Consider the following 57,671-nt stretch of genomic DNA (forward strand, 5'->3'; position numbering starts at 1 on the left):
AGGTGAGAACACCAAAACCCCCCACCCGGGGGGTTTCGCCCCACCCCCTCCCTCCCCCCCCCCGGGGGCCCCCCCCGCACCCCCCCCCGGCCCGGCCCCCTTGCGTACTGCTCGGTGCTGCCTTCGCTCAGCCGGGCAGCTGCGCCTCGATCGCCGCCACGACCTCCGCCGACTCCGGCTCGCTGCGCGGGCGGATCCGGGCCACCGGCTCACCGGCCGGCGAGATCACGAACTTCTCGAAGTTCCACTGGACGTCCCCGGCCTCGCCCTCCGCGTCCGCCAGCTTCGTCAGCTCGGTGTACAGCGGGTGCCGGTCCGCCCCATTGACCTCGATCTTCTCCAGGAGCGGGAAGGTGACGCCGTACGTCGTGGAGCAGAAGGTCTCGATCTCCTCGGCGCTCCCCGGCTCCTGCCCGGCGAACTGGTTGCACGGCACACCCAGCACGGTCAGTCCCCGGTCCCCGTACGTCTGCTGCAGCCGCTCCAGGCCCTCGTACTGCGGGGTGAGCCCGCACTTGGACGCCACGTTCACCAACAGGACGGCCCGGCCGTTCCAGGCGCCCAGGGTGGTCGGCTCACCGGCGAGGGTGTGCAGCGGAATGTCGTGCAGCGTCATGAAGCTCTCCCTGATCATCGCGTGCGTGGTGCCCATGGTGCCACCCGCCGCTCATGGGGCGGCGAGCTCCTTGTAGTAGAAGGTGGTCGGCTTGAGGCTGCCCGTCGGGTCGGCCGCGTATCCCGGCACGGAGCCCACCTCAGTCCAGCCCGCCTTGCAGTAGACCTGCTCGGCCAGGCTGCCGCTCTCGGTGTCCAGGATCAGCAGTGTGATGCCCTCGACCTCCGCGTACGCCTCCACGGCGTCCAGCAGAGCCCGCCCGAGCCCCTGCCCCCGGGCGGCGGGGCGAACCATCAGCTTGGCGACCTCGGCGCGGTGGCGGGCGTTCGGCAGCGGAGCCCGGATCAGGGCGATCGTCCCGGCGACCCGGCAGCCCTCCCGGGCGATCCAGATGGAGACCTCCCCGGACTCCACGGCGCCCGCGCGCGCCCGCCACCAGACGGCGGCCTTCTCCCGGTCCAGCGGCGCCAGGAAGCCCACCGAGGAGCCCTCCTCGACGGTCTCCACCAGCAGCTCGGCCATCTCATCGGCGTACGTGACCAGCTCGGGGCCGGACACGTGGACGATCTCGGTCATGCGCAAGGGTCCTTTCGCAGCGGAACAGTCGCAAGGGCTACGGAGTGGGGGCCGGGCGCCGACGTGATCGGGCTCCTCCGCCGTACCTCTCCTATCCGAATGGTGTCCCCGGTATGCGGGAGGCGTCGATACGCGAAAGGCGTCTACGCCGCCTCCGGCCGTGCCGGGTCCACCGGTGGCCGTGTGAGCCGGAGGGTGACCACGTACGACATGACCACCGACACGATCACCAGGGGCATCACGGTGAGCCCTTCCCCGCCCAGCAGGAGTGTCGCCAGGAGCACCGAGGTCATCGGCAACCGCAGCATCGCCACACACATGGCCCCGATGCCCATCGCGAACCCCTCGGTGAGATGCAGACCCGGCAGATGGGACAGCGCGATGCCGGCCACCGCGCCGACGAACATCGCGGGGAACACGGGGCCGCCCCGGAAACAGCTCAGCGAGGCGCAGTAGGCGAACGACTTGCAGACGATGAGCAGCACCAGTGCGCTCACCGGGTACGACGCGCTCCCGGTCAGGAGATGGCCCAGCTCGTGCTCGCCCGAGTACAGCACTTCGGAACCGTCCCTGCCCGACGTCTCGGCATACACGAGCGCGAGAGCGCCGACGGTCAGGCCCATCGCCGCCGTGGCCATCACCGTCCGCCGCTCCACGCGTTCCTGCAGAACCAGCGACAGCCGGCGGATGCCCGCGCCCCCGAAGGCGGCCGCGACACCGAGGACCAGCGCCCACCCGAACGCGGCGATGCCGGGGGCCGGCGCCGGAGGGACCTCGCCCAGCGTCAGCGAGTACGTGCCCAGACCGGTCCAGGAGCCCAGACCGGTGAAGATCAGGGCCCCCACCCCCCGCGGAGAGCAGCCCGGGAACCAGGACCACGCCCAGCATCGGCCCGGCCAGCCCCGCCACCTCCATCAGCAGGAACGCGCCCAGCAGCGGCGACCCCAGCAGGGCGCTCACCGCCGCGAAGCTCCCCGACGCCCCGACCAGAGCCCGGGCGTCGGGTGCCAGGTCCCGTTTGACGCGGCCCGCCGCCCAGACGGCCAGCCCACCGCCCAGCGCGATCAGGGGTGCCTCTCTCAGCGGTCCGAGTGCCCGCCGGCCCTCTTCCGCCGCCGCGCTGGAGAAGGCCATGTCCACCGGTTCGATGACCAGCGAACCCCGCTGGTCGACCCGCAGGGTCCGCAGCCGGTGCAGGACATCGTTGGCCGCCCCGGTCAGCACGTCGCAGACGATGGAGTCGCCGTCGGGATTGTGTGCGGCGTCCCGCCGCACGATCAGGTTGAGCACGCACGGATCGTCCGCGAGCAGGCCGACGACCTCGTCGGTGAGGTCGGGCGGGCTCACCGCGCGGATGTGGATCATGTCCATACCGCTACCTCCGCGGCTCCGGCTCCGGCTCCGGCTCCGTAGGACGGAACTCCGCCCGGCCGGCGGCACGGGGTCCCTCCAGTAACGCGGCCCCGGCCCCGTTCGGCAAACCGGGCACCGGCCGAGCGTGGAGCCGCCGCCCCCTCGGGCGCCCAGGGGGCCGTACTGGGAGGATCGGGGCGTGGACACTCCCGATCCCTTCCCTGAACGGCTGCCCGGGTCCGACGCGGCCGTCGCACAAGGCGCGGCGGCCGAAGAGGCCCCGCCCCGCCGCCTGATCCGCTGCCGCCTCTGCGGCCGCCCCCTCACCGGCGCGGACTCCCGCCGCACCGGACTCGGCCCCTCCTGCGACGCCAAACTGCACCCCGCGCCGCCGGACATCCGCACCCGCCGCCACGAGGTCGAGCAGGAGGCGCTGCCGGGCACCTGAACGGCCGTCGGCCGTCCGGCCCTCCCTCGGCCACCTCGTCCACGCCCGCGTCGGGAAACTGCGATCTCACCTGCCGGTCGGAGGCGCTCGCCGCCTCCGTGCCGCTGAGCCGCGTGGCCACGACGACGACATCCCGGCTCAGCGACGGGTCCCCCAGGTCCTCCAAGGTGTCCAGCGCACGGCGCGCCGCCGTCGACGAGTCGGCGCCGGTGGCGCAGCAGACGATCAACGGGCCCGTCATCTCCAGCACGACCTGCGCCGACTGCCCCAGACGCGAACGAGGCCCGGTCGGTCAGAACGGCGGGGACGCCTCCGGGGCGGTCAGCTCGAAGCGGACCGCCGTACCGTCGGCCAGGAGCAGCTCCGCGTCATCCGACACTTCCACAGTGTGCCGGGGAAGCATCCGCCGTCAGCGGATACGCCCGGCTCCCGGGGACCGGCATGCCGTTGTGGATCGGAGCGGAATCATCCGCTCAGTCGCCGGAAGAGACCCTCCTGCACCACCGACACCAGCAGCTGCCCCGAACGGTCGTAGATCCGGCCCCGGGCCAGACCGCGCCCGCCCGTCGCGATCGGCGACTCCTGGTCGTACAGGAACCACTCGTCCGCCCGGAACGGCCGGTGGAACCACATGGCGTGGTCCAGCGAGGCCATGTCGAAACCACGAGGGCCCCACAGCGGTTCCACCGGGATGCGCACCGCGTCCAGCAGCGTCATGTCGCTCGCGTACGTCAGCGCGCAGGTGTGCACCAGCGGGTCGCCGCCCAGCGGGCCCACCGCCCGCATCCACACCGCGCTGCGCGGATCGGCGTCCTTGATCTCGTCCTTCGTCCAGCGCAACCGGTCGACGTAACGGATGTCGAAGGGCTGGCGCCGGGCCATCCGCTCCAGCGCCTCCGGCAGCGCGCCCAGGTGCTCGCGCACCTCCTCGGCGACCGTCGGCAGCTCCTCCGGGTCCGGCACGATCCGGGCCGGCGGCAGCTGGTGCTCGAAGCCCGCCTCCTCGGGGCGGTGGAAGGACGCCGTCAGGTTGAAGATCGTCCGGCCCTCCTGGACGGCCGTGACCCGCCGGGTGGTGAAGGACCGGCCGTCCCGGACCCGCTCCACCTGGTAGACGATCGGCACGCCGGGGCGGCCCGGCCGCAGGAAGTAGGCGTGCAGCGAGTGCACCGGACGCTCCCCGTCGGTCGTCCGGCCCGCCGCCACCAGCGCCTGGCCCGCGACCTGCCCGCCGAAGACCCGTTGCAGGGACTCCTCCGGGCTGCGGCCGCGGAAGATGTTGACCTCGATCCGCTCCAGGTCGAGAAGGTCGACCAGGCTCTCGGCCGGGTTCGTCATGCCGTACCTCTCCACTTCCGTTTCAGGGATCCGCTCACAGCTGGCCGACCTCGGTGACCCGGACGACCGCCCGGCCCTCCTCGTCGGACGCGGCCAGGTCCACCTCGGCCTTGATGCCCCAGTCGTGGTCGTCCGCCGGGTCGGCGAACGCCTGCCAGACCCGCCACAGCCCGTGCGCCGGGTCCTCCTCGATCTTGAGCAGCTTCGGACCGCGCGCGTCAGGCCCGGTGCCGATCTCCTCGTGTGCGTCCCAGTAGGCGTCCAGCGCCTCACCCCACGCGTCCTCGTCCCACCCGGAGTCGCCGTCCAGCTCGCCCAGGTCACGGACCCGGTCCAGCGCCGCCAGCTCCACCCGCCGGAACATCGCGTTGCGCACCAGCACCCGGAAGGCGCGCGGGTTCGCCGTGACCGGCTTGACCTCGTCCGCCCGCTCCTGCGCCTGCTCGGCCGTCTCCACCTCCGGGTTGGCCAGCTGCTCCCACTCGTCCAGCAGACTGGAGTCCACCTGGCGCACCATCTCGCCGAGCCAGGCGATCAGGTCCTGGAGATCCTCCGACTTCACGTCGTCCGGGATCGTGTGCTCCAGCGCCTTGTACGCGCTCGCCAGATACCGCAGCACGATGCCCTCGGTCCGGGCCAGCTCGTAGTGCGAGGTGAACTCCGTGAAGGTCATGGCGCGCTCAAACATGTCCCGGATCACCGACTTCGGCGACACCGGGTGGTCGTTCACCCACGGGTGGCTCGTGCGGTACACGTCGTAGGCGTGCCACAGCAGCTCGCTCAGCGGCTTGGGGTACGTGACGTCCTGGAGCCGCTCCATCCGCTCCTCGTACTCGACCCCGTCGGCCTTCATCTGGCCCACGGCCTCGCCGCGCGCCTTGTTCTGCTGGGCGGCCAGGATCTGCCGGGGATCGTCCAGCGTCGACTCGACGACCGAGACCATGTCCAGTGCGTACGAAGGGGATTCGGCGTCCAGCAGGTCGAACGCGGCCAGCGCGAACGTGGACAGCGGCTGGTTGAGCGCGAAGTCCTGCTGGAGGTCGACCGTCAGGCGCACGATCCGGCCCTCGGCGTCCGGCGTCTCCAACTGCTCCACCACCCCGCCGTCCAGCAGCGAGCGGTAGATGGCGATGGCCCGGCGGATGTGCCGCAGCTGCGCCCGGCGCGGCTCGTGGTTGTCCTCCAGCAGGTGTCGCATCGCCTCGAAGGCGTTGCCAGGACGGGCGATGACCGCGAGCAGCATCGTGTGCGTGACCCGGAAGCGGGAGCTCAGCGGCTCGGGCTCGGACTGGATCAGCTTGTCGAACGTGGTCTCCGACCAGGCGACGAACCCCTCGGGCGCCTTCTTGCGGACCACCTTGCGCTTCTTCTTCGGGTCGTCGCCCGCCTTCTTGACGGCCTTCTCGTTCTCGATGACGTGCTCGGGGGCCTGCGCCACGACGAACCCGGCCGTGTCGAACCCGGCCCGCCCCGCGCGCCCCGCGATCTGGTGGAACTCCCGCGCCCGCAGGGTCCGCACCCGAGTCCCGTCGTACTTGGTGAGCGCCGTGAACAGCACCGTACGGATGGGTACGTTGACGCCGACGCCGAGCGTGTCCGTACCGCAGATCACCTTCAGCAGACCCGCCTGGGCCAGCTTCTCCACCAGGCGGCGGTACTTGGGCAGCATGCCCGCGTGGTGCACCCCGATGCCGTGGCGCACGTACCGGGAGAGGTTCTGGCCGAACTTGGTGGTGAAGCGGAAGCTGCCGATCAGATCGGCGATCTTCTCCTTCTCCTCCTTCGTGCACATGTTGATGCTCATCAGCGACTGCGCCCGCTCGACGGCCGCCGCCTGCGTGAAGTGCACGATGTAGACGGGCGACTGCCGGGTGTCCAGCAGCTCGGTCAGCGTCTCGGTGATCGGCGTGAAGCGGTACTCGTAGCTCAGCGGCACCGGGCGGGTCGCCGAGCGGACCACGGAGGTGGGGCGGCCGGTGCGGCGGGTCAGGTCCTTCTCGAACATCGCGACGTCGCCGAGCGTCGCCGACATCAGCACGAACTGCGCCTGCGGCAGCTCCAGCAGCGGGATCTGCCACGCCCAGCCGCGGTCCGGCTCGGCGTAGAAGTGGAACTCGTCCATCACGACCTGGCCGATGTCGGCGTACTTGCCGTCGCGCAGCGCGATGGAGGCCAGCACCTCGGCCGTACAGCAGATCACCGGGGCGTCCGCGTTGACCGAGGCGTCCCCGGTGAGCATGCCGACGTTCTCGGTGCCGAAGAGCTTGCACAGGTCGAAGAACTTCTCCGAGACCAGGGCCTTGATCGGCGCGGTGTAGAAGGTGACCTTGTCCTGCGCCAGCGCGGTGAAGTGCGCGGCCGCCGCCACCAGGCTCTTGCCCGAGCCGGTCGGGGTGGAGAGGATCACGTTCGCCCCGGAGACCACCTCGATCAGCGCCTCCTCCTGAGCCGGGTAAAGGGTGATGCCCTGGGTCTCGGTCCATGACGAGAAGGCCTCGAAGAGGGCATCCGGGTCGGGGGTCTTAGGCAGCTGGTCGATGAGGGTCACGCCCCCCATCTTGCCTGTCTTCCGCCCGGATGAGGGAACCGGCGGACGGCACGAAGATCACGGGCGATACGCTGCGCACTCAACCAGCCCGCGCCGCACCGGTGATGGGCGCACCATGCTCTGGGGGCGGAACAAGCCATGATGGGACCGGCACACTCTCTGTCAGGGGCAGCGGCCTGGCTGGGGGTGGGCGCCGCGGCAGCCGCCGCGGGCCACACGATGCCCTGGCCCGTCCTGGTCGTCGGCGCGCTGATCTGCGCGGGAGCCGCGCTCGCCCCCGACCTCGACCACAAGTCCGCGACCATCTCGCGCGCCTTCGGCCCCATCTCCAAGGGGCTCTGCGAGATCGTCGACAAGCTCTCGTACGCCGTCTACAAGGCCACCAAGAGCGCCGCCGACCCCCGCCGCACCGGCGGCCACCGCACCCTCACCCACACCTGGCTCTGGGCCGTCCTCGTCGGCGCCGGCTGCTCCGCCGCCGCGATCTTCGGCGGCCGCTGGGCGGTCCTCGCCGTCCTCTTCGTCCACCTGGTGCTCGCGGTCGAGGGTCTGCTCTGGCGGGCCGCCCGGGTCTCCAGCGACATCCTCGTCTGGTTGCTCGGCGCCACCAGCGCCTGGATCCTCGCCGGCGTCCTGGACCAGCCCGGCAACGGCGCCGGCTGGCTCTTCGAGGCCCCCGGCCAGGAGTACATGTGGCTCGGCCTGCCCATCGTCCTCGGCGCCCTGGTCCACGACATCGGGGACGCGCTGACCATCTCGGGCTGCCCGGTCCTGTGGCCGCTGCCGATCGGCGGCAAGCGCTGGTACCCGCTCGGCCCTCCGAAGTTCATGCGGTTCCGGGCCGGCAGCTGGGTGGAGATCAAGGTGCTGATGCCCGCGTTCATGGTGCTCGGGGGAGTGGGCGGCGCAGCGGCCCTCAACTACATATGACGCACCCGGGCGTGCCCGGCCGTTCTGCGGGCGGGCGGCCCGCCCCGGCCCGTAGGACCATGGCCCCATGCTGCTCGCCGAGCTCGCCCAGGTCTCCCTGGAGGTCGCCGCCACCTCCGCCCGGTCCCGGAAGGTGGCGCTCCTCGCCGCACTCTTCCGGGACGCCGGCCCCGAGGACGTCCCCGTGGTCATCCCGTACCTCGCCGGACGACTGCCCCAGGGGCGCATCGGCGTGGGCTGGCGGAGCCTGAAGGACCCCGTGGAGCCCGCCGTTGAGCCCACGCTCACCGTCACCGGGGTCGACGCCGAGCTCACCGCGCTGGCCGCGATCTCCGGCACCGGCTCCCAGGCCCTGCGCCGCGACCGGCTGCGCGCCCTGTTCGCCGCCGCCACCGCCGGTGAGCAGCACTTCCTGCGGGCCCTGCTCACCGGGGAGGTCCGCCAGGGCGCCCTGGACGCCGTCGCCGCCGACGCGCTGGCCCGGGCCGCCGAGGCACCGCCCGCCGCTGTCCGCCGGGCCGTGATGCTCACCGGGTCCCTCCAGGAGGTGGCCCGGACCCTCCTCGCGGAGGGCCCCGGCGCGCTCGCCGCCTTCCGCCTCACCGTCGGCCGGCCGGTCCAGCCGATGCTGGCCCACACCGCCGCCTCGGTCACCGAGGCCGTCGACAAGCTGGGCCCCTGCGCCGTCGAGGAGAAGCTGGACGGCATCCGGGTCCAGGTGCACCGGGACGGCGACCGGGTCCGCGCCTACACCCGGACCCTCGACGACATCACCGACCGGCTGCCCGAGCTGGTCACCGCCGTGTCCGCGCTGGAGACCCGGCGCTTCATCCTGGACGGCGAGGTGATCGCGCTGGGGGAGGACGGCAGGCCGCGCCCCTTCCAGGAGACCGCCGCCCGGGTGGGCTCGCGGCGTGACGTGGCCGCCGCGGCTGCCGGCGTACCCATCGTGCCCGTCTTCTTCGACGCCCTCTCGGCCGACGGCGAGGACCTGCTCGACCTCCCCTTCGCCGAGCGCCACGCCGCCCTGGCCCGGCTGGTCCCCGAGGCCCTGCGGGTCCGGCGCACCCTCGTGCCCGATCCGGCGGACACCGGTGCCCGACGAGCCGCCGAGACGTTCCTCGCCGAGACACTGGAGCGCGGGCACGAGGGGGTGGTCGTCAAGGACCTGGCCGCCGCCTACAGCGCGGGCCGCCGGGGAGCCTCCTGGCTCAAGGTCAAGCCGGTGCACACCCTGGACCTGGTCGTGCTGGCCGCCGAATGGGGGAGCGGACGGCGTACGGGAAAGCTCTCCAACCTCCACCTGGGCGCGCGCCGCCCCGACGGTACGTTCGCGATGCTCGGCAAGACCTTCAAGGGGCTCACCGACGCCCTGCTGGAGTGGCAGACCGAGAAGCTGCGTGAACTGGCGACCGGCGAGGACGGCCACGTCGTGACCGTACGCCCGGAACTCGTCGTGGAGATCGCCTACGACGGGCTCCAGCGCTCCACCCGCTACCCGGCGGGCGTCACCCTCCGGTTCGCCCGCGTCCTGCGCTACCGCGAGGACAAGACCGCGCAGGAGGCGGACACGGTGGAGACGGTCCTCTCACGGCAGCACTGAGCGCGCCCCGTCGAAGCGGGGCGCGCTCACCGGGCGGTCAGTGCCTGATCGTCGCCGCAGCGGTGTGCTCCCTGATCTGCTCGGGCGTCAGATAGGCGTCCGTGTACTCGAAGTCCCGCAGCGTCGCCGCCTTGCGCGCCTGGAACCCCGTCCGTACGAAGTCGTCACCGGCGACCGCGTTGAGCAGCCAGTTCGTCATGACCCGGGTCTTCGCGACGTTCGTCCGCAGCGCCGACCAGTGGTAGCCGCGGGCCACGGCCTGCGCGGGCAGCCCGTGCAGCTCGACGCCCAGCGGCTTGGACACAGCGTCCTTGCCGCCGAGGTCCACGACGAGCCCCAGGTCCTTGTGGACGTAGTCCTTGAGCGGCTGACGGCGCAGCGAGGCGATCAGATTGTCCGCCAGCACCTTGCCCTGGCGCATCGCGTGCTGCGCGGTCGGCGGGCAGACCGCCCCGTCGCCCTTCGCCAGGTCGGGCACCGCCGCCGCGTCGCCGAGCGAGAAGACCCCGTCCGCGCCCGGCAGCTTCAGCTGGGGCGTCACGGCCAGCCGGCCGCGTACGGTCTCCGCGCCGAGCGTGGCGATCAGCGGACTGGCGGCCACCCCCGCGGTCCAGATCAGCGTCCGGCAGGGCAGCACCCGGCCATCGGTGAAGGTCACCTCCTCGGCGGCGGCCTTGGCGATGGAGACCCCGAGCGACACCTCGATGTTCCGCCTGCGGAGCACCTCCAGGGCGGCCCGCCCCAGCTTGTCGCCCAGCTCCGGCATGAGCTTGGGCGCGATGTCGATCAGGTGCCACTTGATCAGCTTCGGGTCCAGCCGCGGATAGTGCCGGATCGCGTTGGTGGTGAGGCGCTGGAGGCAGGCGGCCGTCTCCGTGCCCGCGTAACCGCCGCCGACCACCACGAACTGGAGCCGCGAGGCCCGCTCGGCCTCGTCCTGACTGGCGTCGGCCAGATCCAGCTGGGCGATGACGTGGTCGCGTACGTACGCCGCCTCGGCCAGCGTCTTCATCCCACGTGCGTGGTCCACCAGTCCGGGAATGTCGAACGTCCGGGTCACGCTGCCCGCGGCCAGCACGATGTAGTCGTACGGCTCGTTGACGACCTCGTCCGTGATCTTCCGGATGACACAGACCTTGGCCTGCGTGTCCACGCCGATCGCTCCGCCGGGGATGATCCGGGTGCGGTGGCGGCGGCTGCGGCGCAGGGAGACCGCGACCGACTGGGGGGTGAGCACACCGGAGGCCACCTGGGGCAGCAGCGGCAGGTAGAGCTGGTAGGAGAACGGCGTGACGAGCGCGATGTCGGCCTCGCCCGGAGCGAGTCTGCGCTCCAGCCGTTGTACGCATTCGACACCTGCGAAGCCGGCGCCGACGACAAGAATCCTGGGTCGTGCCACGGTCTGCGTCCCTTCTCGGGCTTGCGTGGTTCTGCGCTCGCCTGCCCCGTATACCGGCCGATGCACTCCTCATCCTCACCGGATGCAACCGAGTCCGCCTCTTGGCAGGGGTGAACGGGCCCCCACACGGCGCCACCGCGGCCCGGCGGGCGCGGGCGGCTCAGCCGCGGGCCCGGGTGCCTGCCCGGAGCAGCGAGGCCCCCGCCGGGGTGAGGGTGTGCAGCACGGACGGGCCGTGGCGGACGGTCGTGACGAGCCCCGCGTCACGCCGGGCGGTGGCGTGCCTGCTGGCGGAGGACGCCGATACCCCGGCCGCCCGGGCGGTCTCGCCGGTCGTGGCGCCGGTGGAGGCGGCGCGCAGCGCGACCGCGCGGGCCCGCCCGAACAGGTTGACCAGGCACGGGGCGGGGGCGGGGGCGTCGGCGGGGAGCGGCCGGCCGGGCGGGCCCGGCTCGTGGAGCAGCGAGTACCAGAGCACGGGCGGCAGCCGTGGATCGGCGAAGGCGACCGCTTCGCCCCAGTTGAAGTACGAGGGGACGAGCGTCAGCCCGCGGCCGTTCAGGTGCAGGTCCCGGTCCTCCACCTGCCGGGGGTAGGCGACCTGGGGGACGGGCGGCCGCCAGCGCAGCATGGGCCCGAGACCGGCGAGCATGCCGTCGGTCCCGCCGTCCAGGAGCCCCCGGCAGCGCAGAGCCCCCTCCGCCTCGACCCGGAGGCGGTGTCGGCCGGGAAGCGCCTGAGGGTCTGTGACCGCGTCCAAGCGCCCTCCGGCCGCCCGGAGTCCGACCGCCCGCATGGGAGGATGCTGCGGTGACCACACCGTCCTCCCCGCCCGTGGCCGACGACCCGCCCCGCGACCAAGGGCCGGGGCAACGCGCCGCGGCGGTCCTCGTGTTCGGATCCTCGGCCGCGGTCCTGGTCGTCGAGATCGTCGCCCTGCGGCTGCTGGCCCCCTACCTCGGCCTCACCCTCGAAACCAGCACCCTGGTGATCGGTATCGCCCTCACCGCTATCGCGCTGGGCTCCTGGCTGGGCGGGCGCGTCGCCGACCAGGTCGATCCGCACCGGCTCATCGGTCCCGCGCTCGGCGTGTCGGGCGTGGTCGTCGCGCTCACCCCGCTCCTGCTCCGCACCACCGCGGAGTGGGCGCCCCCGGCGCTCCTGCTGGTCGCGGCGGCAACCCTTCTCGTACCCGGCGCCCTGCTCTCGGCGGTGACCCCGCTCGTGACGAAGCTGCGGCTCACCAGCCTCGCCGAGACCGGGACGGTCGTGGGACGGCTCTCCGGAGTGGGCACCTCCGGTGCCATCGTCGGCACGGTCCTCACCGGGTTCGTCCTCATCTCCCGGCTGCCCGTCAGCTCCATCCTGATCGGCCTCGGCGCCCTGCTGGTGCTCGGCTCCGTGCTGGTCGGCTGGCGGGCGCGCCGCTGGCGCCGGGCCTCGGCCGTGGCGCTGGCCACCGTCGTCGCGGCCTCCCTCGCCACCGCGTTCGCCCCGGGCGGCTGTGACGCGGAGACCCGCTACCACTGTGCCCGGATCGTCGCGGACCCCGACCGGGCCACCGGCCGCACCCTGGTCCTGGACGGCCTGCGCCACTCCTACGTCGACGTCGAGGACCCGACGTACCTCCGGTTCGGTTACGTGCGCGCCATCGCTTCCGTGGTCGACACCGCGTTCCCCGCGGGCGAGCCCCTCGCCGCCCACCACATCGGAGGCGGCGGCCTCACCTTCCCCCGCTACCTCGCGGCCGCACGCCCCGGAACCCGCAGCCTCGTCTCCGAGATCGACGGCGGGGTCGTCCGCATCGACCGTGAAGAGCTGAACCTGGGCGCCTCCACCGGCATCGACGTCCGCGTGGAGGACGCCCGAATCGGCCTGAAGCGGCTGGAGACCGACAGCCGGGACATCGTCGTCGGCGACGCCTTCGGGGGCGTCAGCGTGCCCTGGCACCTCACGACCTCCGAGGCGCTGCGTGAGGTGCACCGGGCGCTCAAGAAGGACGGGCTGTACGTCGCCAACCTCATCGACCACGGCCGCCTGGCCTTCGCCCGCGCCGAGGTCGCCACGCTCGCCGAGGTCTTCGCACACGTCGCGGTCATCGGCGCCCCCATGGACATCGGCCTGGACCCGGCGGCCGTTCCCGAAGGCGGCAACATGGTGGTGCTCGCCTCCGACCGGCCGGTCGACGCGCCCGCGATCCAGCAGGCACTGGACGCCCGGGAGACCGGCTGGCGGATCGCCACCGGAGACACGGTCACCGCCTGGACCGGCGACGCCCCGGTCCTCACCGACGACCGTGCACCCGTGGACCAGCTCCTCCAGCCCCACCCCACGCGAACCGTACGGTGAGCCCCCGGGCTCCCGACGGTCTCACCCGTGCCAGGAGCGCCACAGCGCCGCGTAGGCCCCGTCCGCCGCCACCAGCTCGTCGTGGCTGCCGAGCTCGCTGATCCGGCCGTCCTCCACCACCGCGATGACGTCCGCGTCGTGCGCGGTGTGCAGGCGGTGCGCGATGGCCACCACCGTACGGCCCTCCAGGACCCGGGCCAGTGAACGCTCCAGATGGCGGGCCGCCCGCGGGTCCAGCAGCGAGGTCGCCTCGTCCAGCACCAGCGTGTGGGGGTCGGCCAGCACGAGACGGGCCAGCGCGATCTGCTGCGCCTGCGCCGGGGTCAGCGCGAATCCGCCCGAACCGACCTCCGTCTCCAGCCCCTTCTCCAGAGCCTTCGCCCACCCGTCGGCGTCGACCGCGGCCAGCGATGCCCACAGCTCGGCGTCCTCGGCCCCGTCCCGGGCCAGCAGCAGGTTGTCCCTCAGCGAACCGACGAAGACATGGTGCTCCTGGTTGACCAGGGCCACATGCTCCCGGACCCGCTCCGCCGTCATCCGTGACAGCTCGGCCCCGCCGAGGGTCACCTCGCCGGTGCGCGGGGCGTAGATACCGGCCAGCAGCCGGCCCAGCGTCGACTTGCCCGCGCCCGAGGGCCCGACCAGGGCGAGGCGGGTGCCCGGAGCCACGTCCAGCGACACCTGGTGCAGGACGTCGACGCCCTCCCGGTACCCGAACCGCACCTCGTCCGCCCGTACGTCCCGGCCGTCCGGCCCGACCGCCGCGTCACCGGCGTCCGGCTCGATCTCGCGTACGCCCACCAGCCGCGCCAGGGAGACCTGGGCGACCTGGAGTTCGTCGTACCAGCGCAGGATGAGGCCGATCGGGTCGACCATCATCTGGGCCAGCAGGGCTCCCGTGGTCAGCTGCCCGACCGTCAGCCACCCCTCCAGCACGAACCAGCCGCCGAGCAGCAGGACCGCGCCGAGGATGGTCACGTACGTCGCGTTGATGACCGGGAAGAGGACCGAGCGCAGGAACAGCGTGTACCGCTCCCATGCCGTCCACTCGGTGATCCGCCGGTCCGACAGCGCGACCCGGCGGGCGCCGAGGCGGTGCGCCTCCACGGTCCGCCCGGCGTCCACGGTCTCGGCGAGCATCGCGGCGACGGCCGCGTAACCGGCGGCCTCCGAGCGGTACGCCGAGGGCGCGCGCCGGAAGTACCAGCGGCAGCCGATGATCAGCACCGGCAGCGCGATGAGCACGGCCAGCGCCAGCGGGGGAGCGGTCACGGTGAGCGCGCCGAGCAGCAGCCCCGCCCAGACGATGCCGATCGCCAGCTGCGGTACGGCCTCACGCATCGCGTTGGCCAGCCGGTCGATGTCCGTCGTGATCCGGGAGAGCAGATCGCCGGTCCCGGCGCGCTCCAGGACCCCGGGCGGCAGACCCACGGACCGTACGAGGAAGTCCTCGCGAAGGTCGGCGAGCATCTCCTCGCCCAGCATGGCACCGCGCAGCCGCATGGACCGGGTGAACACCGTCTGGATCACCAGCGCGACGGCGAAGACGGCCGCCGTGCGCTCCAGATGGAGGTCGGTGACACCGTTCGAGAGGTTCTCGACCAGTCCGCCGAGCAGATAGGGTCCGGCGATCGACGCGATGACCGCCACCGCGTTGGCGGCGATCAGGAGGCCGAAGGCCTTGCGGTGGCGCCGCAGCAGGTGCCGTACGTAACTCCGTACGGTCGTGGGGGTGCCCACAGGCAGGGTGGTGGCCGACTCCGGGGCGGCCGGGTCGTACGCCGGTGGTGCGACGCCGATCATGCCCTCTCCTCGATTTCCTGGGTGCTGTTGTTCATGGCGGGGACCGCGTCGATGCCCTGGAAACTGCTCGCCGCCACCTCGTCGTCGGTCTCGCGGGTGACGACGGCCCGGTAGCGCGGTTCGGAGCGAAGCAGGTCGCGGTGGGTGCCCACGGCGACCACGCTGCCCTCGTGGACGAGGACCACCCGGTCGGCGACGTCCAGCAGCAGCGGGGACGAGGCGAACGCGACCGTCGTACGGCCCCGGCGCAGCCCCGCGACCCCGGCGGCGACGCGTGCCTCGGTGTGCGAGTCGACGGCGGAGGTCGGCTCGTCCAGCACCAGCGCCTCCGGGTCGGTGATCAGCGACCGGGCCAGCGCGAGGCGCTGGCGCTGGCCGCCGGAGAGCGACCTGCCCCGCTCGGTGATCCGGGTCCGCATCGGGTCCCCGTCGTCGTCGGGCGACGCCTGGGCCAGGGCGGCGAGCACGTCGCCGCACTGCGCGGCCTCCAGCGCCTCCTCGGCGGTGACCAGGCCCGAGGACGGCACGTCCAGCAACTCCTGGAGCGTGCCGGAGAGCAGCACCGGGTCCTTGTCCTGGACCAGGACGGCGGTCCGGGCGGTGTCCAGCGGGAGCTCGTCCAGCGCGACGGCGCCGAGCAGGACGGAGGGGGCCTTCTTCTCCTCCTCGGTGTCCTGGTCGCCGGTCTGGGCATGGCCGCCGAGCCGCTCGGCCAGCCGCCCGGCCTCGTCAGGGTCACCGCAGACGACCGCGGTGAACTGACCCTGGTGGGCCATCAGCCCGGTGGCGGGGTCATACAGGTCGCCCGCCGGAACGCCCGCCTCCGTGGCCGTCCGGTCGCTGCGGCGCAGCGACAGCACCCGTACGGCACGCTGTGCGGACGGCCGTGAGAAGGAGTAGGCCATCGCGATCTCTTCGAAGTGGCGCAACGGGAACAGCATCAGGGTGGCCGCGCTGTAGACCGTGACCAACTGGCCCACGTCGATGCGGCCGTCCCGTGCCAGCGTCGCCCCGTACCAGACGAGGGAGATCAGCAGGATGCCCGGCAGCAGCACCTGCACCGCCGAGATCAGCGCCCACATCCTGGCGCTGCGCACGGCCGCCTTGCGGACCTCCTGGGAGGCGCGGCGGTAGCGGCCGAGGAACAGCTCCTCGCCGCCGATGCCGCGCAGCACCCGCAGTCCGGCCACGGTGTCCGAGGCCAGCTCGGTCGCCTTGCCCGCCTTCTCGCGCTGCTCGTCGGCGCGCCGGGTGGCGCGGGGGAGCAGCGGCAGCACGGCGAGGGCCAGCACCGGCATGGCGACGGCCACCAGGACGCCCAGGGCCGGAAGGTAGATGACCAGCCCCACGCAGACCACGACGAGCGCGATGGCGGCGGCCAGGAAGCGCGAGAGCGCCTCGACGAACCAGCCGATCTTCTCCACGTCGCCCGTCGAGACGGCGACGACCTCACCGGCGGCGACCCGCCGGGTCAGGGCGGCCCCCAGCTCGGCGGTCTTGCGCGCCAGGAGCTGCTGCACCCGGGCGGCGGCGGTGATCCAGTTGGTGACGGCGGTCCGGTGGAGCATGGTGTCGCCCACCGCGATGAGAACGCCCAGAGCCCCGATCAGACCGCCGGCCAGCGCCAGGCGTGCGCCGGAGCGCTCGATGACGGCCTGGACGGCGACGCCGACGGTGACGGGGAGCCCGGCGATGCTCAGCTGGTGGAGCAGTCCCCAGCCGAGCGACTTGAGCTGTCCGCCGAGCTGATTGCGCCCGAGCCAGTACAGGAAGCGTGGGCCGGACCGCACATCGGGGTCGCCGGGATCCGAATACGGAAGATCGCGAATCTGCATGACGTCCCAGGGCTCGGTAGGCGCGAGGCCCGTGCGGACCTCGGAGTTACGGGGTGACCAAACCGTGCAAGGTTCGCTTCCCGCCCCCCTCCGGGGCAACCGGTTTTCTGCGGCGGGCGGCCGCCTGCGGGGTCCCGTGCCGAGCCGCACGGGACCCCGCCGCCCTCACGCGGCCGGCTTCTCCGAGTCCATCCCGGACCTGGCCTTCTTCCACGCGCCACGGGTGAAGTCAGGTATGGGCAGCGGGGTTCCCTTGGCCTTGATGGAGAGGTGGCTGAGCGGCACGGGGGCTGTCCAGACGGCCGCGTCGTACACGTCGAAGTCCGGGACCAGTCCGAGCTGCATGCACTGCATCAGCCGGAACACCATGATGTAGTCCATCCCGCCATGACCGCCCGGCGGATTGGCGTGTTCCTTCCACAGCCAGTGGTCCCACTCGGCGTACTTCTTGAAGTCGTCCCACTGGTGGTTCGTGTTCGTGGGCTCCAGGTAGACCCGCTCCGGGTAGTCCTCGAAGACGCCCCGGGTCCCGCCGAGGCTGTTGATACGGGAGTACGGGTGCGGGCTCGACACATCGTGCTCCAGCCGGATCACCCGGCCCTTGGCCGTCTGGATCAGACTGATCGTCCGGTCGGCGCCGATGTACGACTCCTTCCAGCTGGGGTCGCCCGGTGGCATGTGCTCCTTGCGGTACGCGGCGAGGCCGAGGGCCGGCGTGCCGATGCTGGTGATGGAGACGGCACGGTCGCCCCGGTTGACGTCCATGTAGTTGGCGACCGGCCCGAACCCGTGGTTGGGGTAGAGGTCGCCGCGCAGCCGGGTGTGCCAGAGCCGCCGCCAGGGACCCTCGTAGTAGTCGGGGTCGAACATCAGCTCCCGCAGATCGTGGTTGTACGCCCCCGCGCCGTGCAGCAGGTCCCCGAACAGACCCGCGTGCGCCATCCGGAGCACCCGCATCTCGTTCTTGCCGTAACAGCAGTTCTCCAGCTGCATGCAGTGCCGCCGGGTGCGCTCGGAGAGGTCGACGAGCTGCCAGAGCTCCTCCAGCCGCATCGCGATCGGACACTCCACGCCGACGTGCTTCCCGTTCAGCATCGCCGCCTTCGCCATCGGGAAGTGCAGCTCCCAGGGGGTGGCCACATAGACGAAGTCGATGTCCCCGCGTCGGCAGAGGCTGACGTAGTCGTCCTCGCCCTTGGCGTAGACGGCGGGGGCGGGCTGTCCGGCCGCCGTCACCTTGGCGGCGGCCTTCTCCGTCTTGTCCCGCACCGGGTCGCAGACCGCCACGACCCGGACGCCGGGGACGGCGAGGAAGAGGTCGATCATGCTGTCGCCCCGGTTGCCGAGGCCCACGATGCCGACCCGCACGGTCGATCGCCGGTCGAAGGGGACGTCGGCCATCGTGCGGCCCTGGCGGGCGGGGGCGGCCGCCGCGGCCGCCGCGGCTTCCGCGGCTCCCGGTGCGGCGCTCCCGGCGGCCGACGCGGTGCCTCCCGTGAGGGAGCTCAAGCCGAGGCCGGCGCCGGCCACACCCGCCGTGGTCCACAGCACCGAACGGCGGCTGGGATCCTGCCGGTCGACGTCATCGCCGGTGTTCTGCGGGGAGAGGTCCTGCGGTGTCTGCCGGGGCCGGGCGTCGTCGTTCATCGAGCCTCCAGGTGGGGTGTGGGGGTTCTGGACGTGCGCGAGCGGGGCCGGTCCCGTACAGGCGTGAGCGGCCCCCGGGACCGGGCCTCGACAAGGACCCTGGACGGTGAGGCTGATGGTGCGCAAGGGAGCCATTTGGACTCTCGTCCTCAAACCATGGACTTTTCTTCCAGGCAGGCGAATGCCCCAACTGGTTCAACCAGTTGGGGCACCCGAGCTGCGCTGGGCCGGGCCCCTCGGACGCTCAGCGGCCCGGCGGCCGGGTGGCGCCCTCCAGCTCGGTCAGGGCCGAGCGGTGGGGGTGTCCGGTGGCCCGCTCCATGCCGATCCCGCACATGCGGTTGGCCGACAGATGGGAGCCGTGCGTGGAGTTGACCTCGGCTGCCTTCTTCGCCGTGGCGGTATCGGTCAACTCCTTGTCAGCATGCCCCGGTCGCCCGCGAACGCGCGGCGTCCGGCGTCGTCCAGCACCTCGACACCGGTCCGGTGCCGGCGTACGTCGACGGGGATGTCCTCGCCCTGCGCCTGGCCGCCGAGGCTGGTGCCCGCGGCCCGGAGGACGACCTCGCGGCCCTTGCCGTGGGCGCACGACAGGATCGCGGAGACGTCGTCGAGGTCCCCGGGGACCAGCACGACCCGGGGAAGGAAGGGGTACGGGCCGGCGTCGGAGGCGTACCGCACGAGGTCGGAGATCTCCCGGAGCACCTCGTCCGCGCCGAGCAGGGCGGTCAGCTCGGAGCGCAGGGGCTCCGGGCGCCGGCCGCGCTCCGGTCGGTGACCCGGTCGATGGCGGGTCCCCGTGCCGCACCGGGGCGGAGGGCATCCGGGCCGGGCTCCAGCAGTGGCATGTCGGCGTCCCCCCGGCGGTCGGTGCGGTCGGTGCGGTCGGCGTACGATCCTGGCGGCTCGTACCCGGCTAGGGCGCCCGGTCTCAGCAAGGGCGCTCTCAGCAGGGGTGCTCTCAGCAGTGGCGCTCCGGCATCCCGTCGACCAGAGCGGAGAGCAGCCCGCCGAGCACCTCGCGCTGATCGGCGGTCAGTGGAGCCAGGATCTCCTCTGCGGCCGCCCGGCGCGCGTTGCGCAGGGAGCGCAGGGTGGCGCGGCCCTCGTCGGTGATCTCGATGCGCACCACCCGGCGGCTGTCCGGATCCGGGGCGCGACGGACCCGGCCGCTCGCCTCCAGGGCGTCCACCAGCGTCGTCACGGCGCGCGGGACGACGTCCAGGCGCTGGGCCAGATCGGCCATCCGGGGGGCCGCGTCGTAACTCGCGACGGTCCGCAGCAGCCGGAACTGGGCCGGGGTGATGCCGATCGGCTCCAGCTGGCGGCTCTGGATGCGGTGCAGCCGGCGCGTCAGCCGCAGAAGCTGCTCGGCGAGCATGCCGTCGGAGTCACGGTCATGGCCACGGGACCGATCGGCGGCGGCTGCCGCATCCGTGGCATCGGCGTCGGAGGAATCTGAGGCGTCCATACGGGAACAATATCAGGACCCTGTTCATTGTGAGTATAGGTAACAATGAGCTAAGCTCTGAACGCCGGATGCGTCCGGCCGTTCCTCACGCCCCACGAAGGAGCCCATGAAACCCGACGAACTCACGTGGACGCCCCCACCCGATGCCCGCGCCGCCTCCGACCGGCCGCCCGGCGAGGTGCGCCGCATCCTCCGCCTCTTCCACCCCTACCGCGGCCGCCTCGCCGTGGTCGGCCTGCTGGTCGGCGCCTCCTCCCTGGTGTCGGTCGCCTCCCCGTTCCTGCTGCGCGAGATTCTGGACACCGCGATCCCCCAGGGGCGCACAGGACTGCTGACGCTGCTCGCCCTCGGCATGATCCTCACCGCCGTGATGAACAGCGTCTTCGGCGTCCTGCAGACCCTGATCTCGACGACCGTCGGCCAGCGCGTCATGCACGACCTGCGCACCGCGGTGTACACCCAGCTCCAGCGGATGCCGCTCGCCTTCTTCACCCGGACCCGCACGGGCGAGGTCCAGTCCCGCATCGCCAACGACATCGGCGGCATGCAGGCGACGGTCACTTCCACCGCGACCTCGCTCGTCTCCAATCTCACGGCCGTCATCGCCACCGTCGTCGCCATGCTCGCGCTCGACTGGCGCCTCACCGTCGTCTCGCTGCTCCTTCTGCCGGTGTTCGTCGCGATCAGCCGCCGCGTCGGCCGCGAGCGGAAGCGGATCACCACCCAGCGCCAGAAGCAGATGGCCGCCATGGCCGCCACGGTGACCGAGTCCCTCTCGGTCAGCGGCATCCTCCTGGGCCGCACGATGGGCCGCTCCGACTCCCTCACCCGGGGGTTCAGCGAGGAGTCCGAGCGCCTGGTCGACCTGGAAGTGCGCTCCAACATGGCGGGCCGCTGGCGGATGTCCACCATCGGCATCGTGATGGCCGCCATGCCCGCCGTCATCTACTGGGTGGCCGGCCTCACCTTCCGGCCCGGCGGCACCGCCGTCTCCATCGGTACGCTCGTCGCCTTCGTCACCCTCCAGCAGGGCCTGTTCCGCCCGGCGGTGAGCCTGCTCTCCACGGGCGTGCAGATGCAGACCTCCCTCGCGCTCTTCCAGCGGATCTTCGAGTACCTCGACCTCACGGTTGACATCACCGAACCGGAGAAGCCTGTCCGGCTGGAGAAGATCCGCGGCGAGATCGCCTTCGAGGACGTCGACTTCAGCTACGACACCACCAGCGGCCCCACGCTCAGCTCCATCGACGTGACCGTTCCCGCGGGCACCAGCCTGGCGGTCGTCGGCCCCACCGGCTCCGGCAAGTCCACGCTCAGCTATCTCGTGCCCCGGCTCTACGACGTCACCGGCGGCCGGGTCACGCTCGACGGGACCGACGTCCGCGATCTGGACTTCGACACGCTGGCCCGAGCGGTAGGCGTGGTCTCCCAGGAGACCTACCTCTTCCACGCCTCCGTCGCCGACAACCTGCGCTTCGCCAAGCCGGAGGCCACCGACGAGGAGATCGAGGCCGCGGCCCGCGCCGCGCAGATCCACGAGCACATCGCTTCCCTGCCCGACGGGTACGACACCCTTGTCGGCGAGCGCGGTTACCGCTTCTCGGGCGGGGAGAAGCAGCGCCTGGCCATCGCCCGCACCATCCTCCGCGACCCGCCGGTACTGATCCTCGACGAGGCGACCAGCGCACTCGACACCCGTACGGAACACGCCGTGCAGGAAGCGATCGACGCACTCTCCGCCGGCCGCACCACCCTCACCATCGCGCACCGTCTCTCCACCGTCCGCGACGCGGACCAGATCGTCGTCCTGGACGGCGGCCGCATAGCCGAGCGCGGTACGCACGAGGAGCTGCTCGACCGGGACGGCCGCTACGCCGCCCTGATCCGCCGCGACTCCCACCCGGCCCCGGCCCCGGCCCCGGTCCCGGCCTCCTGACCGCACACCGCGGGCGGCCGGACCCCGACGTCATCGGAGCACCGCCCGTACGGCATGATCCCCGCGCATGAGAGCTCTCCTCGGGGTCGAACTCCCCGGCTACAGGCCCGTCGACACCGACACCTGGCTGAACGACCACGGCGATGTGCTGTCGCTGCACTTCTTCGACCTGCCGCCGGATCTGCCGGCCGCCCTGGACGACGGCCCTGCCCTGCGCCACGGCCTGACCCACTTCACGGCACGAGCGGGCGGCGGCCTCATCGAGGCATCGGTGAAGCGGATCGGCGAGCTGCCCGCCCTGCGCCAGATACTCAAGCTGCCGCTCCCCGGGCAGCCCAGCGGCCAGGCCTTCATCGGCAGCTTCACCGTGCCGCGCGCCGCCTGCAGCACCGTGGTGAAGATCCAGGCTGCCGAGCGTGGCATGACGGGCATGCGGGAGGCCGTGGTCCTGGCCGAGCTGGGACCCGACCAGTACTTCCGGCCCCACCCGTACGCCCCCGAGGCCCAGGGCGGTCTGCCCTTCCATGCGGCGGACCACGCCCAGTGGGACGCCAAGTTCCCCGACCACCCGCTCACCCGGGTCCGCCGGACACTCGACGTGCTCGCGGAGGCGGTGACGGTGGAACCCGCCTTCACCGAACTGCCGCCCTTCGCCGGACCGGCGGGGGCACGGGGCTGAAGCCCTACGCAGGCTGTGTACGTCGCCCCGGCTCCGTACACGCAGCGGCGCCGCCGCACCCGTGGGACGGGGAGCGACGGCGCCGGGCGCAGCGATGGTCAGACGAGCCAACCCACGAAGTGGACGATGCCGGCGAGCAGGTTGGTCAGGAAGTTCATCCGGTGCTTCTCCTTGTGCGTGGTGCATGTGCTGGGACGTGCGCGGTAGCGGTCTGCAGCCCGTCGACTGCGCTCTGCAATCATCACGCCCGCCGATGGAGATCAGCAACGGATCCCCATACGATCACGCGTTCCGGCGAACAACCGATCCCTTGTTCGTGTGTTCTGGTCGCGCGGTACGGCGTTCGTGTCCCCCGAGCCGACGCCGCCGCCGGGCTACCGGCCCGGGGGAGCGGACCGGGTTAACGTGCCCGCATGGTGAACGAGCCCCTGGACGCCCGTCCCCGTCGCAGACTCCGCCCGACCCGCCGCGGAAAGATCGTCCTGGTCGCCGCCGCGCTGCTCGTCGCGTCGGCCGCCGTACTGATCCCGCTCTCTCTGCTCGGCTCGGACGAGGAGAAGAAGAAGGAGCGCCCGCAGAGCACTCTGGTGATCCCGGAGGGGTGGCGAGCATCGCAGGTGTACACCGCTGTCGACCGGGCGCTCGGCCTGAAGTCCGGCTCCACGCGGAAGACCGCGGCGACGGTGGATCTGGAGCTGCCCGAACAGGCCGAGGGCAACCCCGAAGGGTACCTCTTCCCGGCCACGTATCCGATCGACTCCGCGACCGAGCCCGCCGGCCTGTTGCGCTACATGGCGGACACCGCCCGCAAACGGTTCGGGGCGGACCGCATCACCGCCGGGGCGCAGCGCAACAACGTCACGGTCTACGAGACGGCCACGATCGCCAGCATCGTCCAGGCCGAGGCGGACACCGCTTCCGACATGGGCAAGGTCGCCCGGGTCGTCTACAACCGGCTGCTCAAGGACATGCCGTTGCAGATGGACTCCACCATCAACTACGCCCTCAAGCGCTCCACCCTGGACACCACGACCACCGACACCCAGCTGGACAGCCCGTACAACAGCTACGTACGCAAGGGCCTGCCGCCGACGCCCATCGGGAACCCGGGGGAGGAGGCCCTGCGCGCCGCGATCAGCCCCACGCCAGGCCCCTGGCTGTACTTCGTCACGGTCGCGCCCGGGGACACCCGGTTCACCGACAGCTACGACGAACAGCAGAAGAACGTCGAGGAGTTCAACCGCAACCGCCGCGCGGCCACGGGCTGACGGGAGCAGCCGTCACGCGGCCGCCCCGGCCTTCCGCATACGGTCCAGGCCACCGGTCTCCTTCAGCAGCCGCAGCACCGACCGCACGGCGGTGCGCCCCGCCCGGTTGGCGCCGATGGTGCTGGCGGACGGCCCGTACCCGACGAGATGGACGCGTCCGTCCCGTACGGCCCGGGTGTTCTCGGCCCGGATACCGCCGCCCGGCTCGCGCAGCTTCAGCGGTGCCAAGTGGTCAAGCGCGGGCCGGAAGCCGGTCGCCCAGAGGATCACGTCCGCCTCGACACTCCGGCCGTCGCCCCAGGCCACCCCGGTCGGGGTGATCCGGTCGAACATCGGCAGCCGGTCCAGCACCCCCTGCTCACGGGCGCGCCGCACCGCGTCGGTGACCGGCAACCCGGTCACACTCACCACACTCTGCGGCGGCAGCCCGTTGCGGACCCGCTCCTCCACCATCGCCACGGCCGCCCGCCCCCACTCCTCGGTGAACGGTTCGTCGCGGAAGACCGGTTCACGCCGGGTCACCCAGAACGTCTCGGCGGCGTAGTCGGCGACCTCCATCAGGTGCTGCGTACCTGAGGCGCCGCCCCCGACCACGACGACACGCCGCCCCGCGAACTCCTCGGGCCCCGGGTAGTCCGCCGTGTGCAGCTGGCGCCCTCGGAATGTCTCCTGCCCGGGGTGGCGCGGCCAGAACGGCCGGTCCCAGGTGCCGGTCGCGTTGATCAGCGCCCGCGCGGCGTACGCACCCTCGGACGTCTCCACGAGCAGCCGGCCGCCGCTTCCCTCACGTACGGCACTCACCTCGACGGGCCGGTGCACGCGCAGCTCGAAGCGCTCCTCGTACGCCGTGAAGTACGCGCCGATCACCTCGGACGAGGGCCGGTCGGGGTCGGCGCCGGTCAGCTCCATACCCGGCAGTGCGTGCATCCCGTGCACCTTGCCGTACGTCAGCGAGGGCCAGCGGAACTGCCAGGCGCCGCCCGGCCGGGGCGCGTGGTCCAGGACCACGAAATCGCGGTCCGGCTCCAGACCGGCGCGGCGCAGGTGGTGGGCGGCGGACAGCCCCGCCTGCCCGGCGCCGATCACGACCACGTCCAGCTCGCGCGCCCCAATGATGTTCACGTTTCTACTAACTCGCGGGGCGCCCGGGATCTTCCCGGGCGCCCGGTCACCACCTGCGCGACGTCCGAGTGCCCCGGCCCGCACCAACGCGAGGTTCAGCGCTCCGGGCCGCGCGAGGCGAGCGGAGCTGATGGGAACACGGCGATGAACGCAGTCATCCGGTCAGGAGACGGTCAGAGGCGTCTCGGACGGCGGACGTGTGATCTCGCCCTCCGGAAGAGAACATGGGGGCATGTCGGATTCCTTCACCACCACTGTTCTGCACATCACCACGGGTACCGCTGAGCGCGTCACCGACCTCACGCGGGAGTGCGAGGAGTTCCTCGCCCGGGCGGCGGCCGGCCGGGACGGCCTGCTCAACGTCTTCGTACCCCACGCCACGGCGGGCGTCGCGATCCTGGAGACGGGCGCGGGCAGCGACGACGACCTCCTGGCCGCCCTCCACCACCTGCTCCCGGCGGACGACCGCTGGCAGCACCGCCACGGCAGCCCGGGCCACGGCCGTGACCACGTGCTCCCCGCCCTCGTCCCGCCCCACGCCACCTTGCCGGTGATCGGTGGGTCGCTGGAGCTGGGGACCTGGCAGTCGGTGTGCCTGGTGGACACAAACGTCGATAATCCGGATCGTGAGGTGCGGTTGAGCTTCCTGGGCTGATCAGGAACACTCCCGGAGGTCGTGCCGCCGCTTCTCCGTACCCTGCGTGCGCGAACGGAGAGGATCTTGCACGGTACGGGTCTACATGCGGTCGAGCGTCCCTACGAGGGATGCGGCGAATGCCTGCTGGGAGTGCGGCGGCTGTCGCGGGTGAAGCTGGCGACGTTGTTCCCCGAACCGAACGCCAGCGGGAAAACGTGCTGACCGCCGCCGCGTCCGTAGGTGCGCACATCATCGACTGGGCGGAGGACTGGAAGGCCTCGGGCGCCAGCGACCGCGTGACCTGCCCGAACTGGGCCCCTGGCTTCGTGACGAGAACCGCTTCACCATGGAAGCCTGGGCGGCGCGCAGATTGAACTGCGCGCGATCCAGCGCCGGACCGTGACGCCATGATCAAGATCCGGGCGGCCGGTCGACCGAAGGGCAAGCCCTCCTGCGGCTGCCAGTACGGGCGAAGGATAGGGGCAGGGTCGACCACGTCGAGCTGCGCCCGCATGCCTCTGAGGTGATGCGAGAGGGCGCCCGTCGCATCCTGGGTGGTCCCGAGAACGTCTCGATCAGTAGTGAAGCAGCGCCTCCGCCTATCCGATCACCTACCGGTGACGCCTAGCCGCTCGCGCGGTTGGTGGGCGGACGTGAGCGGCGGGAAAGGCGGGTCAGCAGGGCCCGTTCACCCAGACGGTGACCTCGCCCTGGTCGTTCGCCACCCTGTCCCAGGTGTCGCCCCAGCCCTTGTCCAGGCAGGCGAAGTTCCCGCCGTAGTAGTTGTCCGTGAAGACCAGACCATCACGGAGCTGTACGAGGTGCCGGTGCCGTTGTTGAACCAGGACGAGTCCTCGTGGGAGATGTAGCGGTTCCTGGTCTCGGACCAGACGGGGTTGTTGTGCTGGAACATGGCGATGCCGACGCCCTCGGTCGCGTAGTTGGCGCCCTTGTAGACGCACAGGTTCCCCGCCGGGCAGTTACCCGGGTTCCGGGTGCTGTAGGTGGGTTGGGTGCTCCCGGCGTGGGCGCTGGTAGCGGCTATCGGCAGCAGGGCGACAGCCAGGGCCAGCCCCAGCAGGGCGCGCAGGCGCCGGCAAGTCAGGGGCGTGAAGAGCTCCTCTGTGTGGGCGTCCTGATGACTGCCGGCGGGCATCAGCGAGGGCTTCCCGTCTACCGGGAATGCGAGCCGGCCGAGCCCGGGCCGGGGTGTGCGCCGGACGGCCTGGACGTCCCGGGAAGCAGGCCCGCGTCCTGGGCGCGCAGTACCGCGCTGAGCCGGTCCGCGGCTCCGAGCTTCCGGTACAGCGCGTTCAGGTGCTTGTGGACGGTGCGCGGCGAAATGCCCAGCCTGCGTCCGATCACCTCGGCGGTGAGTCCCGTGGCCAGCAGGTGCAGCACGTTTGTCTCGCGCGGGGTCAGTGGCGTCGCCATGGCGTGGTTGGCCTGCCGCCTGCGATTGCTGCCGGAGGACTCGCGCAGCGCCATCAGGAGGGACCGGTGGGCCGTCGCGGCCTTGAGCAGTGGCTGGACGCGTGCGGCGTAGCGCTCATCGTGCCGGGAGAAGTCGCCGCCGGACCGGTGCACCAGGAATCCGCTGACGTGCGGTCCCCTGCCCGGCAGCGGGAGGCCGAACACGTGCCGTGTCCCGAACGCCTGGTGGAGAGCGTCGGCGGTCGGACTGTTCTGCCAGGTCCGCGCCCCCACCACACGTGCGGCGCTCTGCGGCGTCCAGTCGGCGCTGGCCCCGTAGCGGTCGATGAAGGGGTACCCCGAACGGATGTGAGCCTGCACCGAGTCGTCACCGACGCTGGCTTCCGGCAGAGGTCCTGGGGACCGGATCACCACGCTGCCCTGCTCACGTGTCCAGGGCACCTCCTTGACGACGATCAGCTCCCCGTCGAGTGCCGTGAGCAGTTCCTCGGTGAGCAAGGGCCAGATGAACTCAGGGGCCTCGGTGCTCATCACCTCGACCGCCAAGTCCAGCATGCGTGCGTACCGATCCGGCATGACGACTTCCCCCGGCGTCTCCGTAAGTGTGCCCTTTCACCGTAACCCGCCGTTGTCCATACGCACTTCTCCCCATAGCGCGGCACGGAGCGCTCCCGCCACCATCGGCTCCGGATGGACCACGGGGTCCGCCGGACACACGGGGAGATCGCACATGTTCGGAAAGACACCAGCGGGAAGAGCCTCGTCCGCCGACCCACAGCCCTCGGCCCAGCGCCGCCACCGTGTGCTGCTCGCCGCCGCGGTCTGCGTCACCAGCTGTCTGGGGGTCGCGGCGCCCGCCGCGACGGCCGCTGAGCAACGGCCGGGAGCCACCCACTGCGTCACCGTCCTGAACGGCATCGAGCGCAGCGAGGGAGAATCGACGGTCCGCTCACGTACCTGCTTCTCGGGCCCCGACGCGGACGGACGCGCCGAGCGGGCGGCACCGGCCGCTGAGACCCAGCTCATGGTCTGGTCGGAGCACAGTGACTACGGCGGTGTGTATGACCGCATCTACGGTTACGACGGCCCGTGCGACGCGACCGGTTACAGCTTCACGCCGAGCAGGTGGTGGTCGAACAACCTGACGTCCATCCAGGTGATGGGCGGCTGCACCAAGTCGTACCTCAGTGGCCCGCGCGGCAACGGCTCGTTCACCGGGCAGGTCCCGTACGTCGGCGACGCCCTCAACGACGCTGTCACGTACGTGAAGGTCTGGCGCGGCTGACACCGCGACCGTCAACCACTGAAAGGGCATCTGCCATGAGTTCACTGCGATCCGTACTCACTTCTCTCACCGCGGTCTGCGCCCTCGCGGCCGGCCTGACGGTTGCGGGGCCCGTCGCCCCCGCCCAGGCCGCCGCGTCGGACTGCACGGGCGGCGTCCGGGGCTTCCGCGACCATCCGGACAACGCCTCCGGGGACACCGCCAAGCCTCGCAGCCTGGATCTCGGCGGTGGCGTCGTCATCACCCTGGAGAAGGGGGTGTACGTGGATCAGCAGATCGGTTTCGGGAAGATCAGCGGCCCCACCCGTCCGGGTGACAAGGTGTGGATGGACTGGCGGGCCGACGGATGGGACGACGGAGGCAGGCCCGAGTGGCCGATCCGCCCCTGGCTCCAGTGCGGACCTTTCACCGTGCAGAACCACGGCCAAAGTCTGACAACTCCCTTCAAGCGCACCAGCACCGACCCCAACTACCAGTTCCGGGTCTGCGGTTCGCTCGCCACCAATGGCGTCGTCCGCTGCGCCACCAAGAACGGCGTCGACTGGTGGTGACCCGCCGGCACCGCTGAGATCCGGCCCTCTCCTGGGGCCGCCGCGCGGCACGAACCCGCAGACCGTGCCGCGCCAGGCGGCGGACCGTGCCCCGCGGCGGTCCCGCGCAGGTCGCACGTGGCATCCGATGTTCGCGAATCTCTGGACGACTCATGACTCTGTCTCTCACCCGTTCCCTTGCCGCCGCTCGACGACGCCCGCCGTGGCGGCCGGCGCACGTCGCCGTGCTCGGGGCTGCTCTCCTGGCGCTGGTCTGCTCGGCCGCCCTGCCGGCCGCGGCAGCCGCCCCGTCACCCCACCCGACGCCCAGGACCGTGGCCGCTGAGGTGCCGTCCGGGGTGACGGCCGGCGTCGCCGTCTTCGACCGCAGATCCGGCTCCTTCACCGAACAGGTCAACCCGTCCCTGCCTTTCCGGTCGGCCTCCGTCGTCAAGCTCCTCATCGCCCTCGACCTCCTGGGCGACCGCGGCCCCGACGCACTCGGCGCGCAGGACCGCGCCCGCGTTGACGACATGCTGCGCGCGAGTGACGACGACGCGGCCAGCCACTTCTGGACCGTGAACGGCGCCGGCGCGATCGTCGACCGGATGGTGCGCAAGCTCGGCCTCACCGACACCACCCGCCCTCCGGCGACCCATCCCGGCTACTGGGGATACACCGCTCTCTCAGCCCGGGACACCGTCAGGATCTACCGGTACGTGCTGGACACCGCGCCCGCCGCGGTGCGCGACTACGTCATGGACGGCCTGCGCTCTTCGACCCGCTGTGCCGACGACGGCTATGACCAGCATTTCGGTATTCCCAGCGCCTTCGAACGTCCCTGGGCGGTGAAGCAAGGCTGGTCGGGCTTCAGCTCGGGCGGTTGCACCGCACCGGCCGCGGCCACGCCGACGGCCCGCACCGGTACTCCAGTCGCCGCGGGGGTCGACCTCGGCCGGCCGGCCCTGCACAGCACCGGTACCGTCGGCCCCGACGACCGCGGGATCGTGGCCGTCCTCACTCTGCACCCGGAGGGCACCTCGTACGGCAAGGCGTACACCGACCTCGGCCGGCTGACCCGCTCCCTGAACGTGCCCGGGGCCACGCGCCCCGCCGGCACGTGGATCGGCACGTGGGGCGCCGACGTCAACGTCCGCGCGGATTCCACCACGACATCCCGGAAGCTGACGGTGCTGCCCGCCGGCGCCGAGGTTCTGGTGTCCTGCCAGAAGCGGGGTCAGGAGGTCAGCATCCCTCCCTACACCAACGACTGGTGGGCCTTCCTGCCGCAGTACGGGGGCTATGTCACCAACATCTACCTGAGCGTTCCCGCGAACCAGGTCCCGGGTCTGAGACTGTGCTGAGCCGAACAGCCGACCCGGTCCACCTCGCCTGCCGGGGCGGGCCGTGCCTCGCCACCTGGCATCGCGCGCTCCCGGCCCGGTGAAGAACGGTGTGCGGCTCCGACCGGATGCCGGCCCGTCGGAGCCGCAGTTGCCGGGCGACGAGTACACCGCTTCGGCCCGCGGCCCGTGGAGAAGCGTCCGGGCGGAGCCGGACTGCCCAGATGCTGTACCCCTTGTGCTGGTTTTTGTCCCGGCTTTCGATACATCCCTCTTGCGATGCTCGTGGTCGATCGCCGCGGTGCTGCCGTACCCATCAATCGAAGAACCGAGGATGACCGTGCCCCTGTTGTCACACCGCCGCCTGACCGTCAGTGCCGCTTTGATCGCCGCTCTCGCCGGCGGTCTCGCTCCCGCCACCAGCGCGTCCGCTGCCCCCGCCGCGGCCCGGACGCCCGCGCCCGATATGGCCGGCATCGTTGCCGCACTCGAGTCCGCGATGGCCGACGGGGCGCCGGGGGCGATGGCTCGCTACCTGGGCCCGGACGGGGCCAGAGGAAGGGCCGTCGGCGTCCGCGACCGGGAGACCGGCGCGGCCATGGACGTCCAGGCCCGGTTCCGGATCGGCAGCGTCAGCAAGACGTTCTCCAGCGTCGTGTTGCTCCAACTGGTGGAAGAGGGACGGCTGAAGCTGGACGCGCCCGTCAACACGTATCTTGAGGGGCTACTGCCCGACGACCGGATCACGGTCCGTCACCTCCTCACCCATCGCAGCGGCCTGGCCGATTACACCAACGCCATGTTCGACCAGACCGTGCCGGGCTTCGAGGCGGTACGCAACCGGGTGTTCAGCTACCAGGAACTGGTCGACCTCTCCCTCGCCGAGCCCCGGACCACCGAGCCCGGTGCCGCGTACAAGTACTCGAACGCCAACTTCGTCGTCGTCGGCATGCTGATCGAGAAGCTGACGGGACGCCCGGTGGCCGACGCCTACCAGCGGCGCATCATCAGGCCGCTGGGGCTGCGCAAAACCGCGTACGTCCACCCCGACACGCGCATCAAGGGCACACACGTGCGGGGTTATCTGCACCCCGACGAGGCTGGTGCGCCGCTCGTCGACTCCACCGAGCAGACCGTGTCCTGGGCGCAGTCCGCGGGCGCCGTCATCTCCACCCCCACCGACCTCAACACCTTCACCAGCGGCCTGATGCGCGGCCGGCTGCTGTCCGCGGCGACACTGGGGGAAATGACCACGGTCACGCCGACGGATAGCACCGACACCCGGTTCTACGGCCTCGGTCTGCGCCGCTATGACCTGTCCTGCGGCACCCAGGTGTACGGGCACACCGGCACCGTCCAGGGCTTCTACACCTACGCCTTCTCCACCCGCGACGGCCGTCGCAGCCTTTCGGCGATGGCCAACACCTCCAACCACGGCGCCGCGAACACCGCGCTGGGCAACACCCTGGAGGCCGCGTTCTGCGGCAAGAAGCCGACACCCGACTCGACCGCGCGCTCCACGGCGCCCTCCGGCGTCCTTGACCTCGCACCGATGCCCGCCGAGCGTGACCTGCCCGAGCGCCACTGAGGTCCCGCACGTCCGGCCGACCCGCCCCGCGCGTCGGCCGGCCCACAGGGGCACCGCCCTGCTTGCACGCCGGCGATGCCCCGGATCTCGTCGTCGGCACGTTCTTGGTGGGGCAGATCATCCCCGGCAGCCCGGCGCGTGTGGTTCCCGGAGCCGACGCCATGCCCGCCGACGTGGAGCGGATCCCACGACCTCGGACCGGACCAGCCGTTGCTCACCCGGTTCGGCACTTTCGCGGGCGGGCTGCTCCGCGGTGGCATGGGCACCTCCGTTCAGCCGCCGCCCTTCTCGTACAGGGCGTCGGCATCGGCGTGAAGAAGTGGCGACGGGAGCGGGACGTTCTCCCGGCCCGCGTGGGCCTCGGCGGAGAGCTGGTGTGTGCACGGGTGCCTGACGGGCCCAGACGTGTCGACCAGCCTCTGGAGAGAGGGCAGTACGCCGGCCCGGGGCGTCGACCGTGACGGAATGCCGTCCGCAGTGGCCGGCCGACGTGGGTGCGCTCAGGCCTGCCGGCGGACGATCAGACGCTGGAGCACGATGAAGGCGAGCAGGAGCGCGCCGATGACGATCTTCGTCCACCAGGAACTGAGAGTGCCTTCGAAGGAGATCAGCGACTGTACGGTGCCGAGGACGAGCACCCCCACCACTGAACCCACCAGGTAGCCCGTCCCGCCCGCAAGGAGGGTCCCTCCTATGACGACGGCGGCGATGACGTCGAGTTCCATGCCGACGGCGTGCAGACCATAGCCGGAGAGCATGTAGAGGCTGAAGAGCAGGCCGCCCAGCGCGGAGCAGAAGCCGCTCACCACATAGACGCCGACCTTGGCCCGGCTGGTGGCCAAGCCCATCAGGCGAGCCGAGGACTCACTGCCGCCCACCGCGTAGACGGTCCGGCCGAAGCGCGTCAGGTGCAGGACATACAGGGCGGCCAGGACCACGGCCAACGCGATCACGACGCTGTAGGTCAGTGTGATGTCACCCGGCAGTGTGATGGCCCCGCCCGCGAACTCACGGAAGGCGGGTTCGGTGATGGAGACCGATTCGACACTGATGAGGAAGCACAGCCCGCGGGCCAGGAACATGCCGGCAAGCGTGACGATGAAGGGCTGCACCTCGAAGTGATGGATGACCAAGCCCATGAGCAGACCCAGGGTGGCACCTGATGCGAGGACGGTGATGACCGAAAGCAGCGGAGGCCAGCCCGCGTTGAGGGTGGACGCGGCGATCATGGTCGAGAGGGCGGCGACCGCACCGACCGAGAGATCGATGCCGCCGGTCAGGATGACGAAGGTCATGCCTACCGCGAGGACGATGAGGAAGGAGTTGTCGACGAACAGGTTCGCGGCCACCTGCCCGGACGCGAAGTTCTCGTAGCGGATCGACCCGGCTCCGAAGGTGACCACGAACACCGCGAAGGTGGCGACCACAGGAAGGAAACGCCGGGGAAAGCGTGCGGAGGAAAGAGTCAAGGTGCTCATCCGGCGGCCACCTCCTGGGAGCGGGACGTAGGAGCAGCGGTCTTACGGCGTGAGCGGAGCATCTTCGCCGTCCGGGGCGACTGGAGCAGGCAGACGGCGATCACCACGACGGCTTTGAAGACCAGAGTGACGTTGGTCGGGACACCGACGGTGTAGACCGTGGTGGTCAGCGTCTGGATCACGAGGGCGCCCAGCATGGTCCCCGCGAGGGAGTACCGGCCCCCGGCCAGCGAGGTGCCTCCGATGACGACAGCGAGGATGGCGTCCATCTCGATCCACAGACCGGCGCTGTTGGCGTCGGCGGCGTTCACGTTGGAGCTGATCATCAGGCCCGCGACGCCCGCGCACAGACCGGCGAAGACGTAGACCGTCCAGATGATCGTGCGTGAGCGTACGCCCGCGAGCTCGCCTGCCTTGGGATTGATCCCCACGGCTTCGATGAGCATGCCCAGAGCGGTTCGGCGGGTGATGAGGGCGACCGCCGTCAGGACGGCGAGGCTGATCAGGATCGCGATGGGCAGGATGAGGAAGCCTGAGCCGATCTGCCGGTAGAGCGGATCCTTGACGGTGATGATCTGGCCTTCGGTGAGCAGCATGGCGCCGCCACGGCCGGCCGTCATCAGGACCAGGGTGGCGATGATGGGCTGGATGCCGAGGACGGAGACCAGGAAGCCGTTCCACAGCCCGAGCAGGACGCACACGCTCAGAGCCAGCAGGATCGCGGTCGCCGCGTTCCCGCCGCCGGATATGTAGGTGCAGGCGATCGCGCCGGCGATGGCGGCGACGGCACCCACGGACAGATCGATGCCGCGGGTGGCGATGACCAGGGTCATGCCGACGGCGATCAGGAGCGTCGGCGCTCCGTTGCGCAGGATGTCGACGATGCTGCCGAAGAGGTGCCCGTCCTGGATCCGGAGTTCCGCGAAGGACGGCTCGACGGCGATGTTGAGGACGATCAGTGCGGCGAGGGCGACGAGCGGCCACAGCAGCCGCCCGCGCGTCATGAGGCCACCGCCGCGGTGTGGTTGTCGCTCGGAGCCGCGATGACAGACATGATCTTGGCCACCGAAACGTCCTGCCCGGTCAGTTCGGCCACTTTGTGCCGATCGCGCAGGACGACGACCCGGTCGGAGACGCGTACCACTTCTTCCAGTTCGGCGGAGATGAACAGCACCGCCATTCCCTCAGCCGCGAGGTCGGCCACGACCTTCTGGATGTGCGCCTTGGCGCCGACGTCGATGCCCCGGGTGGGTTCGTCGAGGATGAGCAGCCGGGGCCGGGTGACCAGCCAGCGTGCGAGCAGCACCTTCTGCTGGTTTCCCCCGGACAGGGTGCTCATGATGGCGTCGGGGTCGGCGGGGCGGATGTCCAGCTTCGCCATGTACTCCTTCACCAGAGCGTCGGAGGTGCGCCGCGGGATGGGGCGTGCCCACCCCCGGGCGGCCTGCAGGGCGAGCACGAGGTTGTCGCGGATACTGAGGTCGGCGACGACCCCTTCGGCCTTGCGGTCCTCGGAGCAGAAGGCCACGCCCTGGGCGATCATCACCCGGGGGCTGCGAGGGCGGTGTTCCCTGCCGTCGAACGTGAGGGTTCCGGTATGCGCGCGATCCGCGCCGAAGAGTATGCGGGCCAGTTCCGTGCGGCCCGAGCCGAGCAGACCGGCCAGACCGACCACCTCTCCGGCATGGATCTCCAGGTCGACGGGTGCGATTGCTCCCGCGCGGCCCAGAGCGACGGCGCTGAGGAGCGGCGCGGTACCGGGAGCCCGAGCCTCCGAGCTCCGTTGCACCTCCTCCAGCACTCCCAGTTCGCGCCCGAGCATCGCTGCGACAAGTTCGATGTGGTTCATCTCGGAAGGCAGGTACTCGCCGACGAGTGAGCCGTTTCGCAGGACGGTCATGCGGTCGGCGATCTCGTAGACCTGGTCGAGGAAGTGGGAGACGAACAGGATGGCGACTCCGTCGTCGCGCAGCACGCGCACGATGCGGAAGAGCTCGGCGACCTCGTCGCCGTCAAGGCTGGAGGTGGGCTCGTCCAGAACCAGGACGCGCGCGTCCACGACCAGTGCCCTGGCGATCGCCACGAGTTGCTGCACAGCGATCGGGTGGGAGCCCAGAAGGGAGGCGGGGTCGATGGACAGCCCGACGCGGGTGAGCAGTTCCTTGGCCCGCGCGCGCATGGCCCGTCCGTCGATGTGTCCCAGTCGGCGTGGCTCGCGGCCCAGCAGGATGTTCTCCGCCACCGAGAGGTTGGGCAGGAGGTTGACCTCCTGGTAGACGGTGCTGATCCCCGCATCCTGCGCTTGGCCAGGCGCGTCGAAGGCGACCGGTTTGCCATGCAGGTGTATGACGCCTGTCGTCGGAGGGTGCACGCCCGTGAGTGCCTTGATGAGGGTGGACTTCCCTGCCCCGTTCTCGCCCATCAGGGCGTGCACTTCACCGGGCAGCAGGCGGAAGTCGACGTTCGAGAGAGCTTTGACGCCGGGGAACTCGACGCTGATGTCGCGCATCTCGACCACCGGAGTGCCGGTGAGCGCGGAGGAATCGGTCATGACCAGTGCTTTCGTCGTGGGTACGGTTCCTGCCACCGCCAGGAGGGGCGCGGTGGCAGGAACCGGAGCTCTTCGATCAGTACTGCCGGTCGGGCAGCGCCTTCTTCGCCTGCTCGGGCGTGAAGGTGGTCTCCTCGGTGACGACCCGCTTGGGTACCTTCTCGCCGTTCACGACCTTCTTGGCGAGCTCCATGAGCTGGTCGCCGAGGAGCGGATTGCATTCGACGATGTAGTTGATCTCCCCGTCGGCCAACGCCTGCATGCCGTCCTTGACGGCGTCAACAGTGATGATCTTGATGTCCTTGCCGGGCTTCTTGCCGGCGGCCTTGATCGCTTCGATGGCACCCAGGCCCATGTCGTCGTTGTGTGCGTAGACGACGTCGACGTCGGGGGTGGAGCGCAGGATGGCCTCCATGACCTGCTTGCCGCCGGAACGGGTGAAGTCACCGCTCTGGGACGCCTTGATCTTGATGTCGGGGCGTGCGGCGATCTTCTCCTCGAAGCCCTTCTTGCGGTCGATGGCGGGCGCGGCGCCGGTGGTGCCCTGCAGTTCCACCACGTTGACAGGGCCCTTGGTGTTCTCGACGAGCCACTCGCCGGCCTTCTCGCCCTCCTTGACGAAGTCGGAGCCGAGGAACGTCTCGTACAGGGTGTCGTCGTCGGAGTCGACCGCGCGGTCGGTCAGGATCACGGGGATGCGGGCCCGCTTGGCCTCCAGCAGCACCGCGTCCCAGCCGGTCTCCACCACCGGACTGAAAGCGATCACGTCGACCTTCTGCTGGATGTAGGAGCGGATGGCCTTGATCTGGTTCTCCTGCTTCTGCTGAGCGTCGGAGAACTTCAGCTCGACGCCCGCGGTCTTCGCGGACTGCTGGACGGACTTGGTGTTGGCCGTGCGCCAGCCGCTCTCGGCGCCGACCTGGGCGAAGCCCATGGTGATCTTGCCGGCCTCGCCGCTGTCGCCGTCCTTGCTCGAGGTGCCGCCCGAGCCGCACGCCGTCAGTGTGGCGAGCAGCAGAACGCTGACACCTGTGGCGATCTTCTTCAACACTGCTTCCTCCGTGCTCAACCGTGCTCACTCGGGGTGGCGAGCTTCGCGTGACCGGAGTCACTGGTGCATCAGAGTGAGCGCTCACATCTACCCAGTCAACCCCTGGAACGCCGCAATTTTGCTTGTCCGAGGCAGAGAGGAGGGTGCGATATGTTAACGCTCATTGTTTGAGCGCTGCTGAGAACCAAAAGGCTGGGAGCGCGTCGCGTCCGGATTCCGGCGGACGCGGGCAGGGGAGGCTGGTTGTCAGCCCCTCAGCCTGGTTAAGGTTCAAGGTGGCGCGTCCCTGCGTGGTCCCTCACAGGCGTCGGGCAGGCAGAAACGGCGGAGTCAGGAGATGCAGGTGGAGGACCCCTCGGCGGCTACCCGGGTACGCGAGCCGGCGATGACGGATGTGGCCCGGCTCGCCGGGGTCTCCCACCAGACGGTTTCGCGCGTCCTCAACGGGCACCCCAACGTCCGGGAGCAGACGCGGCTGAGGGTGCGTGCGGCGATCACCGAGCTGGGATACCGGCCCAACCGTGCCGCGCGCACCCTGGTGACCGGCCGGTCCCAGCAGATCGGCGTGGTGGCGCAGAACTCGACCCTGTACGGGCCCACCTCGATGCTGGCCGCCTTCGAACTCGCCGCCGCCGCTCAGGGCTTCGCGGTGAGCGTGCGACGGGTGCGTGTCCTTGACCGTTCATCCATCGCCGAGGCGGTGGAGCACCACCGCGACCAGCGGGTCGCCGGCATCGTGGTCATCGCACCGACGGCATCCGCCGACGAGGCGCTGGCGGAGATTCCGGCCGATGTTCCGCTCGTGGCCGTCGACGGGGACCCCGACCGGGGCGGAGCGCTGGTCACGGTCGACCAGGAGGCGGGAGCCTTCGCGGCCACCCGGCACCTGCTGGACGCGGGGCACCAGACCGTGTGGCACATCTCGGGTCCGCCGGACTGGTTCGACGCCGCGGGCCGGGAGCGCGGGTGGCAGCGTGCTCTGCAGGAGGCCGGCGCGGAGATTCCACCGGTCAGCTCCGCGGACTGGAGCGCGTCCTCCGGCTACCGCGCGGGCCAGATGCTGGCCCGCATGCCGGACGTCACCGCGGTGTTCGCGGCCAACGACCATCTTGCCCTCGGCGCCATCCGCGCCATGGCTGAGCGGGGCCGCCGCGTCCCTGGCGACGTGAGCATCGTCGGTTTCGACGACGTGCCCGAGGCCGAGTTCTTCTCGCCCCCGTTGACCACGGTGCGACCGGACTTCGACGGGGTGGCCACCGAGACCCTCAGTCTCCTGCTGGCCCGGATCGAGGGCGAGTCAGGGCCTTCGCTGCGCACACTCAACCCCACGCTCATCCCGCGGGAGAGCGTCTCGGCTCCGCGCGACTGACCCACACCCCCGGTCGTTCTCTCGAATTCCTGTCTGAGCACGCTCACATGCCGAGACATTGCTGTCGGCGGATGTCTTGACGACCAGATTGTTAGCGATAACACTTCGGGTGTCCTTCGACGAACGATCAAAGGTGGCTTCATGGCCGACGAACCTGACTCCCTCGTAGTCGGTGTCGACTACGGCACGCTGTCCGGACGCGCCGTAGTGGTGCGGGTCCGGGACGGGGCCGAGCTGGGCACGGGTGTCCATGCCTACCGTCACGGCGTCATCGACCGGTCCCTTCCCGCGACGGGTCAGAGCTTGCCGCCGGACTGGGCACTGCAGGTTCCCGAGGACTACCTCGACGTTCTGCGGATCGCCGTACCGGCCGCGATCGCGGACGCCGGGGTCGATCCAGCTCGTGTGATCGGGATCGGGACCGACTTCACCGCCTGCACGATGGTGCCGACCACCGCGGACGGGACCCCGCTGTGCGACCTGCCTGAGCTCGCCGGGAATCCGCACGCGTACGTCAAGCTCTGGCGCCACCACGCCGCCCAGCCTCAGGCCGACCGGATCAACGCGCTGGCGCGGGAGCGCGGGGAGAAGTGGCTGCCGCGGTACGGAGGGCTGATCTCCTCGGAGTGGGAGTTCGCCAAGGCGCTGCAGATGCTGGAGGAGGCGCCCGAGGTGTACGCCACCATGGACCGGTGGGTGGAGGCCGCCGACTGGATCGTCTGGCGGCTCACCGGGGCGTACGTGCGCAACGCCTGCAGCGCCGGTTACAAGGGACTGCGCCAGGACGGCGAGTACCCAGCCGCGGACTTCCTCGCCGAACTGAACCCCGCCTTCGCCGGCTTCGTGACGGACAAGCTGGATCAGCCCATCGGTCGGCTCGGCGAGCGGGCCGGCGCTCTGAGCGCCGAGGCCGCGGCCTGGACCGGGCTGCCGCAGGGCATCGCGGTCGCCGTCGGAAACGTCGACGCACATGTCACCGCCCCGGCGGCCGGAGCTGTTGAGCCCGGTCAGCTGGTCGCGATCATGGGCACATCCACCTGCCACGTCCTCAACGGCGACACCTTGCGCGAGGTCCCCGGCATGTGCGGCGTGGTCGACGGGGGCATCGTCGACGGGCTCTGGGGTTACGAGGCCGGACAGAGCGGAGTGGGGGACATCTTCGCCTGGTACGTCGACCACCAGGTCCCCGAGAGCTACCACGCGCAGGCTCGGGAACGCGGCCTGTCCGTCCACGAACTGCTCACCGAACTGGCCGCGAACCAGAAAGTCGGTGAGCACGGGCTGATCGCCCTCGACTGGCACAGCGGCAACCGCTCGGTGCTGGTCGACCACGAGCTGTCCGGAATGGTTCTGGGGCAGACCCTCTCGACCCGGCCCGAGGACGTCTACCGTGCTCTGCTCGAAGCCACGGCGTTCGGCACGCGCACGATCGTGGAGACCTTCACCACCGCGGGCGTACCCGTCGACGAACTCATCGTCGCCGGCGGCCTGGTGCGCAACACGTTTCTGATGCAGCTCTACTCCGACGTCCTCGGCCTGCCGCTGTCGATCATCGGTTCCGCCCAGGGGCCGGCCCTCGGATCGGCGCTCCACGCGGCGGTGGCCGCGGGTGCGCACCGTGATGTGCGAGCCGCCGCCGCTGCCATGGGCTCGGTCGACCGAGCCGTCTACCGGCCCCGCCCCGCGGAAGCCGCCACCTACGACCGGCTCTTCGCCGAGTACGTCGCCCTGCATGACCACTTCGGCCGGGGCGGCAGCGACGTCATGCGCAGACTGCGGGCCATGCGCCGCTCTGCCATCGAATCGAAGGAGAAGTGATGGGCGCCGTCGACAGCGTGAAGAACCTCCGGCGGACCGTCGCGGACCTGCACCGCGAACTGACGCGGTACGGGCTGGTGATCTGGACCGCCGGGAACGTCTCGGCCCGTGTTCCGGGGGAGGACCTCATGGTCATCAAGCCCTCCGGCGTGTCCTACGACGACCTGAGCCCGGACGCCATGGTCGTGACCGACCTGCACGGCAACCTGGTGGAGGGCGACCTGGCGCCGTCCTCGGACACCGCCGCCCACGCCTACGTCTACCGGCACATGCCCGAGGTCGGCGGCGTGGTTCACACGCACTCGCCCTACGCCACCGCTTGGGCCGCGCGTGGCGAACCCATCCCGTGCGTCCTGACCATGATCGCCGACGAGTTCGGCGGCGAGATCCCGGTCGGCCCCTTCGCGCTCATCGGCGACGACTCCATCGGACGCGGCATCGTGGACACCCTCCGCGACAGCCGCTCGCCCGCTGTCCTCATGCGCAGCCACGGCCCTTTCACCGTCGGCCGGGACGCGCGCTCGGCGGTGAAAGCGGCCGTCATGGTCGAGGACGTGGCACGCACCGTCCACTTCGCCCACCAGCTAGGTACCCCGGACGCCATCGACCCGGCCGCCGTGGACCGGCTCTACGAGCGCTACCAGAACGTCTACGGCCAGTGAGCCCACGAGGGGAAGAACGATGAACAGCACAACCCAGCCGCAGATCTGGTTCCTGACAGGGAGCCAGCACCTTTACGGGCCCGAGACCCTGAACCAGGTGGCGGAGCAGTCGGCCAGGATCCAGGAGATGCTGGCCGCTTCCGGTCGGATCGGCGCCGACATCGTGGGAAAGGCGGTCCTGACCGAGGCCTCCGCCATCAGGCAGACCCTGGAGGCGGCCAACACCGACCCGGACTGTGTCGGGGTGATCGCGTGGATGCACACCTTCTCTCCCGCGAAGATGTGGATCTCCGGGCTCGACGCGTTGCGCAAGCCACTGCTGCACCTGCACACCCAGCTCAACCGGGAACTGCCGTGGTCGTCCATCGACATGGACTTCATGAATCTCAACCAGGCTGCCCACGGCGACCGCGAGTTCGGCTACATACAGACCCGCATCGGGGTGGCCCGCAAGACCGTGGTGGGGCATGTGTCCGATCCGGTGGTCGTCGGGCGGGTCGACGACTGGGTACGGGCGGCCGTCGGCTTCCACCGCATGCGTCATCTCCGCCTGGCGCGCTTCGGTGACAACATGCGCGACGTCGCCGTGACCGAAGGCGACAAAGTGGAGGCGGAACTCCGGTTCGGCGTCAGCGTCAACACCTACGGCGTCAACGACCTCGTCGCATTCGTCGACGCCGTCACCGCCGGGGAGATCGACGATCTCGTCGACGAGTACTCCGAACTCTACAGCGTAGCGCCGGAGTTGCTGCGAGATGGCGATCGCCGTTCCTCGCTGCGCTACGCGGCCGCCATCGAGGCCGGCCTGCGTCGGTTCCTCGGCGAGGGCGGTTTCGGCGCCTTCACCACCAACTTCGAGGACCTCGGCGGACTGCGCCAGCTGCCCGGCCTGGCCGTCCAGCGCCTCATGGCCGACGGATACGGCTTCGGCGGCGAGGGCGACTGGAAGACCTCCGCACTGCTCGCCGCCGCCAAGGCCATGGGCCCGCGGGCCTCGTTCATGGAGGACTACACCTACCACTTCGGGCCCGGCACGCCCAGAACCCTCGGCGCGCACATGCTGGAGGTGTGTCCCTCGATCGCTGACGCCCAGCCGTCCTGCGAGATCCACCCCCTGTCGATCGGAGGGCGCGAGGACCCCGTGCGCCTGGTGTTCGACGCCGCCGCCGGCCCCGCCACGGTGATCGGCCTGGCCGACATGGGCGACCGTTTCCGGCTCGTGGCCAACGACATCGATGTCGTGCTGCCGGATGAACCGCTGCCGTGCCTGCCGGTGGCGCGGGCGGTGTGGGAGCCGCGCCCTTCGCTGTCCACATCGGCCGAGTGCTGGCTGATGGCCGGCGGCCCGCACCACACGGTCCTCACCACGGTGGGATCGGACGTACTACGCGACTTCGCGCAGATGGCCGGCACCGAGCTGGTGATGATCGACGACACCACGACGGCCCATGACTTCGCGGACCGCCTCCGCTGGAATCAGGCATACCACCGGCTGGCCCAGCGGATGTGAGCCGAACCACAGAGTGGTCCGCTCCTCGCGTGCCAAGGAGCCCCGCCCAACCGGGCGGGGCTCCTTTCGCGTGGGAGCGGGTGCCAGGCCGCGCCGCGGGACCCCTACTCGGTGGAGTAGGTGGCGTCGGCCCGGTCCAGCGCCGAGTTCACCGGCTGCACGTGCAGAAGGCTGTCGTAGTGCCGGAGGTAACGGCCGGGGTAGTTGGACGACTCGAAGGAGAGCCCGGCCGACGCGTCGGCCAGGCCCGGCCTGCGGTGGTACGAGGCGTCGGCCGAGAAGAGAGAAGATCCGTCGTACCTCTCCAACCAGACCTCGAAGCCCTTGTGGCGCAGGTAGTGGCCGGGGAAGTTGGCCGACTCCAGGGAGACGGTGCCGTTGCCGGCCAGCCCGCTGACGATGCGGAACTGCGAGTCGGCGAGGTCGGTGACGTTCGCCTCCACCCGGGCCCGGAGACCTGAGTGGCGGATGTAGCGGTCGGGGAAGTTGAACGATGAGAGGCGGACTGGGGTGGGGCCCTCGGCGACGGGTACGCCGAAGTTGGGAGTGCCGTCACTGTTCCAGTACAGCTTCTGCATCCGGGTCTGCCGGTTGGGGTCGTTCAACGGGTCGCCGTTGATGTCCCGGTAGGTGCGGGAGTGGTAGACCATGATGTCCGACGCACCGTCCTCGGAGACGGTGAAGGAGTTGTGGCCCGGACCGTACTGGCTCGTCGCCGCGTTGCTGGTGAAGACGGGGGTGGGCTTCTTGGACCAGGAGGCGGGGTTCAGCAGATCGGACGTCCGGTTGGCCGTCAGGAGTCCCAGACAGTAATTGCTGTCGGTCGCACTGGCGGAGAAGGTCATGAAGACCTTGTCGCCCTTGCTGATGAAGGCCGGCCCTTCATTGACCCGGTGGCCTTTGGTCTCCCACGCGTGGGTGGGGGAGGCGATTCGGGCGGGGCGGCCGCTGATGGTCCAGGGGTTGGACATCCGGGCGATGTAGATGCCCGTGCCGTCACCGACAGCGGGATCGGCCTGTGCCCAGCTCAGGTAGCGGATGCCGTTGTGCACGAAGGTGGTGGCGTCCAGGGAGAACGTGTTCAGCGGCAGACTGATCCGGCCTTTCTCGCTCCAGGCGCCAGTGAGCGGATTGGCGGACCCTGACTCGAGTACGTACGGACGGATCGCCCAGGGATCGTCGGCCGGGGCCGCGGCGAAGTAGACGTACCACTTGCCCTCGATGAAGTGGATCTCCGGAGCCCAGATGTGCGCGCCCATGTCACCGCTGGCGTGCTTGGTCCAGATCGTCGTCTCGGGAGCGGTCGACAGCCCTTGCAGCGTGGTGGCGCGGCGCAGGACGATGCGGTCATAGGCCGGAACGGTCGCGGTGTAGTAGTAGAAGCCGTCCGTGTGCTTGTGGATGTGCGGATCGGCGCGCTGCTGGGCGATCGGATTCACGAACGTTGCCGCAGGGGTGGGAGGAGCCGCCGCAGCGGGAGCGGGAATGCCGACCGACAACACAGCCAGGACGGCCGACGCGGTGAGCAGGCCGCGACTTCTGAGCCTCACGGGATTCTCCTTCGTCGATGATGCGAAGACGGCAGCAGATCGGTGTCCAGCGTTCGCGTGCGCGAGAAAGACGTGGGCGTGGCGGCCCCGCCCGGGCGGGCGGCGACTGCCGGGAAGGCTGGACCCAGGAGCGCGCAACCGCATTCCCGGCGGTCAGTTCGGCGGTGTTGTCCCGGGAACGGCACGGTCACGGTGGTCTCTTTCCGACGACACGGCTCGTCCTGCTTCGAGTGAGGCGGGTACGCGGTGGCACCGTCTCAGTCGTCACGAGCGAGTGGTCGAAGCAGGCTCCCCGATCGGTGTGAACGCTAACAGCGCTTGTTCATCGACTCAATCCCTCGGAATCAACTTCTTGCGCAGGCCGGACTCGTGGCGGGGGGTGTCCGGCCCCCAGGTTCCTCCGTCCGAACTCGCCACGGCGCCACGCCAAGCGAAGCGTAGACATGGGCACCGCTGGCGACTGACGGGATCGCGGTGGCGGCCGGTGTCATCCCGCCCGCCCGCCCGTTCCGGAGTGGAAGTGAACTCCCGAACAAAGGTGCGGTGTTACCGATAACAGGAGGCGCAGAGGGGTAGTCGGTGGCACATCTGTGAGCTACGTACGTGCCGCCCGTGGTCGTCGGCCCAGCGCTCGCGTCAACCGCGCAGAAGCTGCCCACGAGGTGTCTCTGCGGTGGGTCGCGTCGGCCCGTCCGGAGGGAACCGTCACCGCCGGACGACGGACACCGAGCGCCTTCTCGCTGATCGGGCAGAGGAGAGACCCGTTCGCGCAGCCCGAAGGCACCGCTGTTTCGCGGCGTCCTGCAACGCCCACGCACGCTCTCCGCGTCTCGCAGAAGGAGCGGACCGTCCCTGAACGCCCTTCGGAGAACAGGCCAGGGCATCCTCACCCGCCCCGTGCCTGCTCCCCGCTCTCGAATGGATTCCTCGTGAGGAGACCTCATCGGAAGGGGTTCCCCCGCCGGCTCGACGCGGTTTCGCTCGCCGCCCTGGCGGCGGTGCCCATGCACGCGGCGAGCCCGCGGGCGCGGCAAGGAACGCGACTCCGGCCACCGGACGACGCGGCTTACGTCATGGGTCACTTCAAGGAATCCCGCAACGGATCGGGCCATGTCGACGCCCTGCACGTGGCGCTGGGCACCGGTGAGCCGGAGCGGGCGACCTCCCACTCTGTGCCTGGGCAACTGCAACTGGGGGACCGCCCCAGGTGCCGAGGTCCGGCAGTGGACCTGCAACGGGAACAACGCTCAGCAGTGGAGCAGCGGCTGATGATCAGGTCCTGAGCCCGCGCGCCCATACGGCGCCGGCAGGACCGCACGCGCTCTGCGACATGAACCCACCCGATGGCCGCCACCGACCCGGCAGTCATCGGGTGAGGTCATCGATGAGCGGCACGGCGGAGCGGATCGGCTCCGCGCGCTGCCCATGTCGTGCCGGGACTTCCCAGGAGACCAGGCGCAAGGGCTCCGCCCCGGTCGACTTGCGCAGGTCGTCCCAGACGACCCTCCATTGTTAGCGCTCTCAATCAATGCCCACAAGAGCATCACGCCCTGGAGCCGGCCATCCGTGCCGGGTCGGTCCTCGCGCGACGCGACGCCGCGTACGTACCGGAACCTGCCGGCTACGACGGTCATTCCGACCGGGTGCGTGTCGGCGGCCACGCGGACGGCTCGCGGCGTTGCTCCGCGGGGCGGCGTCACGGAAGCCTGTCCGGTCGGCCGGCGAGGCGGCGGTCGCGTGGTGTACACGTCCGCCGAGGTCGTGTCGACGCCGGATGTAGCAGCCCTCTGCGCGGGGCCCTGGGGGCTGATCGGCCCGCCCTGCGCTGCTTGTCCGACCGCGGTGGCCCCGGCGGTGCGGCGAGGTCGCCCGGCGGCCTCACGCGGCACGTCACCACCATGCGCACGGCAGAAGCGCGTCGGGTCGCATGCGCCATGCTCGAGGCGCCATCCGGTGGCGGGCCGCCTGCGGTGTCGGTGAGCAACCTCTGCGGATGCCCCCATTTTGCCCCGTTCTTCGCGTCGCCGGGCGTGCATCACCGCGAGAAAAAGCCTGGCCCCTCTTGTACTGCGGCGATGCGAGCGCTAACAATCAAGCTCGGCCGAGGCTGTCGAACCCCGACCGCCTCTGCGACGAGCCCCGGTGGTGCGAGGACAGGTACTACCGCCGAAGCCCTTCGGGACAGAAGCACCCTCAACGACGAGATTGCCAGGTAAGCACATGACGAACTTCCGAGCCGCATCCCTCCTTCTCGCCGCGACCACCAGCTGCGCCCTGCTCCTCACGGCCTGCGGGCAGAACAGCGAGGGAGGAAGTCAGGAGTCGAAGGACAAGAAGGACCTCACCATTGGGATCTCCATGCCCACCAAGTCCTCCGAAAGGTGGATCGCGGACGGCGCCAATATGACCGCGGGCCTGAAGAAGAGCGGATTTCTCACCAACCTGCAGTACGGGGAGGACGACCCCGACCAGCAGGTGGCCCAGATCGAGAACATGATCACCCAAGGTGTCGACGCCTTGGTCGTGGCGGCCATCAACGGAGAGGCGCTGTCCAATGTTCTGCAGCAGGCGGCGGACGCCCGCATCCCGGTGATCTCCTACGACCGGCTCATCCTGGGATCCCCGCATGTCGCCTACTACGCCTCCTTCGACAACGAGAAGGTCGGCAAGCTCCAAGCCACTTACATCGTGGAGAAGCTGGGCCTGAAGGACGGTTCGAAGAAGGGCCCCTTCAACATCGAGCTGTTCGCCGGCTCGAACGACGACAACAACACCAAGTACTTCTTCAACGGCGCCATGGAAGTGCTGAAGCCCTATCTCGACAGCAAGCAGCTTGTCGTGCGCTCCCAGCAGACCCAGCTCTCCCAGGTCACCACGCTGCGCTGGGACGGAGGAACGGCGCAGAAGCGCATGGACGACCTGTTGACCTCTTCCTATTCCACAGCTCGGATCGATGCTGTGCTGTCCCCTTACGACGGCATCTCGATCGGCATCCTGTCCGCCCTGAAATCTGACGACTACGGAAGTTCGGCCAAGCCGTTGCCGATCGTCACCGGCCAGGACGCCGAGGTCGCCTCGGTGAAGTCGATCATCGCGAATCAGCAGACCCAGACCGTCTACAAGGACACCCGCGCACTGGCGAAGGTCGCCGCGAACATGGTGACCGCCGTCCTCGAGGACAAGAAGCCCGAGACCAATGACGACAGCACCTACGACAACGGCAAGAAGGTGGTCCCGGCCTACCTGCTCGACCCGATCAGCGTCGACAAGGCGAACTACCGCAAGGTTCTGGTCGACTCCGGCTACATCAAGGCCGAGGAGCTCCGTTGAGCTCCGGCGCCTTCGCCTCGCCCTCGCACAGGCCTCCGGCCGGCCCCGTGCTGGAGATGCGGGCCATCGTCAAGACCTTCCCCGGCGTCAGAGCTCTGTCGGAAGTGACCCTGTCCGTGAAGCGCGGCGAGGTTCACGCCCTGTGCGGGGAGAACGGCGCCGGCAAGTCGACGCTGATGAAGGTCCTCTCCGGGGTGCATCCGCACGGGACCTACGAGGGTGAGGTCCTCTTCGACGGTGAACCGTGCCGCTTCAAGGACATCAGGGCCAGTGAGCGGCACGGCATCGTCATCATCCACCAGGAGCTCGCACTCGTCCCCTACCTGTCCATCGCCGAGAACATCTTCCTCGGCAACGAGCCGTCGCGTCGGGGGATCATCGACTGGCGTGAAGTGCTGAGGCGTGCCGCCGAGCTGCTGCGGCGCGTCGGTCTCGACGAGCACCCCGAGACCCGGGTGGCCGACATCGGCGTCGGCAAGCAGCAGCTTGTGGAGATCGCGAAGGCGCTGGCGAAGGATGTCCGGCTGCTGATCCTCGACGAACCCACCGCCGCCCTCAACGACGAGGACAGCGCGAAACTGCTGAGGCTGATGCGGGAACTGAAAGACCAGGGCATCACTTCCATCATCATTTCGCACAAGCTCAACGAGATCGCGCAGATCGCCGACTCCGTCACCATCCTGCGCGACGGACGCTCCATCGAGACCTTGGACGTCAGGGACCCGGCCACCACCGAGGACCGCATCATCCGGGGCATGGTTGGGCGGAGCTTGGACAGCCGTTTCCCCGACCGCACCCCGTACACGGGCCCGGCCGACGTCGACCCGGTCCTGGAGATCCGGGACTGGACCGTACGCCACCCCCTGGACCACAGCCGCAAGGTCGTCGACCGGGTCTCGCTCCAGGTCCGCCGCGGTGAGATCGTCGGCGTCGCGGGGCTCATGGGCGCGGGCCGGACAGAACTCGCGATGAGCGTCTTCGGCCGCTCCTACGGCCGCTACGAGCAGGGGAGCGTGCACAAGGACGGCCGAGCGGTGCGCACCAGGACGGTTCCCGAAGCGGTTGCCAACGGCATCGCGTACGTCACCGAGGACCGCAAGCACTACGGCCTCAACCTGGCGGATTCCGTGAGCCGGAACATCTCGCTCGCATCCCTCCGTACGCTCGCCCGGCGGGGCGTCGTCGACGAGCACGAGGAGCGCAGAGTCGCCGAACGGTACAAACGGACCATGGGCATCAAGGCTCCGAACGTCCTCGAACCGGTGGGACGACTCTCCGGCGGCAACCAGCAGAAGGTCGTTCTCAGCAAGTGGATCCTTGCCGGACCCGACGTACTGATCCTCGACGAACCCACCCGCGGCGTCGACGTGGGGGCCAAGTTCGAGATCTACACCGTGATCGACCGACTCGCCGCCGAGGGCAAGGCCATCCTTCTCATCTCCTCCGAGCTGCCCGAACTGCTCGGCATGTGCGACCGGGTCTACACCATGGCCGCCGGCCGGTTGACCGGTGAAGTCACGCGTGAGGACGCCACTCAGGAAGCGCTGATGCGGCACATGACGCAGGACATCCCCGCACCGTCGGCAGCCGGCGCAGGCACCGCCACCCCCACCGAAGGACATCAGGAATGAGCATCCCCGCCACCACGAAGACGACCGCTCCGGCGCCCCCGGGGAACGGCGCTGCCGGGCCCCCCGGGGTACACATGGCTCGTGCGCTTGTGGACGGCGTCCGGCGGAACATGCGCCAGTACGGAATGCTCCTCGCGCTCGGCCTGATCGTGCTTCTGTTCCAGGTCTGGACGGGAGGAGACCTCCTGCTGCCGCGCAACGTCTCCAACCTGGTGCTGCAGAACAGCTACATCCTCATCCTGGCCATCGGCATGATGATGGTCATCATCTCCGGGCATATCGACCTGTCAGTGGGCTCGCTGATGGCCCTGGTCGGTGGCGTGGGGGCCGTGCTCATGGTCGAGCACCGCATCTCCTGGCCCGTCGCGGTGATCCTCGCCCTCCTGCTGGGGGCCGTCGCGGGCGCGCTCCAGGGGTTCTTCATCGCCTACGTAGGCATACCGTCGTTCATCGTGACCCTCGCCGGCATGCTGCTGTTCCGAGGGCTCACGGAGATCTTCCTCCAGGGCCAGACACTCGGCCCGTTCCCGGAGGGACTGCAGAAGGTCGCCAACGGTTTCCTGCCGGAAGCAGGGCCGCAGACCAACTACCACAATCTGACGCTCCTCCTCGGCTTGGGGCTGATCGTCTTCGTCGTGTTCCAGGAGGTGCGGGACCGTCGGCGTCGGCGGGAGTTCGCACTGGAGTCACTCCCCACCAGCCTCTTCGCGCTCAAGGTGACGGCATTGGTCGTCGCCGTGCTGGTCACGACGCTGCTGCTCGCCAGCTACAAGGGTGCTCCTGTCGTACTCCTGATCCTGGCCGTGCTGCTGGTCGGCTTCGGCTACGTGATGCGCAACGCGGTGATCGGCCGCCACGTGTACGCGGTGGGGGGAAACCTGCCCGCCGCGAAGCTGTCCGGGGTCAAGGACAAGAAGGTGACCTTCGCGGTGTTCCTCAATATGGGGATGCTCGCGGCGCTCGCCGGGCTCGTGTTCGCGGCCCGCTTCAATGCGGCCTCGCCCAAGGCGGGCGTGAACTTCGAACTGGAGGCCATCGCCGCCGCGTTCATCGGCGGTGCCTCGATGAGCGGCGGAGTGGGAACCGTGGCCGGCGCCATCATCGGCGGCCTGGTCCTCGGCGTGCTCAACAACGGCATGAACCTGGTCGGGGTCGGCACCGACTGGCAGCAGGTCATCAAGGGCCTCGTGCTGCTCGCGGCGGTCGGATTCGACGTGTGGAACAGGCGCAGGGCGGGCGTCTGACTCCACCCCTGGTGGCTGTGCCCGCCGGTCGATCACCGGCGGGCACAGCCACTTCAGCATGTTCCCGCTCGGTCAGCCGCGGACACCGAAACGCAGGACCGTCATCGACCGGTACTCATCGCCGGCGCGGAGCACCGTGGACGGGTCGCCGGGACGGTTCGGGGAGTCGGGGAAGTGCTGGGTCTCCAGTGCGACACCCGCTCCCGCCCGGTAGGGCGCTCCGCTTTTGCCGACAACGGCTCCGTCGAACTGTCCGGCGGTGTAGACCTGCAGGCCGGGCTCGGTGGTGAACACCTCCATGCACCGGCCCGTGGCCGGCGCGTGGAGGACGGCTGCCCGGCGCAGCGTGCCGTCGCCGTCCGGGGGCAGTACGAAGTTGTGGTCGTACCCCCCGCCCGCTGCCATGGGCCGATGCTCGGCGCGGGCCAGCGCCTGGGAAAGCTTGAGCGGCCGACGGAGGTCGAACGCGGTGCCGGAGACGGGGAGATGCTCCCCGGCCGGAAGGAGATCTCCGTCGACCGGTGTGTAGTGGGAGGCGTCGACGGTCAGCTCGTGACCGAAGACGTCCCCGGCGCCCTCGCCTTCGAGGTTGAAGTAGGCGTGGTTGGTCAGATTGACCGGTGTGGCGGCGTCGGTGACCGCTGCGTAGGAGAGGGTGAGTTCGTCGTTCCGGCCTAGGAGAAAGCTGACGGTCACGTCCAGGTTTCCCGGAAAGCCCTGATCGCCGTCAGGACTGCGGAGGTGCAGCAGCACACCGGTCCGCTCCGGAGTGTGCACGCTTTCGGCCTCCCAGATCCGGGTGTCGAACCCGTCGGTTCCGCCGTGCAGACAGTGGCCGTTCTCCTGTGTGGTCAACTGGTACGGCGTGCCGTCGAGGGTGAACCGGCCGCGGGCGATGCGGTTGGCGTAGCGGCCCACCGTGGCTCCGAAGTACCGGGCGGCGGCGGTCGACTCGCGCGGTTCTCGGGGGGCGAGGACGACATCCGCCGTACGGCCGTGCCGGTCCGGCACCCACAGCCCGTGGATGCGGGCGCCGTGGGTGTGCACCTCCGCCGTGAGCCCCCCGGCGAAGCCGAAGGTCCAGCGTTGCCCGGCTGCGGGGTCGGGGCGGCAGACCGGAGGGCCTCCGGTGAAAGGGGGCGGGGACGGGTTCATGGGGCTCCTTAACCACAGCGGGGACGCCGCCGGAGGGTGCGCGGGGTGCCGGAGTGCCCGCTCCGACGGTGCTTCCGAGTACCCACCATTTCTATGTTAACGATAACAAGCTAGGTGACGGCTCACCAGTGCCGCTCACGGCACCAGGTGTGCGAGGTCGGGCTCGTGCCTCGTCTGCCGCACCGAGCCGCCTTTTGTTGTCCCTGGAGCCGGCGTCGCGGGAGGAGGCCGACAGGGCTGGGGCCCCTCGGCCGGTGGGGCGAGGTGGTGGTGAGCGGACGTCCGCAAGGGCCCGAAGCGCGTGGTGGGGTTTGGGGGCAAGGGGGAGCGTTTGCGCTAACAAGTCTTCCCCAGCAGTTCCGCAGTTGTCCCTAGTGAGGAGTGCAAGAGTCTTGAGATCGCGACTAGTTAGCGCTCACAATTCATAGGGGTAGTCGTGTGACGCCTTCGCCCGGCGGCGTGCGCCGGCGGGTTGCTTCGACCTCCTTCTCAGCGAAGGACGCCTCGTTCGGGAAGTGGTGATGGCCCAGTGCGTGCTCCGAGCCCGAAACGGTGGCCGAAGCCCGCAGCCTCGGGGCCGTACCGAGTCGCTCCGGTCATCCGTTTCCGGCGGTGCCGAACTGCTCCACGTCGGCAGCGAGTGAGCTCGGCGTTGCAGGTCAAGACCAGCGGCGCGGGCGTATGACGACACCCGTCCACCCAGACCGGCGCCTTCCGGCGCCACGACTCGGAGGATCCATGTCCCGCAGAAGTATCCGCCCACGCCTCAGGCTCGGCCTGACGGCCGCCGCGGTCCTGATGACGACAGCCGTCGTGCCGGCCCCCGCGCACGGCGAGGCGCCGGTCACCGACTACGCCATCACCGTGGACCCGACCAAGCAGGGCGCCGCGATCGACGACACCATGTACGGGCTGTTCCTGGAGGACATCAACCGGGCCGCCGACGGGGGCCTGTACGCCGAACTCGTACAGAACAGGTCCTTCGAATACTCCGCCGCCGACAACCGGGCCTACACCTCGTTGACCTCCTGGGACGTCGACGGATCCGCCACGGTCGTGAATGACGACGGCCGTCTCCACGCGAACAACCGCAACTACGCCCGGGTGGCGGCGGGCGCGACCCTGACCAACTCCGGCTACAACAGCGGGCTGTCGTTGAGGAGCGGGGCGAAGTACGACTTCTCGGTATGGGCCCGCGCCGAGGCCGGAACCACGCTCACGCTCACGCTCAAGGACGCGGGCGGCGCACTGGCCACGGTCCGGCAGCAGACCGTGAGGGGCGGCTGGAAGCAGTACCGCGCCACGTTCACCGCCACGCGCACCACCACCACCGGCCGGCTCGCCGTCGGCTCGACCGGCGCCGCCGCCCTGGACGAAGTGTCCCTCTTCCCTCGTGACACGTACAAGAAACAGCCGGGGGGCCTGCGCAAGGATCTTGCGGAGAAGCTCGCCGCGCTGAAGCCCGGCTTCCTCCGCTTTCCCGGCGGCTGCCTGGTCAACACCGGCTCCATGGAGGACTACAGCGAGACGTCCGGCTGGCAGCGAGCCCGTTCCTACCAGTGGAAGGACACCATAGGCCCGGTCGAGCAGCGTGCCACCAACGCCAACTTCTGGGGCTACAACCAGAGTTATGGCCTCGGATACTACGAGTACTTCCGCTTCGCCGAGGACGTGGGAGCGATGCCGCTGCCGGTCGTGCCGGCCCTGGTCACCGGCTGCGGTCAGAACCGGGCCGTCGTCGATGACGCCCTACTGAGGCGGCACATCCAGGACACGCTGGACCTCATCGAGTTCGCCAACGGGCCGGTGACGTCCACCTGGGGACGTAAGCGCGCGGAAATGGGACACCCCGGGCCGTTCGGCCTCACGCACGTCCAGGTCGGCAACGAGGAGAACCTGCCCCGGGAGTTCTTCGAGCGCTTCACGAAGTTCCGTACGGCCATCGAGGCGAAGTACCCGGGGATCACGGTCGTCTCCAACTCCGGACCGGCCGCATCCGGTGCGACCTTCGACACCCTCTGGCAGCTCAACCGGGACGCCGGCGTCGCCATGGTCGACGAGCACTACTACAACAGCCCGCAGTGGTTCCTGGAGAACAACCGGCGCTACGACTCCTACGACCGCTCCGGCCCCAAGGTCTTCCTCGGTGAGTACGCCTCCCAGGGCAACACGTTCGGCAACGGTCTCGCCGAGGCCGCGTTCATGACCGGCCTGGAGCGCAACGCCGACATCGTCAAGCTCGCCTCCTACGCGCCCGTGCTCGCCAACGAGGACTACGTGCAGTGGCGCCCCAACCTGATCTGGTTCAACAACCGCGCGTCCTGGGGGTCGGCCAACTACGAGGTCCAGAAGCTCTTCATGAACAACGTGGGTGACCGGGTCGTTCCCTCCGAGGCCACCTCCACCCCCTCCGTCAGCGGACCCGTCTCGGGGGCCGTCGGCCTGTCGACGTGGGCGACGGCCGCCTCGTACGACGACGTACGGGTGACCGCCGCGGACGGCAGGACCCTCCTGACCGACGACTTCTCAGGCCCGGCATCGGCCTGGACCCACACCGGTGGCGGCAGCTGGGCCGTCCAGGACGGGCAGTACGTCCAGAGGGACGTCGCCGCCGAGAACACCACGGTCACCGCGGGCGACCGCGCCTGGCGCGACTACGACCTGCACGTGACGGCCACCAAGCAGGCAGGCGCTGAAGGATTCCTGGTCGCCTTCGGCGTCAAGGACACCGGCAACTACTACTGGTGGAACCTCGGAGGGTGGGGCAACACGGCCCACGGAGTCGAGCGCTCCGACAACGGCGCGAAGACGACACTGATCAGCAAGCCCGGCACCATCGAGGCCGGACGCGCCTACGACATCGAGGTCAAGGTCCGCGGACGGCAGGTGACCCTCTACCTGGACGGCAAGGAGTGGGGGGCTTTCACCGACGACCAGGTGGCCGAACCGTTCCGTCAGGTCGTCACCCGGGACCGGGCGACCGGTGACCTGCTCGTCAAGGTCGTGAACGCCCAGCCGGCCGCGGCACGCACCAGCGTCGACCTCGGCGGTGCGCGGGTGGCCTCCCGGGCCCGGGTGACGACCCTGGCGGCCGCCCCGTCCGCCGAGAACAGCGAGACAGCCACTCCCGTAGCTCCCGTGAAGTCGACCCTGACCGGGATCTCGGACACCTTCACGTACACGTTCCCCGCCAACTCGATCACGTTCCTGAGGATCGGCATACGGTAGCGGCCGCCTTCCGGTGCTCGCGGGCGGTGTCTGGGGTGTGCGTCGCCCGCAGAGGCTGCCTGGCGAGGGGTATGCAACGGCGGCTCCCGCCCGGTCGCGGTACCGGGCCGGGCGGGAGCCGTGCTGGCTGCCGGTGGTGGTCACCGGTGGTGTTCAGGGTGCACCGGGGGCGTTCACCGGCTTGACGCCGTGAACGGTGGTACCGGTCCGCAGGCGCGGGACGACCGCTCGCTTTCCGGCGGTGATCGCACCGGGCGGCGGCAGGCGGGCTCGACCCGTACGGCGCGGGTCGGTACACCTAGCCCGGCAGGCGGCCCCTCTTTCCTTCCGGCACCGCGTATCCGGGCACTGAAGGCCAGCGGACGGTCAGCAGAACCGATTCCTCCTCGGCGAGCCACGAGTGACCGACATCCCGTCCCCACACGACGTAGTCACCTTGCTCCTGCAGAAGAACGCTGTGGCCGGGGAAGTCGACCCGGAAGCGCCCGCTGATGAGGACCAGGAGGGCTGTCCGTCTCTCGTTCTCGACCCACTGTGCACGCTCGTCGCCGCGGGGGTGGACACCCCACTTGATTTCGACAGCTTGGCTATGGCGCGGATCGTCCACGTCCTTGAAGTGCCCGAGCAGCCACCCCCGGTCCAGAACCGCGTCCTTGCCCGCGTTGCCCACATACACGCTGTCATCCACGCTTCGCCACGCTAGCAGTGGCTCGCTCGCTCGTAGGAGCGGGCCGGCATCCGCCCATTCCGGGCTCACCCCGCGTCGTGGAAACCCGTCGACGTCATCGCCGGGCCGCACTTCGCCGCGACGGCCGGCTCGCCCGTGAGGTCAGGCTGTGCGCCGACGAAGGCCGGGCAGAGGACGACCCGGGGCGGCAGGTGCGGCTGAGCTTCCTGGGTCAGCCGGCTGGAACGGTGAAGGGGAACTCCCGCGTAGCGTGATCACCTGCCGCATGGAAGGTCCATGTGTCCGGCCGGCCCGTGCGAGGGAGGCCGGTGGTGAGCGATGGGGTCGTGATGAGCGAACTGACGAAACCCGTGATCGAGGTTCCTGAGGGGGAGGCGCCCGCCGAACTGACGATCCGGGACCTCGTGGTGGGGGATGGGCCCGAGGCGCGGCCGGGCCGGGTCGTCCAGGTTCACTACGTAGGAGTGGCGTTCGCCTCCGGAAGGGAGTTCGACTCCTCCTGGGAGCAGGACCGTCCGTTCAAGTTCGCCGTGGGCGGTGGCAGGGCCATCAAGGGCTGGGACCGGGGGGTGAGGGGCATGAAGGCCGGCGGTCGGCGTGAGATCATCGTTCCCCCGCGACTCGGCTACGGCAAGCAGTCGCCCTCTCCACTGATCCCGGCCGGCTCGACGCTGATCTTCGTCGTGGACCTGCTCACGGTGGTGGGTGGGCCGCCGGAGCGAGGCCGGACCTGAAGGGCTCGGCCTGAGCTGAGCGAAGCCACCCCCCGACACCTGCTGGACACCGCCCCGCCGCTCAGGCCAGCACAGGTATCCAGCCTCACCGAAGGACCCTTGTCCGCATGAGCACCCCGACACTCTCCCCCGCGGTGGCCCCTACCTCCCGCCACGCCCGCCCATGACCCCGTCCTGTTCGCGCGGGCGATGCGGGACATGCGCCTGACGTGGCGTGCCCGCGGGATCCTGGCCGAACTCGCGGTTGGCTACGCCTCCGGGGAGGCGCCCGCCATCGGTGAGCTGGTCGCCCTCACCCGCGACGAGCGCCTGGCCGCCGAGGGCCGCGAGGCGTTCCGTAGGGCGGTCGGTGAGCTGCGCAGCATCGGCTACCTGACTCCGGACGCCACCACGGCCTCGGGCGTGGGCGCGCGTCTGGTCGTGGATCTGGCCCCGGTCGTGGATCTGGCCCCGGCTGAGGACGCCTGTCTGATCCCGCAGCGTTACGGCTACGGCCCGCTCGTGTAGGGGGCTGACCGCCCGTCTGCCCTGACGTCGCCTTGCCGCAGAGATCCTCGGACGTCCTGGGGCTGCGATCCGATCCGGAAGAACGGGAATCGACTGTTCTCCACGTCCGCCGGCCGTAGGCTGTGCCGGAAGAATCGAGGGGAGACGGGTCGAGACGGCCCGTGACAGGGACGGCTCGTCGGTCGTCTTTCCCGCGGTACCGGCGTAGGCGCGTGACAACGCGCTCGGCCGGTGGGGCCGAGTCGCCGCCGGAGCACAGACCTGACCGGATGCCGGGTTCGAACGCCCGGCAACGTGCCGTGGGGGCCGGCGCGCGTACGCACCGGCCCCTACGGCCCGACTCGTGCTCCGGACCCGTCAGGCCAGGTCGAAGCGGTCCAGGTCCATCACCTTGGTCCAGGCGGCGACGAAGTCCGTCACGAACTTCTGCTGTGCGTCGTCGCTCGCGTAGACCTCGGCGAGGGCGCGGAGTTCGGAGTTGGAGCCGAAGACCAGGTCGGCGCGGGTGCCGGTCCACTTGACCTTGCCGGATGCGTCGCGGGCCTCGAACTCGTCCTGCGCCGACGACGTCGACTTCCAGGTGGTGCCCAGGTCGAGCAGGTTCACGAAGAAGTCGTTGGTCAGCGTGCCCGGGCGGTCGGTGAGGACGCCGTGCTTCGAGCCGCCGGTGTTGGCGCCCAGCACGCGCAGACCGCCCACCAGCACGGTGGTCTCCGGGGCGCTCAGCGTCAGCAGGTTGGCCCGGTCGAGGAGCAGGTACTCGGCCGGCAGGCGGGCGCCCTTGCCGACGTAGTTGCGGAAGCCGTCGTACGCGGGTTCCAGGGCGGCGAAGGACTCGACGTCCGTCTGGTCCTGCGTGGCGTCGACCCGGCCCCCGGTGAACGGCACCTCCACCTCGACGCCGGCGTCCTTGGCCGCCTGCTCGACGGCCGCGTTGCCCGCGAGGATGATCAGGTCGGCCAGCGAGACCTGCTTGCCGCCCTTGGCGTTGAACGACTCCTGGATGCCCTCCAGGGCGCGCAGGACCTGGGCCAGCTCGTCCGGATTGTTCGCCTCCCAGCCGCGCTGCGGCTCCAGACGGATCCGGGCGCCGTTCGCGCCGCCGCGCTTGTCGCTGCCGCGGAAGGACGCGGCCGAGGCCCAGGCGGCCGAGACGAGCTGTGCCACCGTCAGGTCCGTGGCGAGTACCTGCTCCTTGAGCGCGGTGATCTCCGCGGCGTCCAGCAGCTCGCCGGTCCGCGCGGGCAGCGGGTCCTGCCACAGCAGCACCTCGGAGGGCACCTCGGGGCCCAGGTAGCGCTGGATCGGCCCCATGTCGCGGTGCGTCAGCTTGTACCAGGCGCGGGCGAAGGCGTCCGCGAACTCCTCCGGGTTCTCGTGGAAGCGTCGCGAGATCTGCTCGTACGCCGGGTCGAAGCGCAGCGACA

At 70.2% G+C, this 57,671-nt stretch carries 44 protein-coding genes and 2 pseudogenes (1 of these 46 running past the window's edge); 22 read left to right on the plus strand and 24 right to left on the minus strand.

The features are described 5' to 3' along the window. Positions 1 to 127: 127 nt before the first annotated feature. The 3 genes and pseudogenes from ABZ154_RS04975 to ABZ154_RS04985 form a co-directional block, all read right to left on the minus strand. Positions 128 to 616 carry a glutathione peroxidase gene (locus tag ABZ154_RS04975; RefSeq protein ID WP_356829399.1) on the minus strand — a complete coding sequence of 163 codons (489 nt, stop codon included), beginning with the start codon at positions 614 to 616 and terminating at the stop codon, positions 128 to 130. 51 nt (positions 617 to 667) lie between these two features. Beyond that, positions 668 to 1,192 (minus strand): GNAT family N-acetyltransferase, encoded by a 525-nt coding sequence (locus tag ABZ154_RS04980; RefSeq protein ID WP_356829110.1) that lies wholly within the window; start codon positions 1,190 to 1,192, stop codon positions 668 to 670. Between the two features lie 143 nt (positions 1,193 to 1,335). Continuing rightward, positions 1,336 to 2,563, minus strand: a pseudogene (locus ABZ154_RS04985) (chloride channel protein). A 181-nt stretch (positions 2,564 to 2,744) separates the two neighbouring features. Here ABZ154_RS04985 and ABZ154_RS04990 point away from each other — a divergent pair. After that, positions 2,745 to 2,993 carry a DUF6011 domain-containing protein gene (locus tag ABZ154_RS04990; RefSeq protein ID WP_356829112.1) on the plus strand — a complete coding sequence of 83 codons (249 nt, stop codon included), beginning with the start codon at positions 2,745 to 2,747 and terminating at the stop codon, positions 2,991 to 2,993. A 465-nt stretch (positions 2,994 to 3,458) separates the two neighbouring features. On the opposite strand, the gene ABZ154_RS04995 is transcribed toward ABZ154_RS04990, so the two are convergent. Both ABZ154_RS04995 and ABZ154_RS05000 read right to left on the minus strand, forming a co-directional pair. Next, the gene (locus ABZ154_RS04995; RefSeq protein ID WP_356829114.1) at positions 3,459 to 4,331 is read right to left on the minus strand and encodes an acyl-CoA thioesterase II; all 873 of its coding nucleotides are present in this window, start codon (positions 4,329 to 4,331) and stop codon (positions 3,459 to 3,461) included. Positions 4,332 to 4,365: 34 nt separating this feature from the next. After that, positions 4,366 to 6,879 carry a DUF3516 domain-containing protein gene (locus tag ABZ154_RS05000; RefSeq protein WP_356829115.1) on the minus strand — a complete coding sequence of 838 codons (2,514 nt, stop codon included), beginning with the start codon at positions 6,877 to 6,879 and terminating at the stop codon, positions 4,366 to 4,368. Between the two features lie 138 nt (positions 6,880 to 7,017). Here ABZ154_RS05000 and ABZ154_RS05005 point away from each other — a divergent pair, with 138 nt between their 5' ends. Beyond that, positions 7,018 to 7,809 carry a metal-dependent hydrolase gene (locus ABZ154_RS05005; RefSeq protein ID WP_356829116.1) on the plus strand — a complete coding sequence of 264 codons (792 nt, stop codon included), beginning with the start codon at positions 7,018 to 7,020 and terminating at the stop codon, positions 7,807 to 7,809. A 67-nt stretch (positions 7,810 to 7,876) separates the two neighbouring features. Then, positions 7,877 to 9,412: an ATP-dependent DNA ligase gene (locus tag ABZ154_RS05010; protein WP_356829117.1), complete on the plus strand. Its 1,536-nt coding sequence runs from the start codon at positions 7,877 to 7,879 to the stop codon at positions 9,410 to 9,412. A gap of 37 nt (positions 9,413 to 9,449) precedes the next feature. Here ABZ154_RS05010 and ABZ154_RS05015 read toward each other — a convergent pair whose 3' ends face one another. Both ABZ154_RS05015 and ABZ154_RS05020 read right to left on the minus strand, forming a co-directional pair. Beyond that, complete coding sequence (locus ABZ154_RS05015) at positions 9,450 to 10,811, minus strand: FAD-dependent oxidoreductase (protein ID WP_356829119.1); 1,362 nt, start codon at positions 10,809 to 10,811, stop codon at positions 9,450 to 9,452. Between the two features lie 160 nt (positions 10,812 to 10,971). Beyond that, positions 10,972 to 11,571 (minus strand): hypothetical protein, encoded by a 600-nt coding sequence (locus tag ABZ154_RS05020; protein ID WP_356829121.1) that lies wholly within the window; start codon positions 11,569 to 11,571, stop codon positions 10,972 to 10,974. A gap of 50 nt (positions 11,572 to 11,621) precedes the next feature. On the opposite strand from ABZ154_RS05020, the gene ABZ154_RS05025 reads away from it, so the two are divergent. After that, the gene (locus tag ABZ154_RS05025; protein ID WP_356829123.1) at positions 11,622 to 13,160 is read left to right on the plus strand and encodes a fused MFS/spermidine synthase; all 1,539 of its coding nucleotides are present in this window, start codon (positions 11,622 to 11,624) and stop codon (positions 13,158 to 13,160) included. A gap of 21 nt (positions 13,161 to 13,181) precedes the next feature. Here ABZ154_RS05025 and ABZ154_RS05030 read toward each other — a convergent pair whose 3' ends face one another. From ABZ154_RS05030 to ABZ154_RS05055, 6 genes and pseudogenes are all read right to left on the minus strand, one after another. Then, positions 13,182 to 14,963: an ABC transporter ATP-binding protein gene (locus ABZ154_RS05030; protein ID WP_356829125.1), complete on the minus strand. Its 1,782-nt coding sequence runs from the start codon at positions 14,961 to 14,963 to the stop codon at positions 13,182 to 13,184. Further along, positions 14,960 to 16,798 carry an ABC transporter ATP-binding protein gene (locus ABZ154_RS05035; protein WP_356829127.1) on the minus strand — a complete coding sequence of 613 codons (1,839 nt, stop codon included), beginning with the start codon at positions 16,796 to 16,798 and terminating at the stop codon, positions 14,960 to 14,962. Before ABZ154_RS05035 ends, ABZ154_RS05030 begins: the two co-directional genes overlap by 4 nt. Positions 16,799 to 16,963: 165 nt before the next feature. After that, positions 16,964 to 18,445, minus strand: a complete 1,482-nt coding sequence (locus ABZ154_RS05040; RefSeq protein ID WP_356829129.1) for a Gfo/Idh/MocA family oxidoreductase — start codon at positions 18,443 to 18,445, stop codon at positions 16,964 to 16,966. A gap of 244 nt (positions 18,446 to 18,689) precedes the next feature. Continuing rightward, positions 18,690 to 18,857: a hypothetical protein gene (locus ABZ154_RS05045; RefSeq protein WP_356829131.1), complete on the minus strand. Its 168-nt coding sequence runs from the start codon at positions 18,855 to 18,857 to the stop codon at positions 18,690 to 18,692. Positions 18,858 to 18,889: 32 nt separating this feature from the next. Then, positions 18,890 to 19,293: pseudogene (locus tag ABZ154_RS05050) on the minus strand (FAD-binding protein); the annotation flags it as partial. Positions 19,294 to 19,406: 113 nt separating this feature from the next. Further along, positions 19,407 to 19,916, minus strand: coding sequence for a MarR family transcriptional regulator (locus ABZ154_RS05055; RefSeq protein ID WP_356829133.1), 510 nt, complete (start codon positions 19,914 to 19,916; stop codon positions 19,407 to 19,409). A gap of 106 nt (positions 19,917 to 20,022) precedes the next feature. Between ABZ154_RS05055 and ABZ154_RS05060 the strand changes: the two genes are divergently transcribed. The 3 genes from ABZ154_RS05060 to mltG all read left to right on the plus strand — a co-directional run bounded on the left by ABZ154_RS05060 (position 20,023) and on the right by mltG (position 23,799). Beyond that, positions 20,023 to 21,852, plus strand: coding sequence for an ABC transporter ATP-binding protein (locus ABZ154_RS05060; protein WP_356829135.1), 1,830 nt, complete (start codon positions 20,023 to 20,025; stop codon positions 21,850 to 21,852). Between the two features lie 67 nt (positions 21,853 to 21,919). Continuing rightward, positions 21,920 to 22,531 (plus strand): hypothetical protein, encoded by a 612-nt coding sequence (locus ABZ154_RS05065; protein WP_356829137.1) that lies wholly within the window; start codon positions 21,920 to 21,922, stop codon positions 22,529 to 22,531. Between the two features lie 413 nt (positions 22,532 to 22,944). Then, positions 22,945 to 23,799, plus strand: coding sequence for an endolytic transglycosylase MltG (gene mltG / locus ABZ154_RS05070; RefSeq protein ID WP_356829139.1), 855 nt, complete (start codon positions 22,945 to 22,947; stop codon positions 23,797 to 23,799). 12 nt (positions 23,800 to 23,811) lie between these two features. On the opposite strand, the gene ABZ154_RS05075 is transcribed toward mltG, so the two are convergent. After that, entirely contained in the window at positions 23,812 to 24,921 is a 1,110-nt protein-coding gene (locus ABZ154_RS05075) for an NAD(P)-binding domain-containing protein (protein WP_356829141.1), read from the minus strand. Positions 24,922 to 25,153: 232 nt separating this feature from the next. Here ABZ154_RS05075 and ABZ154_RS05080 point away from each other — a divergent pair, with 232 nt between their 5' ends. Beyond that, entirely contained in the window at positions 25,154 to 25,576 is a 423-nt protein-coding gene (locus ABZ154_RS05080) for a YjbQ family protein (protein WP_356829143.1), read from the plus strand. 670 nt (positions 25,577 to 26,246) lie between these two features. Here the strand turns inward: ABZ154_RS05080 and ABZ154_RS05085 are convergent. Beyond that, complete coding sequence (locus ABZ154_RS05085) at positions 26,247 to 26,714, minus strand: peptidase inhibitor family I36 protein (RefSeq protein WP_356829145.1); 468 nt, start codon at positions 26,712 to 26,714, stop codon at positions 26,247 to 26,249. A gap of 17 nt (positions 26,715 to 26,731) precedes the next feature. Continuing rightward, positions 26,732 to 27,568, minus strand: a complete 837-nt coding sequence (locus ABZ154_RS05090) for a LuxR C-terminal-related transcriptional regulator (RefSeq protein WP_356829147.1) — start codon at positions 27,566 to 27,568, stop codon at positions 26,732 to 26,734. A gap of 154 nt (positions 27,569 to 27,722) precedes the next feature. On the opposite strand from ABZ154_RS05090, the gene ABZ154_RS05095 reads away from it, so the two are divergent. The 4 genes from ABZ154_RS05095 (at position 27,723) to ABZ154_RS05110 (ending at position 31,738) form a co-directional block, all read left to right on the plus strand. Next, on the plus strand, positions 27,723 to 28,277 hold the full coding sequence (locus tag ABZ154_RS05095) for a hypothetical protein (protein WP_356829149.1): 555 nt from the start codon (positions 27,723 to 27,725) through the stop codon (positions 28,275 to 28,277). 35 nt (positions 28,278 to 28,312) lie between these two features. After that, positions 28,313 to 28,828 (plus strand): hypothetical protein, encoded by a 516-nt coding sequence (locus ABZ154_RS05100; protein ID WP_356829151.1) that lies wholly within the window; start codon positions 28,313 to 28,315, stop codon positions 28,826 to 28,828. Between the two features lie 152 nt (positions 28,829 to 28,980). Then, the gene (locus ABZ154_RS05105) at positions 28,981 to 30,171 is read left to right on the plus strand and encodes a hypothetical protein (RefSeq protein ID WP_356829153.1); all 1,191 of its coding nucleotides are present in this window, start codon (positions 28,981 to 28,983) and stop codon (positions 30,169 to 30,171) included. Between the two features lie 313 nt (positions 30,172 to 30,484). Continuing rightward, entirely contained in the window at positions 30,485 to 31,738 is a 1,254-nt protein-coding gene (locus ABZ154_RS05110) for a serine hydrolase domain-containing protein (RefSeq protein WP_356829155.1), read from the plus strand. Positions 31,739 to 32,238: 500 nt separating this feature from the next. Here the strand turns inward: ABZ154_RS05110 and yjfF are convergent, their stop codons facing one another. The 4 genes from yjfF to ABZ154_RS05130 all read right to left on the minus strand — a co-directional run bounded on the left by yjfF (position 32,239) and on the right by ABZ154_RS05130 (position 36,770). Beyond that, positions 32,239 to 33,216: a galactofuranose ABC transporter, permease protein YjfF gene (gene yjfF, locus ABZ154_RS05115; RefSeq protein ID WP_356829157.1), complete on the minus strand. Its 978-nt coding sequence runs from the start codon at positions 33,214 to 33,216 to the stop codon at positions 32,239 to 32,241. After that, positions 33,213 to 34,220: an ABC transporter permease gene (locus tag ABZ154_RS05120; protein WP_356829159.1), complete on the minus strand. Its 1,008-nt coding sequence runs from the start codon at positions 34,218 to 34,220 to the stop codon at positions 33,213 to 33,215. Before ABZ154_RS05120 ends, yjfF begins: the two co-directional genes overlap by 4 nt. Next, entirely contained in the window at positions 34,217 to 35,767 is a 1,551-nt protein-coding gene (locus ABZ154_RS05125) for a sugar ABC transporter ATP-binding protein (RefSeq protein ID WP_356829161.1), read from the minus strand. Before ABZ154_RS05125 ends, ABZ154_RS05120 begins: the two co-directional genes overlap by 4 nt. A 76-nt stretch (positions 35,768 to 35,843) precedes the next feature. Beyond that, positions 35,844 to 36,770 carry an ABC transporter substrate-binding protein gene (locus ABZ154_RS05130; RefSeq protein ID WP_356829401.1) on the minus strand — a complete coding sequence of 309 codons (927 nt, stop codon included), beginning with the start codon at positions 36,768 to 36,770 and terminating at the stop codon, positions 35,844 to 35,846. 385 nt (positions 36,771 to 37,155) lie between these two features. Here ABZ154_RS05130 and ABZ154_RS05135 point away from each other — a divergent pair, with 385 nt between their 5' ends. From ABZ154_RS05135 to araA, 4 genes are all read left to right on the plus strand, one after another. Continuing rightward, complete coding sequence (locus tag ABZ154_RS05135; protein WP_356829163.1) at positions 37,156 to 38,187, plus strand: LacI family DNA-binding transcriptional regulator; 1,032 nt, start codon at positions 37,156 to 37,158, stop codon at positions 38,185 to 38,187. 141 nt (positions 38,188 to 38,328) lie between these two features. After that, positions 38,329 to 40,005, plus strand: a complete 1,677-nt coding sequence (gene araB / locus ABZ154_RS05140; protein ID WP_356829165.1) for a ribulokinase — start codon at positions 38,329 to 38,331, stop codon at positions 40,003 to 40,005. Next, complete coding sequence (locus ABZ154_RS05145; protein WP_356829167.1) at positions 40,005 to 40,667, plus strand: L-ribulose-5-phosphate 4-epimerase; 663 nt, start codon at positions 40,005 to 40,007, stop codon at positions 40,665 to 40,667. Before araB ends, ABZ154_RS05145 begins: the two co-directional genes overlap by 1 nt. A 19-nt stretch (positions 40,668 to 40,686) precedes the next feature. Next, a complete protein-coding gene (gene araA, locus ABZ154_RS05150) occupies positions 40,687 to 42,177 on the plus strand; it encodes an L-arabinose isomerase (protein WP_356829169.1) in 1,491 nt (496 codons plus the stop codon). A 104-nt stretch (positions 42,178 to 42,281) separates the two neighbouring features. Here the strand turns inward: araA and ABZ154_RS05155 are convergent, their stop codons facing one another. Then, a complete protein-coding gene (locus tag ABZ154_RS05155) occupies positions 42,282 to 43,706 on the minus strand; it encodes a family 43 glycosylhydrolase (protein ID WP_356829403.1) in 1,425 nt (474 codons plus the stop codon). A 2,241-nt stretch (positions 43,707 to 45,947) separates the two neighbouring features. On the opposite strand from ABZ154_RS05155, the gene chvE reads away from it, so the two are divergent. Genes chvE through mmsB form a run of 3 tightly spaced genes read left to right on the plus strand, consistent with a single transcriptional unit; the run spans position 45,948 to position 49,932 of the window. Continuing rightward, positions 45,948 to 47,057, plus strand: a complete 1,110-nt coding sequence (chvE, locus tag ABZ154_RS05160; RefSeq protein WP_356829171.1) for a multiple monosaccharide ABC transporter substrate-binding protein — start codon at positions 45,948 to 45,950, stop codon at positions 47,055 to 47,057. Positions 47,058 to 47,113: 56 nt separating this feature from the next. Next, positions 47,114 to 48,688, plus strand: a complete 1,575-nt coding sequence (gene mmsA / locus ABZ154_RS05165) for a multiple monosaccharide ABC transporter ATP-binding protein (protein ID WP_356829405.1) — start codon at positions 47,114 to 47,116, stop codon at positions 48,686 to 48,688. Beyond that, positions 48,685 to 49,932, plus strand: coding sequence for a multiple monosaccharide ABC transporter permease (gene mmsB / locus ABZ154_RS05170; protein ID WP_356829173.1), 1,248 nt, complete (start codon positions 48,685 to 48,687; stop codon positions 49,930 to 49,932). The genes mmsA and mmsB overlap by 4 nt, the downstream gene beginning before the upstream one ends. Before the next feature lie 72 nt (positions 49,933 to 50,004). On the opposite strand, the gene ABZ154_RS05175 is transcribed toward mmsB, so the two are convergent. Further along, positions 50,005 to 51,087 (minus strand): aldose epimerase family protein, encoded by a 1,083-nt coding sequence (locus tag ABZ154_RS05175; protein ID WP_356829175.1) that lies wholly within the window; start codon positions 51,085 to 51,087, stop codon positions 50,005 to 50,007. Between the two features lie 738 nt (positions 51,088 to 51,825). Here ABZ154_RS05175 and ABZ154_RS05180 point away from each other — a divergent pair. After that, positions 51,826 to 54,315 (plus strand): alpha-L-arabinofuranosidase C-terminal domain-containing protein, encoded by a 2,490-nt coding sequence (locus ABZ154_RS05180; protein WP_356829177.1) that lies wholly within the window; start codon positions 51,826 to 51,828, stop codon positions 54,313 to 54,315. Between the two features lie 298 nt (positions 54,316 to 54,613). Here ABZ154_RS05180 and ABZ154_RS05185 read toward each other — a convergent pair whose 3' ends face one another. Further along, complete coding sequence (locus ABZ154_RS05185; protein WP_356829179.1) at positions 54,614 to 55,003, minus strand: signal peptidase I; 390 nt, start codon at positions 55,001 to 55,003, stop codon at positions 54,614 to 54,616. A gap of 329 nt (positions 55,004 to 55,332) precedes the next feature. Between ABZ154_RS05185 and ABZ154_RS05190 the strand changes: the two genes are divergently transcribed. Both ABZ154_RS05190 and ABZ154_RS05195 read left to right on the plus strand, forming a co-directional pair. Beyond that, positions 55,333 to 55,737: an FKBP-type peptidyl-prolyl cis-trans isomerase gene (locus ABZ154_RS05190; RefSeq protein WP_356829407.1), complete on the plus strand. Its 405-nt coding sequence runs from the start codon at positions 55,333 to 55,335 to the stop codon at positions 55,735 to 55,737. A 198-nt stretch (positions 55,738 to 55,935) separates the two neighbouring features. Beyond that, positions 55,936 to 56,244: a hypothetical protein gene (locus tag ABZ154_RS05195; RefSeq protein ID WP_356829181.1), complete on the plus strand. Its 309-nt coding sequence runs from the start codon at positions 55,936 to 55,938 to the stop codon at positions 56,242 to 56,244. A 357-nt stretch (positions 56,245 to 56,601) separates the two neighbouring features. On the opposite strand, the gene katG is transcribed toward ABZ154_RS05195, so the two are convergent. Then, positions 56,602 to 57,671: the 3' end of a catalase/peroxidase HPI gene (gene katG / locus ABZ154_RS05200; RefSeq protein ID WP_356829183.1), read on the minus strand. 1,186 nt of this gene lie beyond the right edge of the window; only the last 1,070 of its 2,256 coding nucleotides appear in the window; its start codon lies off the right edge, out of view; the stop codon is at positions 56,602 to 56,604.

The sequence above is a fragment of the Streptomyces sp. NPDC006261 genome (genome assembly GCF_040613515.1).
Lineage (GTDB): Bacteria > Actinomycetota > Actinomycetes > Streptomycetales > Streptomycetaceae > Streptomyces.

Excerpts from the sequence above, each read along its gene's own strand:
- ABZ154_RS04975 (WP_356829399.1), bottom strand. The coding sequence starts at position 616 with ATGACGCTGCACGACATTCCGCTGCACACCCTCGCCGGTGAGCCGACC.
- ABZ154_RS04980 (WP_356829110.1), bottom strand. The coding sequence starts at position 1,192 with ATGACCGAGATCGTCCACGTGTCCGGCCCCGAGCTGGTCACGTACGCC.
- ABZ154_RS04995 (WP_356829114.1), bottom strand. The coding sequence starts at position 4,331 with ATGACGAACCCGGCCGAGAGCCTGGTCGACCTTCTCGACCTGGAGCGG.
- ABZ154_RS05005 (WP_356829116.1), top strand. The coding sequence starts at position 7,018 with ATGATGGGACCGGCACACTCTCTGTCAGGGGCAGCGGCCTGGCTGGGG.
- ABZ154_RS05010 (WP_356829117.1), top strand. The coding sequence starts at position 7,877 with ATGCTGCTCGCCGAGCTCGCCCAGGTCTCCCTGGAGGTCGCCGCCACC.
- ABZ154_RS05030 (WP_356829125.1), bottom strand. The coding sequence starts at position 14,963 with ATGATCGGCGTCGCACCACCGGCGTACGACCCGGCCGCCCCGGAGTCG.
- ABZ154_RS05035 (WP_356829127.1), bottom strand. The coding sequence starts at position 16,798 with ATGCAGATTCGCGATCTTCCGTATTCGGATCCCGGCGACCCCGATGTG.
- ABZ154_RS05040 (WP_356829129.1), bottom strand. The coding sequence starts at position 18,445 with ATGAACGACGACGCCCGGCCCCGGCAGACACCGCAGGACCTCTCCCCG.
- ABZ154_RS05055 (WP_356829133.1), bottom strand. The coding sequence starts at position 19,916 with ATGGACGCCTCAGATTCCTCCGACGCCGATGCCACGGATGCGGCAGCC.
- ABZ154_RS05060 (WP_356829135.1), top strand. The coding sequence starts at position 20,023 with ATGAAACCCGACGAACTCACGTGGACGCCCCCACCCGATGCCCGCGCC.
- ABZ154_RS05065 (WP_356829137.1), top strand. The coding sequence starts at position 21,920 with ATGAGAGCTCTCCTCGGGGTCGAACTCCCCGGCTACAGGCCCGTCGAC.
- mltG (WP_356829139.1), top strand. The coding sequence starts at position 22,945 with ATGGTGAACGAGCCCCTGGACGCCCGTCCCCGTCGCAGACTCCGCCCG.
- ABZ154_RS05080 (WP_356829143.1), top strand. The coding sequence starts at position 25,154 with ATGTCGGATTCCTTCACCACCACTGTTCTGCACATCACCACGGGTACC.
- ABZ154_RS05085 (WP_356829145.1), bottom strand. The coding sequence starts at position 26,714 with ATGCCCGCCGGCAGTCATCAGGACGCCCACACAGAGGAGCTCTTCACG.
- ABZ154_RS05090 (WP_356829147.1), bottom strand. The coding sequence starts at position 27,568 with ATGCCGGATCGGTACGCACGCATGCTGGACTTGGCGGTCGAGGTGATG.
- ABZ154_RS05095 (WP_356829149.1), top strand. The coding sequence starts at position 27,723 with ATGTTCGGAAAGACACCAGCGGGAAGAGCCTCGTCCGCCGACCCACAG.
- ABZ154_RS05100 (WP_356829151.1), top strand. The coding sequence starts at position 28,313 with ATGAGTTCACTGCGATCCGTACTCACTTCTCTCACCGCGGTCTGCGCC.
- ABZ154_RS05105 (WP_356829153.1), top strand. The coding sequence starts at position 28,981 with ATGACTCTGTCTCTCACCCGTTCCCTTGCCGCCGCTCGACGACGCCCG.
- ABZ154_RS05110 (WP_356829155.1), top strand. The coding sequence starts at position 30,485 with ATGACCGTGCCCCTGTTGTCACACCGCCGCCTGACCGTCAGTGCCGCT.
- yjfF (WP_356829157.1), bottom strand. The coding sequence starts at position 33,216 with ATGAGCACCTTGACTCTTTCCTCCGCACGCTTTCCCCGGCGTTTCCTT.
- ABZ154_RS05120 (WP_356829159.1), bottom strand. The coding sequence starts at position 34,220 with ATGACGCGCGGGCGGCTGCTGTGGCCGCTCGTCGCCCTCGCCGCACTG.
- ABZ154_RS05125 (WP_356829161.1), bottom strand. The coding sequence starts at position 35,767 with ATGACCGATTCCTCCGCGCTCACCGGCACTCCGGTGGTCGAGATGCGC.
- ABZ154_RS05135 (WP_356829163.1), top strand. The coding sequence starts at position 37,156 with ATGCAGGTGGAGGACCCCTCGGCGGCTACCCGGGTACGCGAGCCGGCG.
- araB (WP_356829165.1), top strand. The coding sequence starts at position 38,329 with ATGGCCGACGAACCTGACTCCCTCGTAGTCGGTGTCGACTACGGCACG.
- ABZ154_RS05145 (WP_356829167.1), top strand. The coding sequence starts at position 40,005 with ATGGGCGCCGTCGACAGCGTGAAGAACCTCCGGCGGACCGTCGCGGAC.
- araA (WP_356829169.1), top strand. The coding sequence starts at position 40,687 with ATGAACAGCACAACCCAGCCGCAGATCTGGTTCCTGACAGGGAGCCAG.
- chvE (WP_356829171.1), top strand. The coding sequence starts at position 45,948 with ATGACGAACTTCCGAGCCGCATCCCTCCTTCTCGCCGCGACCACCAGC.
- mmsA (WP_356829405.1), top strand. The coding sequence starts at position 47,114 with ATGCGGGCCATCGTCAAGACCTTCCCCGGCGTCAGAGCTCTGTCGGAA.
- mmsB (WP_356829173.1), top strand. The coding sequence starts at position 48,685 with ATGAGCATCCCCGCCACCACGAAGACGACCGCTCCGGCGCCCCCGGGG.
- ABZ154_RS05175 (WP_356829175.1), bottom strand. The coding sequence starts at position 51,087 with ATGAACCCGTCCCCGCCCCCTTTCACCGGAGGCCCTCCGGTCTGCCGC.
- ABZ154_RS05180 (WP_356829177.1), top strand. The coding sequence starts at position 51,826 with ATGTCCCGCAGAAGTATCCGCCCACGCCTCAGGCTCGGCCTGACGGCC.
- ABZ154_RS05190 (WP_356829407.1), top strand. The coding sequence starts at position 55,333 with ATGAGCGAACTGACGAAACCCGTGATCGAGGTTCCTGAGGGGGAGGCG.
- ABZ154_RS05195 (WP_356829181.1), top strand. The coding sequence starts at position 55,936 with ATGCGCCTGACGTGGCGTGCCCGCGGGATCCTGGCCGAACTCGCGGTT.